The organism is Tunturiibacter psychrotolerans (assembly GCF_051013365.1).
Classification (GTDB): domain Bacteria; phylum Acidobacteriota; class Terriglobia; order Terriglobales; family Acidobacteriaceae; genus Edaphobacter; species Edaphobacter psychrotolerans_A.
Genome location: NZ_CP132941.1, coordinates 1 through 57,671, shown reverse-complemented (window position 1 = coordinate 57,671; position 57,671 = coordinate 1). Strand labels below are relative to the sequence as shown.

Here is a 57,671-nt window from a genome sequence, read left to right as displayed (position 1 = left end):
TCGATATTGCGTCCTGCAGGGCTGTTGGACTTGACGTCAGGATGGATTACTGCATCCCAAAGATCGAGCCGGTTTTGCGAGAAGCCTTTGTAGAAGTTGGCCGAAAGCATCCGCAGCCACGGTGTGCTGTCCCCGCTGTTGGTGCGGCCTCTTACCGAAAACGGAGCTCCATCCCTAAATATCTCCGGATTAGGCAATTTGAGAGATTTCCTGTTTGCGCGCAAACGGGCTGGGCTCGTCACCCGTCGGGCGGAGGAAATCGGGCAAAGGATATACGCATCCATCTGTATCGTTTCATTGCACGGCCAACGTCATTGGCTGCGTGTGGCTTAATTCTGTTGAGGTTGCCGCGGTCACCTGGACCGTATAGTTGCCGGGGGCAGGTCCAGCACTGGCACCGTTCCCAATCGTCTGTCGGACACCTGCCCCGCATCCTGCAACTAAAATCGTGAATGCTGCCACGGCAACAGCGAGCCTAAATCTCCTCATTCGCTGGTCGAAGAATAAAAGCACGCCCGAAAGCGGAAGAAATAACATGGCGGCTGACGTAGAGGAGGAGCTCATCGAAATCGTCATGCTCCCGGTAGCTCCCGCGGAGGGCGTGAGAGTGGCGGGCGAGAAGGTGCATGTGGCGCCGGAGGGCAAGCCGGAGCAACTTAGTTTCAGTTGCTGGTTAAATCCGTTTTGCGAGGCGATGCTGAAGCCAATCTGTCCAGAGGCTCCCGGCGTTAGTGTCATCGTAGTTTGACTGAGCTGCAGCAAAAAATCCTGGGGGGCAGCTGACGGAGGTGCGGGGGCACTCACAGTAATTGTCAGAGGAGACGAGATGGAAGCGGCATTGCTACTATCGCCACTGTAGGTGGCGATGATCGTTTGAATTCCCGCACTGAGCGTAGTAGTGATGCTGGCGACTCCATGAATGAGAGTCACAGCGCCGAGCGTATCAGTCGCATCATTGAACGTGACGGTTCCAGAAGAGAACGAGGCCAAGGTGCTTACAGTCGCCGTAAGTGTGAGGGACTGACTTGATGTAAGTTGGCTGGATGATGCGTTAAGGACAGTCGTTGTGCTGGTGAGTCCCGGTGGCGGAGGTATAACGGGAGGGGTAACTGGATGCTGAACGACAACTATGGTAGCGACCTGGGAGGTCGAATCTGCGTTGTTTGCGTTGCCACTATAGGAAGCCTGGACGCTATGAGTGCCTGCGGCAAGATTGGAATCAACGAAGGTGGCGGATCCGTTTGTGATTAACACAGATGCAAGGTTTGTTCCGCCGTCGTTAAAAATCACCGTTCCCGTCGGCGAACCTGAGCCGGATATGATGGCAGTAAGAACGACGTTCTGGCCTACGGTAATTTGTGAAGGTGTCGCAGAGAGCGCGGTTGAGGTGCCGAAAGGTGTGGGCTGAGTCACCGTGACTATGAGAGGACTCGAAGTGGAGGAGGCATCACCGGGATCTCCTGTGTAGACCGCCGTGATGGTGTGAGAACCAATGCCGAGAGCAGAAGTACTAAAGGAGGCTTTGCCTCCAGACAGAATTGAGCTCCCAAACGTACTGGTGCCATCTTTGAACAAAACAGCTCCCGTCGGCGAACCCGATCCTGAAACGATGGCGCTGAGAGCGACGTTCTGGCCTACGGTGATTCTTGAAGTCGATGCGGAAAGTGTGATTGAGGTGCCTATAGGGGCGGGCTGTGTCACAGTGACAACGATAGTACTGGAAGTGGAGGAGGGATCACCGGAATCGCCTGCGTAGACCGCGGTTATCGTGTGAGAGCCAGCGCCGAGAGCAGCAGTGCTGAAAGCCGCTTTGCCAGCGGAGAGCGTTGCGCTCCCGATAGTGCTGCCTCCATCTTTGAAGGAAACGATTCCAGTCGGCGAACCTGCCCCTGAAACCGCAGCCGTAAGAGTTACTGTTTGTCCCGTAGTGAGGGTTGTAGAGGATGCAGTAAGAGCGGTCGTTGTCGCTGCTGGAGGCGCTGCAACGGGAGTAAAAGTAAAGAGCGTGGCGGAGTAACCGGGGAAGCTATAGCTAATCGCCCCATTGTCGATAGCCGCCTTCGTTCCCGAGATAATCTGTTGCAGATTGGCGCTAGAGTAGCTGTAGACAGAGGCGTTAGTCGGCAGGGTAGTGCCGGAGAGTGCCAGAGTCGTGCTGATCGCGGCACTCGTCTTATTCAAAATAAGAATGGTCACGACACTATCCGAGGTTCGTTGCGCGGCATAGACCGAAAGCTGGCTCTGATCAGAGCTGGTCGCAGCGACCCAGGTGTCGCCATACTGCCCGCCGCTACCATCGTAGTTGCGATACATCCTGAAGGCGCAGGCAATCGGATCGGTCGGAGCTGGCGGGCTCCACATGTTCGCAAAATCAAGTTGTTCGCGGCCAAAGATTCCCAGAACATCCATCTCCGCCACAGCATCAACGACTGATTTACTTCCACTGTCAATCGAGTACTCCGACAAGGAGATCTTTGTGCCAGGGTAGTACTGGCTAACCCACCCCCTAAAACGCGGCAACAATTGCATAGGTCCATTAAACACATACTGTTCTACCCACGTGCCGCCGTTGAAGGTTGGATCCCACAAAGTCCGCGTAGAAGCAAGTTGTGCCGTAGGGGACGACACGTCGAAGTAATAATGCTCATCAAAATAGTCGAGGATGCGAGTGCCGTTCGTCGCCTGATACGCGGCCATTTGCTGAAGATAGTATTGGCCCGCCAGTAGGCCACCCTGTTTGGTGGTATCGCCGACCCAGCCGCCTAAAGTAAAGTCGGAAGGCCCGAGAACCATCGCTGATGGGTCGACTTGCTTGACTGCAGCTGCATACTGTTCGCCTAACTGCGTAATGGTGGGATAATCGGCGCCGTTGGGCAGCACATCTCGATGAGTGTTGCCCCATCCCGCCGGTTCGTTATCCAGTTGATAGAAGGTAACTCCACCCTGAGATGCTGGTCCGAACGTTCCCACCAGGTGTTGTAGCCAGCCTTTTGAAGACCCGTTGAGTTGTCGATGTGATTCGCGTAGATGTTGTTGTCAACCAACTGCGTTCCGTTCGATGTAATGCTGTTGCCACAGTTATCGCCATTGCGATGAACGTAGGGGTTGGTCGATTGCTGCGCGCCATATACGGAAACAGGGAAACTGCAGCTCCAGGCTGCTGATTTATTGACGAACGGAATTATGGGAATCGTAATCAGCGCATTCGCCGGCTGATAAGTGCGAATCATCTGATCGGCGGAGGCGCCTGGCATGGGGTTAGCGGTTCCACTGCCACCCATGAAGTACCAGTCGAAGCCTGCGTTGCTCGAGTCAACCTCCCAGTTATAACGCGTTGTTCCGTCCCCGCCCCAACGGATATTTGGTACCGAAATTTCTTTTGCGTACTTCGCATCGAGACCGTAGTTTGCAATGCCGTAGACTTGCGCGCTAATCGGATGTCTTCCGCTGGAGATGTTCACGGATAGTGCGGGAGCAGAGCCAGCTTGTCCCAGGGCTGCTGTGGAATAAATAAACCACGCAGCAAAAAGCTGGATGCATCGGATGCCGACGTCGGATCGCATGGGGAGGCGTCTCACAATCGAGCGAAGATGATGTGCTTTGCCAGCCTAGATGGCGCAAGACCATCTCTGCATACAACCGAAGTTGTAGGTGATTGGGTTTGGTGAGCTCAAACTACTGTTGATGTTATCGCCGTGAAAGGGCGAATTAGGGGTGTTTGGGATAGTTTGTATGGGTTATGCAAAGTTTGCAAAAAACCAGTAAAGACGCATGGTTAAAGGCGATTGCAACCCCTAAATGGTTGGGGTAGGTTGTACCAGTTTGCAGGGGCAATCGTTACCCATAAGTGACCCGACTCTCAGACAGTGTGCACAGGAGTATGTAGCAGCCTAGACCCAGAATTGGGCTTGGGCTGGGCCTCTGGGTGGCTCTCAGAAGGGCGAGAATGGTCAACTGGCCTAGTCTGAGAGCCACTGAGAGCCAGAAGGAGCACCTAGGGCCAGCCAGAGGCCAAGAAATTAGCCAAAGAGAGAGATAAACCCTCTGGCGTTTGCCTCTGAAATACTGAGAAGCGATTCGGCCCAAATCGAAGTTGCCGAAAACCCGACTTTCGGGGAACGTAGTCTCGGGAGCCAGCGCAAACTTCGGAGGCTCTTCCAAATGAGGCGGTCCACTTCAAGGACTTTATAAACGGCCTATGCTCGTCTTGCTAAGACGTGCTCTCGGGAAGGATTCGCCCATTGGGGCGACGGGAAATTCTTCCTTCCGTTTCACGATACGACCTTCCGCATAGATTTCTTGCTCGAAAATCAACTTTGTCTCGTCTTCGGTCAACTGCAAACGCTCGACAATATCCATTTCCCGGCCAGCATGAATCATCAGTCGATGGGTAACGTGTGTGATGCCCTCGAACCAGGAATAGCTATACCCTCCCTGGTTTCGCAGACCCGGTCCGCAGCCGAAGCCGCCTCCTCCGTTGAACCCGCGTATCGTCTCAGGTTTACATCCAGCCTGCAACTGCGGGAGGCGTTCCGAAAGTTCCCTCTGGAACTCTTCCGACCGCCGAATTATCCGTTCGATCTGTGGGTCAGGCACAGGAGGATGCAGGATGCTTTCGAGATTAATGTAAACCAGGTCGAGCTTCTCGGGCGGCATCTGGTCAATGAAAGCCTTGAGTTCGTCGCGAGTGGGCATAATGCGATCAGAATACTGCTCCCCCTTAGTCTCCTAAAACGGCGTTATCAGAAACGTCGACCTTGAAGTTGCCGAAAAGCGGACTTTTCGGGCAATTCGGTTAGGCCTTTCTGGATAGCCGGTTATGCATCCACACGAAAATAGAGCTGATCGGTAAACACACAGGCCGACTTCCCGGTACTAATTCTTAAGCCCTATGAGATCCGGATGGTCAACCGAAACGAGAGGTTGAGCTAGTGCGCAATCGAACGCGACATCATCCAAATATTGTTCGTCCCGTCCACGAGCACGACCGCGATTCGCCCACCCGCAGCCGACCAGCCCCCCTGCTCATACAACGCGCGCCCATGAAAATGCTGCACGGCGAACGCCTCGCCTACCGGCCGGTGAGAGCTCGCGTCGATCCGCTGCCCCCACAGACAGGTATGTCCGTCCCTGGCCGAGGTGTAATAGAGCGTTTTGCCATCCGGCGACCAGTTTGCCCAGTCTTCAGGCCCCTCTTCCGCAATCTTGATCCACGCACTCTCAGGAATCGGTTTCGTTCCATCGAGAGGTGCAATCGCGATGATCGATCGGTTCGGCTGAGTCCGCGCCGTAAAACTGACCCAACGATTGTCAGGGGAAAAGTGGCCGTAAAGCACATTGTAGAAAGCATGCTTTAATACGGGAGTTTGTTCACGCGAGGCGATATCGAGAGTATCGATCTGATAAGGACTACCGCCAAATATCAGAAGCTTCTTCTCATCACGCGACCAATCGGTAGCTCGTAAGCATCCTTCGCACATCTTCTGCGGGACACCGCCGGGAGCCGATATGTACACCGATCTATGTCCGTGATCGAAGGCTGAAAAGGCGATCTTGCTACCGGATGCGCTGATGATCGGAAACCGCTGCCCGAGTGATGAGTTGGCAAGGTGGGACTCTCTGCCCGTCTCCAGATCCCTCACCCAGATGTTCAGTGGTCCCGACTGAGTGGAAGCAACCGCAACATATCGCCCATCGCCCGAAAGGGAGGCGTGTTCTCGCTTCGCAGGACCCTCTGTGATCCGTTCCAAAGTGCCTCTTGGTATACCCCGGTCCAGATCGAACGGTAGCGACCATACGTCCGTTACGACTTCCATGTTCGTGAACGCTAAGATATCTCCCGATGCGCATGACGGGTCGACATCGTTCCCGGCGCCCGCCGTCAATCTCTTGAACACTCCACTGACTCTTCCGGTTCGGGGTGACAAGGATGTCTCCCACAGGTTCCCCGTATCCCCGTTCTGGATGGAAAAAATCACGCTGTTCGTCCCCGCCAACCAACAGCTTGGTACAGGAACGCTTAGGTAAGTGTCTGAAAAAGTGCTGATGAGGTCATACTGCACTCCGGTACGGACCAATGCATCGTATACGCCGGTTCTTATCGGGTTGCCTCCATCGGTTGGGACAAGCCACCAATCGAGGGCGGATTTGTCGTACACCTTATCAGAGGTGTATCCGATGAGAAGAAGATATTTCCCGTCTGGAGACCAGATGGGATAGCGAGCATTGGTGAACTTCGAGCCGATTCGTTGCGGCTCTCCCCCGGCCGCCGAAACCACCCAGACCGCACCGCTCCCCGGAACGCCGGCAGCTACGTTTGGGCCGCCTATCCAATAAGCCACCTGCGAACCGTCGGGCGAAAATCTGGGGTTCAATCCGTGCCGCGCCAGCAACCTCATCTCACCGCCAAACGCCGGAATCTCGTAGATCCCGCCGCCGTCCCGATTCGACCGAAACACAATATTGCTGCCATCGCGCGAAAAATCCGGCGTTGTGTTCCCTTTCCCATCAAAGGTCAGCCGGATAGGCGGGCCGCCACTAATCTGTTTGACATAGAGATCCCGTTCGCCAGGCATGCTGCTATCGGAGGAGTAGGCGAGTAGCTTGCCTTCGCGCGAAATTGCCGGAGCGTCTGAAAACCCGGCATCCGCGGTAAGCCGACTAAGCTTCCACGCAGGCGGTGTAACCAGAGCGCCACGGAACCGCCACCCGATTGCAAACACAAATAAGCACGCAGCAAAAAGGAGCAACCACCATGGTTTGAGAGCTGCTTTCGAAGGCGGGTCACTGCGAGCCGTCGCCCCCTCGACTAGTGAAACCTGCGCCGTATCGCCACTCTGGAGACTCCCAATGGGCTGATATCCCCTGCCCGGGACCAGGAACCGATATCCTCGTTTGGGAACCGTCTTGATGTATCGCGGATCATCAGCGTCATCGCTCAACACCTCCCTCAATTTACGGACGGCTACGCGAAGACTTCCGTCGAAGTCCACAAAGGTGTCGTCAGGCCAAAGGCGGCTACGAAGCTCCTCTCGTGTGACCACCTCTCCAGAATTCTCAAGCAGCGCAATGAGGATTCGGTAAGGCTGCTCCTGCAGCTTGATGCGTCTTCCATTCTTCAGCAGCTCGCCTGAGGCAGCGTTTACCTCAAACGGGCCGAATCGATAGATGGTTCCTGGATGTGTATGCACACCTTGTCACCCCAAGTCGAAGAGGATCGATGAGGAGTCGAGTCTATCACCGCGCTACAACAGTTCACAGGGCCTTCTACTTGCTTGAGAGACATGAAGTTAGCGGTTAACAAAATCTTCATGGGAAGTTCCGTTGACCCAGTTGGCCATGTGAGCTTTGATGGCCCTGCTAAACCGGCTGATTGCCGTTTGGTTTGCCAAGCATTTCACAAAGCGCACTTACAAATGCGAACAGGAGGCACAAATGAAATACATAGCAACGATGGCGCTGATGCTCAATCTCGGTGTCGCAAGCGTTTATGCACAGCACCTAACCGTAAAGATGGCCGTTTCGGGAACTGAAGCGCCCAGCACGGTCAATCTACAGCAGCCCAACACATCTACCAGCGAAGATACTTACACCGGAAACGGTACTCTAGGCTCATTCACCTATCGCGATGTCAGGGCTCTCACAAATTCTCCGCAACCATCCAGTACCTGCTCGGGCCCAAATTTGATTGCTCTTTCAGGTTCTGTTGGCGCGGCTGTATTTCGCTTTCAGGATGGAAGTCTATTGAAGGTCAATCTCACGCAAGAGACCGATTGCATTGATCTCACAATCGGGCAGGCACACTGTATTTTGTTCTTTCAAGTCACTGGTGGAACCGGACGTTTCCAGAATGCGACCGGTCTCCTTACCTTGACTGAGACGGTGGTGCCAGTCCTATCCGACGCCTTTAGCAACCCTGTCTTCTTTGCGGGTACAGGAGAGGTTACTGGAACGATCTCTGGAGTCGATAGAGTGCCGGAGCACCAATACGAGCAACCATAGGAAGACTATTTCTTTGCGCTCGGCGCTCGCTCTGGAAGTAGGGTCCATGGCGAACGCCGAGGGCAACAGGCCCACTAAACGGCCGCCAAGTCGCAATCACTCGCGTGTGTTTGGCAATGCGGAAGCTAGCCATGTCCGAATAGTAGGCTTATCGGATAAGTGGCGTCCCGTAGTTCCCTGAAAACGGGGTTATGAGAAACTTCGACCCTGAACTTGCCGCAAACCCGACTTTGCGAGAAATACGGAATAACTTCCGGTTTGCCCGTTAATCACCAACAAAGCCACAATCGGGTTCGCTGAGCGCATTGGCGATTTATCATCAACTGGTTTATCACTGGGGCACAACGCGGACTGTCAACTTCTCTCGCAGCTTCCCATTACACCGTTTTCGCCAACGAGGCTTTCACTACCATCCTCAAATGACTGGAACCCACGTATCTTGAAAATCTCAGCTTCTCCCGTCCACACGCGTCATCGCGGCTTCGATCTCTTGCGCGTTATTGCGATTTACATGGTCATGCAGATCCACACCGGCGAGTTCGAGTACATATCACAAGGCGGAACCGTACTGCACACGGCGGGGTCCTGGGCCGTGGGATGGACAAACTCGCTCCTGCGTGCCGCTGTTCATCATGATTACCGGATTCTTCCTTTTTCCCATCGAAGATGAGCGTAAATTCTTCCGGAAGCGCTTCACCCGCGTATTGATTCCCTTCGTGATCTGGTGTGCAGTCTACGCCTTCTATTACTACGCGCAAGGAGTGATCACTCTTCAGACCGCCTTGCTCAACATCGCCAAAATCCCCGTCAACTACGGAACCGAAGTCGGCCATCTGTGGTTCGTCTACATGCTGATGGCGATCTACCTTATCGCACCCGTGTTCTCGCCGTGGATCGTATCGGCAAGCCGCAAGAGCATGGAACTCTTCCTCGCGCTGTGGGGCGTGACATTGACGCTGCCCTTCATTCACCTCTTCTTCGCAGAGGTATGGGGCGAGTGTTATTGGAATGCAACGCCAACCCTCTACTACTTCTCAGGCTTCATTGGCTATGCCGTACTGGCCGCTTACATCAAGCGATTCTGGATGGCACTTTCGTGGCGTATCGACTGGCTTGCGATCGGCATGATTGTAGTGGGTTACTCCGCTACCGCTGGAGGGTTTCTCTACAGACTTCGTTACGAGCACGAAGTAAAGAGCCTCGAGCTGACGTGGAACTTCACCACGCTGAACGTTGCGATCATGACAGCAGGACTCTTCCTGCTCTTCCGAAACATTCATGCGAATCGCGGCAACAGCCTCCTATGGCGATTGATAGACGATCTTTCTCGCATGAGCTATGGCATGTACCTGGCGCACATCATCGTACTCAACGCCATTCATACCCGCATGGCGCCCATAATCGGCAATGCGTTTGTGCGCATTCCAGCGATCGCATTCACTACTTTCCTTATTACCTATCTCGGGCTCAAGCTGCTCTCGCTGTTGCCGGGGAGCAAATACCTCATCGGCTAAAGCCCCCAAACATCAGCTCGGCCTTTGGAGAGTTGGAGAAGCACCGCAAGGGATTCTGCTCCCAAGCCGGTCTTGACCATTTACAGCCTCAAAAGCGCTCCTCCACCAGAACAGTTGATCAATCTCAGGTCCCATGGCACTAAGGGGCCATGGGACTTTCTACGGACCGTCTGTACTTCGAGATTCTCGATTTACGCCAACAGTCAGTATGGAGTGACCGGCGCCGATGCGCCGACCGTGGGTTAGGCTGTGAGCGTCCTTACGGACGCACAGTTCAGAGCCACAAGCGGAAGGGAGCCGGTCATGAAGGAGAAGGTACGATTTCTAGGTTTGGATGTCCATGCTGAGACAGACGATCGCCGTGCCGGTCGCGGAACCGGAAGGTGAAGTGCGGAGCCTGGGAACCATTCCGAACCGCGCTGAGTCTATCCGTAAGTTGATCAAGAAGCTTGGTCCAGCAGCCAAGCTGAGAGCATGCTACGAAGCCGGACCGACGGGCTACGTCGTGTACTGGCAACTGGCGGAGCTGGGCGTCGAGTGCGAAGTTGTGGCACCCACGCTGGTGCCGGTCAAGGCTGGCGACCGAGTCAAGACGGATCGGCGGGATGCAGAGAAGCTGGCGCGCTGCTATCGATCCGGGGATCTTACGGCGGTATGGGTTCCCGATGAGGGTTCCGAGGCCTTGCGCGATCTGGTGCGTGCCCGCGAAGCAGCCAAGCAGGATCAGACGCGAGCGCGGCATCGGTTGAGCAAGTTCCTTCTGCGTTCTGGTCAGCGTCCACCGACCGGAGTCAGGCCGTGGACACGACCCTATCTAATCTGGGTCGCGCAGCTACGTTTCACGCAGATAGCTCAGGAGTTCACGCGCCAGGATTATCTCCACGAGGTCGAGCACATGCGGGAGCGAGTCGCGCGGCTTGAGCAAGCCATCATGGAAGCGGTGAGGCTGGCAACGCCGGCGCTGCAACAAGTCATTAACGATTTACAGGCACTGCGCGGTATTGCAGATATCTCGGCTGTGACCATTGCGAGCGAGTTGGGTCAGGTGTCTCGCTTTGAGAGTGCTCGCCAACTGATGGGTTACTGCGGGGTTGTCCCGAGCGAGGATTCCAGTGGGAAGCGAACCAGACGCGGAGGCATCACGAAGACCGGCAACGCGCACCTGCGACGCATCGTTGTCGAAGCCGCATGGAGTTATCGTCGTCCACCAGGTATCTGGTACGGACTGCGTAGACGACAGGAGACCATTTCAGAAGAGGCCAAGGAGATTGCGTGGAAGGCGCAACACCGGCTGCACAAGCGGTATATAAGACTAGGCGCAGCCGGCAAGGACCAGCGGAAGATTGTCACAGCAGTAGCTCGAGAGCTGCTGGGGTTTATCTGGGCTATAGGAACCAGAGCAGAGACTGGTGTCAGGCCGCAAGTTGCAGCCTGACACCAGCCAAAACAAAACTTCTTAAAAAGGAAAGCCAAGAACACCAAACCGATGAACGCTGACATCCATCTCGAACACAGAGCCGGCAGCAGCCAGGGCAAGCACGAAGGAGAACCCTCGCTCGGCCTATGCGACAGGTTCAACCTGACTCGCGATAACAGTCAGAGGCAGCTCCCGACGGATCATGATTATGCGGTTCCGACCCGCGAATATCAGACTGATCAATCGTCGCTCAAAACTGCTCCGACTGCTGCTCGCTCTGTCTTCCGGAAAGGAAAGCAACGACAACGACAAAACAACCCCACTGTTGAGCAGAGTTGACACGGTCACTCCATATCAGGCCGATGCGCTCTTCGAGGAGTCATTGGTTCGTGTTCCGGGTGGATTGTCGCATACTCGCACCTACCGAACGGCCAACGACGGGAAAGGGAAGGTTGCGCCCGTTATTCGGGGGAAACGTGGAAGCCCTCATCCGCCACCGGCGGCTGGAACCAGCGAGTTATGGCAAAGAACTCTTCTTCTGATGTTGAAGCAAAATAGAGCCCTTCTGGCTTTGTTTCATTCCGCTTTTTTAGCCGTGCCAAACACTCATCTAGGAACGTCCAAGTAGTGCAATACATGTTTCACTTCCGTCTCTTCAATGAGAGAGCGGACCCACTTCCGTTCCGCCTGGGTATTTCCAGCGAAATCGAGAACCACGGAAGTTCCGGCCCTCAGTATTTGAACCACGAGTGGCCCGATCACAGAACGGCACCGACGCGACCACTTAAGATAGTCTTCAAAGCTGGAGATCCCATCACTTTATTTTGCGAGCCAGATATCTTCGCAAATAAATACGACACCTTCCTGATCTGCGATCCTGCGTGCTAACGTTGTTTTGCCAGAAGCCAGCCGGCCTGAAATGAAGTGTAGGATTGCCTCGCGCTCGCTCATCCTCGATCTCTCTAGGTAGAATAATCCTCCCACAATTCAACGACGCCTTGATGAACACTCAACAAGTCTCGAGTCGTCGGCAGCTCTTCCAGAACCCCGGCGACTCAGGATTTGGTTCCATTCCGATTTGGGGTTGGCATTCGCGGCGTCAAAGGTTGCAGAAAACGCAATCCTATTCACTCTGCCCTGAGGGCTTGCATAGGTTCGACCGAGGCGGCTCGACGGCCGGGGACAAGGCAGGCGATGACTGCGGCGCAAAGTAGAAGGAGCGCGACGGAAGCGAAGACAGAGAGGTCGAGCTTTCCGATTCCATAGAGGGTGCTCTGCATGCCGCGCCCGACGAAGTAAGCTCCGATGAGGCCAATGATGAGGCCGATGCCGGCGAGAGCCAGGCCTTCTCGAACGATGAGGGCGACGACACGGCTTCGGTTTGCGCCCAGCGCCATGCGAAGGGCAATCTCGTGCGAGCGCTGCGCCACCGAGAAAGACATGACGCCGTAGACACCGAGTGCGGCGAGAAGAAGCGCGACGGCGGCGAAGCTGACGAAGAGGGCGAGAGTGAAGCGGTCGTTGGAGAGAACCAGCTCACGGACCTCTTCCATGGAGCGGGGTTGGGCGAGAGCTATCTCGGGGTCAACGGAGTGGACGGCTGCGGCGATGCTTTTGACCATGGTTGCGGGGTCGTTGACGGTTCGGACTCCAATGCCTGCGGTGGACCAGGGGATCTGCCAGAAAGGAATCTCCATCTCGGGGCGCGGGTCGTCGAAGCCGCGGCTATGGACGTTGTGATAGACGCCGACGATCTGCCACTCGAGCGGTGGACCGAGCTTGGCGACGCCGGGGATGAGTTGCTCGACCGAGACGCGCTGCTGGAGCGGGTCGACGTCTTTGAAGTACTTCTTCACAAAGTCTTCGTTGACGACGGCTACTTTGACGCTGGATGCAGTGTCCTGGTCGGTGATGAACCGGCCACTGACCATGCGAACGCCGAAGGTTTTGAGGAAGTCGGGCGTAACCATGCCGAAGCCGGTGTTAGGTCGCATGGAGGGATCGTTGAAGGCGGGTTTTCCGACGATGGTAAACGGCATGCCAAAGCCTGCGCCGAAGAGAGGAAGACCGGTCATCGCCGAGGTTGAGGTTACGCCGGGGACGGCGTTGACGCTGGAGAGAATCTGCTTGTAATAGGCAATGACCTTCTCGGGGTCTTTGGGGCGCGACTCCGGGACGGGAAGGTAGAAGGTAAGGACATGGTCGGTGCGGACGCCGAGATCGACGCGAAGGAGATTGAGAAAGCTGTGTATTGCGAGGCCTGCGCCGGACAGTAGAGCGAGGGCGAGGGCGACCTCGCCGATGACAAGGATCTGTCGCAAGCGATGGCGGCCTGTTCCAACGCCGGTGCGATTGCCTTCCTTGAGCGCTTCGCCGGGATCGACGCGCGAGGCGTACCACGCGGGGGCGCTGCCGAAGAGAAGGCCGGCGAAAGTGGTGGCTGCAAGTGTGAAGAGCAGGATCGGGAGGTTGAGGTGGAGATCAGCCTCATCCGGCAGGGTTCCGCGAGGCATGATAGCCAATAGGCCCTGAAGCATCGCGTAGCCAACGCCGATGCCGAGGAGGCCGCCGGCGATTGCGAGCAATAAGCTTTCGGTGATGAGTTGTTCGAAGATGGTTCGGCGACTTGCTCCGAGTGCGCTGCGGACGGCGAGTTCTTTCTGACGAGCCAGGCCGCGGGCGAGGAGAAGATTGGCGACGTTGACGCATGCGATGAGCAAGATGAAGGCTACGGCGCCGAGAAGAAGCCAGAGTGTCTGTTTGCGTTCGCTGGGCAGGAAGTCATTTTTGAGCGGCTCGACGAAGACGCCCCAGCCCTTGTTGCTTTTGGGATTGGCCTCTGCGAGGTGGGCAGCGACTGAATCCATATCGGCCTGAGCCTGCTGAACGGTGACTCCGGGTTTGAGGCGAGCGATGGATAGGAGCCAATGGAAGTCGTGGTTGAGTTGCTCAGGTTTGAAGACGAGTGGCACGGTGAGCTGAGCTTCGCTGCGATCGTCGAGACCGGGGGATAACACGCCGACCACGGTATAGGGCTCGCCGTTGATGCGCATGGACTGGCCGACGAGTTTGGGATCGGAGCCGAGGTGCGCCCAGAGTTTGTGGGTGAGAATCACAACGTGATCCGTTCCCTCGACGCCCTCCTCGGGCAGGAAGTCGCGGCCAAGGAAGAATGGGCGGCCCGACATTTTGTAGAAGCCGACGGTGACCTGCCTGCCGTCGATGTTCTCGGGTTGGTCCTTGCTGGCGATGTTGAAGGAGCCAAAGGTGAAGGCGTTGAGGTCCTGGAAGCTTGAGTTTTCACGCTTCCAATCGGTGAAGTCGCCGGCGGAGATGACGTTGTGAAAGGTCTGAATCTTCGACCAGACGACAACGAGCCGGTCGGGCTCGGGGTATGGCAACGGGGCGAGCAGGGTCGCGTAGTCCACGGTAAAGATGGCGGTGTTCGCGCCGATGCCGAGGGCCAGGGTGAGTAGAACTGTGATGGTAAGGCCGGGGTCCTTCCATAACGTGCGGGCTGAGTAGCGGAGATTTCGGAGGATACTCGACATCAAACGACCTCACGGTTCCATCTGGGTTTCAAGTATGACCTTGAAATTTATTTGTGGTGAGCAGGATATTTGATCTCGAGGGTTGCTGGGTGATTAATATCTAGGCCTTCGGCGGCTCTTTATTTAGGATGCAACTTCACGGGTTGTCGGCAAAACAGGAAGTTAGGATAGCTTGCGGTTTGCCCGTCAACCAGGATTTAGGTTTCACTGGCCGCAGATGGGGCGTTAGGTGAGTGAATCGGCGATTCGTCATCAATCGAGAATCGCTCCTGATGGAATGAATCATCATCCATCCCAAGTGCGGAAGGGAGGTCGGTCCTCATCGGCTTGGCGAATGGTCGATGATTCTGAAGGCAAGGCAATTGGCAGCGACGATTGTTACCTGATGCCAGTTCGGGAGGGCTCGGTCAGCGGGCCAATCCATCGTCTCTAATCCTTCGATCCAGTCCTGCGTTGCCTTCCTGGCTTTGTTCAGGCCATATCGTCTGAATACTGTCCCGTAAAAGGCTGCTAACTCTCTCTCCGCTGCCACAATAAACTCGGCAACTCGTTCGACAGGCACCTGCCGAGCGTGAACAATCGAGTTGGTTTTCTTATCCCACATGTAACCTTTTCTCCTGATTGAAGTGACATCTGTTAGATTTACGGCCTTACAAAACCATTCGAAGCACTTTAGAAGTGCAATTTTGTTCGGAGATACTGGCGTGCTGGTGAGCTCTATTGCTAGTGCATTGCTTCTCCTGCTGGGGCGCCCTGTCCAGGCTTGTTCTTGCTGAGAATGAAGGCGCACACCACCATGCCAATTGCCATCCAACAGAGCAGACGGTAGATGTCCTGATAAGCCTGCGCCGCAGCCTGCTGATTGAGTTGCTGATAAATAGCAGCTTGTGCCATGTGGCCGGGTCCAGGCCCTTTGCCGCTACCGCCAAAGTAAGAAGTAAGCGCATTAACTTGGCTGACGAAGGCGGGATTGCCGGGCTGCATGGACTCCTGCAGACGCGCCTGGTGGAAGAGAGAACGGTTGGTGACGATCGCTCCAGTGATGGCAATAAAGATACTGCCGCCAACGTTCCGAACGAAATTGATGATCCCGGAGACCTGATTGCTCGCCTCCTTTGGAAGTCCGACATAAGCTGCGGTGGTGATGGCGATGAAGGCAAAAGGAATCGCGAACATTTGAAGAATTCGCAACCACGAGGCAAAGCCGAAGGTCATAGTGAGCGTGAAGTGCGTGGAGGTGTAATAGAACGCGCCGGCGAAGCAGACGAAACCGAATGCAGCCATGTTTCTAGCAGGAAATTTTCCGGTAGCTATTCCTGCAAGGGGCATAACGACGAGCAGGGCAACTCCGCCGCCTGCGAGCGCCTCCCCAGCACGGGTTGCGGTGTAGCCCATCAGCTGCTGCAAGAACTGGGGCTCAAGTACGGTTGCGGCATTCAGGACGCCGCCGACAAGAATCATGAGGAAACAACAGATAGCGAAATTTTTGTATTTGAATAGCCGCAAATTCATGATGGGATTCTTAGCCCGCCACTGCCACCAGATCAGGCCGGTCATACCTGCAACGAATAGAAGGCAGGAGATGCGGATAAAGTTGGAGGCAAACCAGTCGTTCTCTTCACCCTTATCGAGCATGATCTGCATGCCGCCCATGGCGACCGTGAGCAGGACGAGGCCGATGTAGTCCAGTTTCCTGAGATTGGCACGATCTGCTTTGATCCAGGGGGGATCCTGGACTAGGCGGCTGACCAGAAAGAACGCGAGGATGCCGACGGGCAGATTGATATAGAAGATCCATCGCCAGGAGTAGTTGTCGGTGATCCAACCACCGATCGTCGGCCCAAGGGATGGCGCAAGAACTGCGACAAGACCATAGAGCGCGAAGGCTTGGCCACGCTTCTTTTCCTCGAAGGAATCCGCCATGATGGCCTGCGCCATAGGCTGGAGGCCGCCACCTCCGACGCCCTGAAGTACGCGCGAGATCAGCAAGATCGGGAGCGTTGGGGCGATACCGCAAAGAAAACTTGCCGCAGTGAAGATGGTGATACAAAGCAGAAAGAAATTCTTGCGGCCGATGACGCTGGACGCCCATGCGCCCACTGGCAGAATGATCGCGTTCGAGACCAGATAGCTGGTGAGGACCCAGGTCCCTTGATCAGTGCTGGCACCGAGGTCGCCGGCAATGTGGGGAAGGGCGACATTGGCAATGGAAGTATCGAGAACCTCCATGAAGGCAGCGAGCGCAACAGTCGCTGCAATCAGCCAGGGATTAACACCAGGCTTCCATCGCCCGCTGCTCCCGACTTCATCTGACATCCGCTTTCCTTTCCGGTCGATTGAGCGGGGTCAGATTCAAGAACGTGAGCCCAAGCAACCGCGGTCCGATCCGATACTTTGTGAGCCGTTTGCACTCAATGCTCTTTCTCTAAAATTGAGCGCGGCGGATTTATTTAATATACATAATGTATCTGAAATCATATTGTATGTATAGTGCAAAGTTTATGGAGGAGGCTATGATGGCTGACACACGCATAACATTGACGACCAAAGTCATATCCCCGATTCAAAGCAATGATCGCGGCCCCTGCAGTCTTCGCATAGATGTAGGAGACCTCAACCGCGATCACACATCGAGTACCGGACGGAGCACGTGGAAGAAGGAAGGGACTGAGCGACAAGGCACTCCACCCGCTAGGATTGTTGTTGAGCAGTGGATCTGCTTCGTTTTGGGCTTCATCTGCATGGCTTTCGGGATTTGGGGCCTTTGTATAGAGTCTGGACAGTCTGCGCTTTCTTCTTACATGGCATGGCTGGGATCGCTATATGTGCCGACGTTGCGTGTAACAGCAATTGTGTGCGTCGGATTCGGCGTAACGCTGATACGCCGGGGATGGGCGCACCTCTGACCACTTTCAGTTTTTGGCAGGTCGCGGACAATCGCGATTCTCTCGTTTCCGCTCGCAGGGCAAGGGAGGACGCAATATGAAAACCAAAGATGAAAGCCGACCCGGAAGACATCCCAATGGCATACCTCAGCTCTCGCAATCATGGCGATTGCGGTCACAGCAGTGGTTTTGGTCGTTCGATTGTTTTAGGTGCTCGAAGCCTAGCATAAGGGCTTGTAATGTACGGCCGGTTCAAGCGAGGTTTGGCTGTCCAGGTAAGACCTCCAGAAGAATAAGCTATCTTGGTATCTGGATGCAGAGTGTTCATTGGCGTTCCGGATCGCATGGCGCAACTTCGATTCAGACGTTCGCGGTAGTAGAATGCGTCTCTTTGGAACAGTCGATGAATCGTCATTGCGCCCGAGAGGAGTAGGGATCCGATGCCTGTGGGCAGCACAAAACCGAGGAAACGGCTTACGCGCGAGGAGAGCAGAGCGCAGACTCGTGCCATATTGATCGCCGAAGGGCGCAAGCACTTTCTGCTTTACGGGCTTGGCGGCGCGGTGGCGGAGAAGATCGCCGAGGACGCCGGTTATTCCCGGGGCGCTTTATATTCCAACTTCGATGGCAAGGAAGAGCTGTTCCTCGCTGTAATCCAACAGGAGCAGGCGCTTCATCTGAATTTCCTTCGTTCTCTGCTCAACGAAGAGCCTTCTGGCAAGAAGCGGTTGAAAAAAATGAGGGACGCCATCGCCGACCTGATGACGGACCATGATTGGATCGTGCTTCGCGCTGAATTCGAGGTCGGAGCTCTTCGGAGCGAACGTATCCGGCAAAGCTTTGTTGAAGTGCATCGGCAGCAGCTTCGCGACGGAAGCGAGCTTATCAGGGACCTCCTCCGGTCTCCGGGAGTCACTTCGAGCCTGAAGCCGGAGGATTTCATCACGGTTATCATCAATCTTGCTCATGGTCTGGCAGTCACCCAGAGAATCCTTGGCGCAGAACTCTCTCAAAAGAGCACCCGCACCCTGATCCAATCGCTGTTTGATCATTTGATCTCGTCCGCATGAATAGGCAGCTGGCATAACAATGCGATCAACGCGACGATCGATTTGCAAAGATGCCTTTGGTAGAGGGTGCGGTTCGATTTACCACTATTCCACCGATCACCACTGACTACTCCCAAATGAAGGCCGAAGCCGAAGTAGAGTTTCAGTTGGGGATACCACGGAAATGCATCCAGCGGAGTCATGTCGCCGTTCGTTCTAAGGTTCCTGGTGTGTTGTCGGCGATCCGGAAGTTACCGGCCATTTTCTCGATTGATGCAAAAATCACCGAGGCGCGTTTCCAGGGTTGAAGGTGCCGACTCTGTGGAAACGCGCATTGGCCTGATATGGAGTGACCCTGTCAACTCTGCGCAACAGTGGGGTTGTTTTTGTCGTTGCTTTTGTTGTTTCCCGAAGACAGAGCGAGCAGCAGCCTGGGCAGATTTGAGCGACGATTGATCAGTCTGATATTCGCGGGTCGGGACCGCATAATCATGATCCGTCGGGAGCTGCCTCTGACTGTTATCGCGAGTCCGGTCGAGCCTGTCGCATAGGCCAAGCGAGGATTCTCCTTCGTGCTTGCTCCGGCTGCTGCTGGCTCTGTGCTCGAGATTGGTGGCGTATTTCATCCGTGAGTTTCTTGCTTTTTCCTTATTGGGGAAGTTGTTGCTTTTGCTTTGTTCTTTCTAGGCTGCGGCTTGCTGATTGGCGAGCGTTTCTGCCCTAGTGCCGATGGCCCAGATGAAGCCCAGCAGCTCACGAGCGACTGCTGTAACGATCTTTCTCTGGTCCTTGCCGGCTGCACCCAGTTTCATATAGCGCTTGTGCAGGCGGTGTTGCGCTTTCCACGCAATCTCTTTGACCTCTTCCGAAATGCTCTCCTGTCTTCTGCGTAATCCATACCAGACTCCTGGTGGACGACGATAGCTCCAGGCCGCCTCGACAACGATTCGCCGCAAGTGCGCGTTGCCGGTTTTCGTGATGCCTCCCCGCCTGATCCGCTTGCCACTGGAGTCCTCGCTGGGCACAGCACCGCAATAACCCATCAGTTGCCGGGCGCTTTCGAAGCGAGATAGCTGGCCCAGCTCGGCCGCGATGGTCACCGCCGAAATATCTGCGATGCCGCGCAGTGCCTGCAGATCGTTGATGACTTGTTGTAACGCGGGGGAAGCCAGCTTGACCGCTTCTGTGATGGCTTGCTCCAGACGCGCCACCCGTTCGCGCATGTGTTCGACCTCGTGCAGATAATCCTGCCGTGTAGCCTCCTGGGCGATCTGTGGGAAGCGTACCTGCGCGACCCAGATGAGATAGGGGCGTGTCCAGGGTCTCACCCCGGATGGTGGACGCTGACCGGAGCGCAGAAGGAACTTGCTCAAGCGATGACGCGCCCGCGTCTGATCCTGCTTGGCTGCTTCGCGGGCACGCACCAGATCGCGCAAGGCCTCGGAACCCTCATCGGGAACCCATACCGCCGTAAGATCCCCGGATCGATAGCAGCGCGCCAGCTTCTCTGCATCCCGCCGATCCGTCTTGACTCGGTCGCCAGCCTTGACCGGCACCAGCGTGGGTGCCACAACTTCGCACTCGACGCCCAGCTCCGCCAGTTGCCAGTACACGACGTAGCCCGTCGGTCCGGCTTCGTAACATGCTCTCAGCTTGGCTGCTGGATCAAGCTTCTTGATCAACTTACGGATAGACTCAGCGCGGTTCGGAATGGTTCCCAGGCTCCGCACTTCACCTTCCGGTTCCGCGCCCGCCACGGCGATCGTCTCAGCATGGACATCCAAACCTAGAAATCGTACCTTCTCCTTCATGACCGGCTCCCTTCCGCTTGTGGCTCTGAACTGTGCGTCCGTAAGGACGCTCACAGCCTAACCCACGGTCGGCGCATCGGCGCCGGTCACTCCATACTGACTGTTAGCAATAGTTGAGCCGAGGGCACCTGTCCGGAAAGCGACTATTCGTTCGGGTGGAACGTGCAGCGCCTGAGATTTTGCGCATGTTTAATCCAACTCGTCAGCTCGGATTGAACAGGCAAAAAACTGTTGCCCATCGCGCCACACGGCGAGGCTCGCGTTCCATGGACAGAATCCGTGCCAGGGCCTACTGCGCTAGATTCATTCGCCGCAAAAGCTCGTGATAGCGCGGATCGCTGCGGATTCCGTCGTGTTTCGGATCTGCGTTCAAGGCCATCATGAAGATGCAGCGCTCGTCGAATGCACGGTCGAACCAATAGAACGTCTCATCTACCCTGCCAAGTGCCCGATAGTCTTCTGCAATGTCATACGAAGTGCACTGATGGCCGGCCTGTGAGAGTGAATACTGGAGGTGTGCCTCGCGATAGCCCTTCCAGCCGCCCTTCTCGTACGCCGAGCGCAAAAGATCAACCTGCGGCGGAGTAGCATACCGCTCCATCCCCTTGAGTTCGGCAGCGACTGACTGATCGTACTTGCCCTCAACTTCATAGATGTTGGCTACCCAACCTTGAACCGCAGCCGCCTCATCCGGCGCAATTTCACTGGCGCTAACTAGCGCTGCCAACGCTTCGTCGTAGTGCCTCGCGAAATAGAGCGTGCTCCCTAGGTACCGATTCGCGAAAAATGACAGCGGATCCAACTCTACCGCCTTTCGCATGTGGGCAATGGCCTCCTCACTGCGAGCTCGCACAGTCAAATAAATTGCATAACGGATCTCGGCAAGAGCGCTGTTTGCGCTGAGCTCGATCCCGCGGCGAAGATTCCGTTCCGCCGCGTCCCAGTCCCACAGGAAGACTGTGTCGATCGTCCCTAGCGCCGTGTAGCCTTCTCCATCGTTCGGATCCAATTCGATGGCTCGTTTCGCGGCGGCGATTGCATCCGGCATCACCTCGTTCACTGGTGCTCCGCCTGCCTCGTGCATCGTGATAAACGCTTCCGCAAGTCCTGCATGCGCTGCGGCATATTCCGGATTCAGCGAAATGGCCGTGCGAAAATAAGTTGCCGCTGTCTCACCGTCCCGCCTTTCGACGAAAAACCGACCGCGCAAATAAGCATCATGAGCTTCGGGATTGATATGCTTCGCGCTCGCTAGCTGGCTCTGGACCGACGGAGTCAGGGCAGTCTTCGTCTGATATGCGATCTCGCGTGCGACATCATCCTGCAGTGACAGAACGTCGCTCAGGTGCCCCTCGAAGCTCTGCGCCCACAGGTGTTTATCATCCCGTGCGTCGATAAGTTGCGTCGTGATCCGAACGCGGTCGTCCGCGCGAACCACCGAGCCTTCAATGATCGCGTCGACACCAAGCTCTTGAGCGATCTGCCGCAACGATTTTCCGCTTCCCTTGTCGCGCATCACTGATGTACGCGAGACAACCCGCAAATTCGGGATCCGCGCCAGCTCCGTGATTAGTTCGTCGGTCATTCCATCGGCAAAATACTCCTGCTGCGGGTCACCCGACAGGTTTTGCAGCGGAAGGACGGCGATGGACCGGATCGGTTTGATCGCTCTGACTCGCTTTTGGAGAAACCAGGCGACAACAGCAACTACTAGCGCCAGCAAGCACACCAGAATCCCCGCCCGCATTCTGAGGTGACCATTTCTAGCTTCCGCGGTCGGGGCACCCGCGGCCTTTGCCTCAACTTCCGTTTCGGCTGCGCCTTTCGCCGCTGGGGGATCCGCTAGGCCCGGTTGGAGCTGTCGGTGTCGCCCTCTCTCTGTATCGCGCACCTTAAAGACGGCTGCATAGCTTCCCTTGGGGACCTCGATGTGGAGCGAATCGCCTTGGCCCTCCCCGGCATAGTATTCCCGAAGACGACTGCGCAAACGACCCGCCTCTACCCTGACCGTTGAATCAACCGTCGGGTCATACTCGGTCCCTCGCCCAAAGACATCGACTGCAATGGCATACTCTTTGGGCGGTGAATTCGCCAACGACTTCTCGACAACATACTGAAGAAAGGCCTGGCTGCGGGCTGCAGCCCCAAAGACCTTTGACTTAAGAATGCGTTCGACCTGTTCCGTAATCAGGCTTGGATCGATTTGCGTTATCTCTGGACGCATGAAAGGTAGCCGCAAGTCGTTCAAACAACGTGATGTAACGCGTGACTCACGTCACGTAACTTCCTGGGGCCCACCTCAGAACCTCAAGATCGTTGCGGATCGCCGAGATACGGCTCCCGCGAAGAGAGGATTCTGATATGCAAAAGCGTTCTGCAATCGTTGTAGCTGTAGCCTGCGCCACAGGCCTCGCCAGTATAGTACCGGCGACGTCCCACGCGCAGGTTTCCTCCAATGTCCAACTCTATGCGTCGGGATTTAACGGGCCGCGCGGCCTCAAGTTCGGACCTGACGGAGTACTCTACGTCGCCGAAGCCGGAACCGGCGGTTCAACCTCCACCAACGGTCAGTGCACACAGGTCATCCCACCGGTCGGACCCTACACCGGCGGTCTCACTGCCACAATTTCTAAAGTCTCCAGTGTGGGGAAACGAGTGATCGTAGCCTCCGGATTTCCTTCCGCAGTCAGCAATATGCCCCCCGACTTCCTCGGCGTCGCCGACCTCGCTTTTCTTAACGGCAAGTTGTATGCCGCACTCGAAGGCGGGGGATGCTCGCACGGGAATCCAACCATTCCCAACGCCATCGTTGAGGTCGATACCGCAACCGGCACATGGAAGATTGTCGCTGACCTTAGTGCATTCGTGAAAGCTCACCCTGCAACATACCCCAACGAAGCGGACTTTGAGCCAGATGGTGTCCCTTACAGCCTCATTGCTTATCGGGATCGCCTCTATACGGTCGAGTCGAACCATGGCCAGCTCTTCTCCATCACTGCTCAGGGCGAAGTTCGAGAGGAGATCGATATATCGGAAGCCGAGGGTCATATCGTTCCTACCTCAATCGCCGAGAGAAACGGTGACTTCTTCGTCGGCAATCTCGGCCTCTTCCCGGTCACCCCCAACTCTTCGAAGATATTGACCCTCTCACGCAATGGCTGCCCGGACCCGGCACCCGGCCTCGATCCCAGCCCCGAGTTGCAAAAGCTGAGAGTAGCGGGTTCGCGCGCGGGCTTCACCACGATTGTCGCGGTTAGCTTCGGCCCCGACGGTCTGATCTATGCGCTCGAACTCTCCCCCGCAGCTGGCTTTCCTACTCTCGGCGTTGGCAAAGTCGTTCGCCTGAAAGGAAACGGCGAGATCGAAGATGTGGCTACAGGCCTCTCCGTTCCGACAGGAATGACCTTCGGCCCGGATGGTCACCTCTACGTATCAAACTTCGGAGCAGCGTCTCCGGGAGCCGGTCAAATCGTCCGCATTACGATTCCCTAACACTAGTTCTACTCGGGCCGAGACTTTAGCCTGAGAATACTGATCTCGTTCAAGGGGCGCCTGAAGACCGAGTTGCGCGCAGAGATGCAGCACGACTCCGGATGTATCTCCCGGTGTGGCCAAAGCCTCGCCTGATACATGGTTCATCCGGCGCCCCTTATTTAATATCCTGCCTGGTTCTGGTCTAGCGAATGGTGGATTTCGTGCATCACGCCTTCGTAGAGGAGCGACTGAGGGCTGCCCAACCGTTGTCACCGCGGTCGGCCTGTCTTCTTTTTTGCAGGCTTCTTGACAGCTTTTTTTGCGATTTTCTTCGCCGGCGCTGCGGCTTTCTTAGCGACCTTTTTCGCAGCTGCCTTCTTCGCAGTCTTCGTTGTCACGATCTTTTTCGCGGTCTTTTTCGGAGATGTCTTTTTGGCTACCTTTTTCGGGGCAGTTTTCTTAGCTGGCTTCTTCATAGGTTTTGGCTTTAGAACCTCGGTCACAGTGGTCACGGCAGCGCTAATTGCTGTTTTGATGGCCCCCGCCACGTCCGACGCCATCGCTATTCCCACCCCAACCGTCTCTCCCGCTTTATCCACCACCGTTTTTTCGGCCATTCTCAAGCCCCTCAATCTTTGTGTTTCTATGCAGTCACGAATTCTAGCGGGATATCGAGACAAGCGTATAAGCAACTTCACTCACGTCACCAAATAGCCACTCCTGCCTAAATCGGCACACTCGTCGTGTTTCTTGTTCCGCTCCGATGGATGTGAGTAGATAAAACACGAGTAGGAAAACAGCCCTCGGACGAATGACACAACGCGACTCGTCTATCTTTCCGATGCAGGCACAGCCTTAGCATCAGGAACTGAAGTAGAGGCTGGCCCTTCATTTCTCATGGCTTCTGTTAACACGCGCCCTACAGCAGCACTGGGGCGGTTGATCCTGAGTATCGAGGCGAACGTCGAAGCTATGTCAACGGGTGCGACAACGCCGTGATAAGTTCCCGGTATAAATGCAGCTCCAAAGAAGTCCAGAGGCACATGTCGATCGTAACTGTTAGCGGAAAAGTGAGTCGTTCCAGAACCGTGCCATGGAAACTGATATGGGCCAAAGTTGATGTGCAGAGCCCAGCCTACATAGGGGGAGTAGCTATGAGCCACTAGCCGTCCATACTGCGTATCTGGCAGGGCACCCTCCCGCATCTGCTTACTTGTGTAGATATGAGTTACGATCGCGGGCTCCTTCTGACGCGATTCAGCGGTCCCATCACCGACATGGGTGAAGCCCGCAAAGATCTGCTCGACCATCACTTTCGCATTATTTTCTGCCTCTTCTTCCGAGACACCTGCAGCTTCGAACATTTGCTTGTTCAACAGCAGATAAGGGTTGTCCATCTGTAGAACGTAGAATCCGTTTGCCTTGGCCGGATACTTAGCTTCTAGCATCGCCTCAAGCGGTTTCGTAAATTGCTCTGGAGGGAAATCAAGTGCAGGCATCGCCATCGCGTCGGCTGCAGTCTGACTGATCGCAACTCCATGGTCACCGGTCATCGCTACCATCACGTTCTTTAGTCCAACAGTCTGATCGAGAAATGTGAAGAATGCATTCAACGAAACATCTGACTGCACAATCAGGTCTCTCTGGGATGGATCGTCGGGCCCATGTGCGTGTCCGTTGATATCGGTCGAAGATATGGATATCGTGATCATATCGGTCACATTATCCGGGTTTTGTCCAAGCTTCTCGCCAACGATCAGTGTTTTCGCAAAATCGAGCTGGTAACTTACGCTTGCCGCTGATCGGCCAACCAACTCATAAAAGCTGCCTTGTGCCAATCCACTCTCTTTACGTACTTCTTCGGCCCGTCCACTTGCGTTAAATTCGCGGGCCCACTTTGGAAGCTCTTTCATCCAGTACGTTGAGGTTTGCCACATTCCGGTGTCGTGGTCTATCCAGAACGCGCCTCTGGTGGCATGGCCGCTAGTCAAAATAGCGGCGCGATCCTTCATTGAAACGCCGTAAACCCGCGCTCGCCCATTCGTTGCGACGACTAGCTCATCTCCCAGAGTAGTTGCCATCTCTCTATGAGCTGATGCGCCAGTCAAATCTTTCGTACCCGGCGGTGCGCCGACAAGTCTGTATCGATCATCGGCGACGGAACTAACCTGTCGAATGCTTCCGTCCGGCCCTGGCTCGTACCATTCGTTCAACGGGATTCCGTGACCATCGGTGTAGGCACCGGTACCAATCGTCGAATGTCCAGCCGCTGTAACCAGGTTTGCGTAATCGTAATAGCAGTCAACAAAGTGCGAGCCTTGTTTCAGGAAGAGATTCCAGCCATTTTTTGTCTTGAAATCAGCCCGGTATCTGTCTAGATAATCGCCACGAAATTGATCGAACACCAGTACTACCACCAGCTTCGGCTTTGCATCGTACGCATCGGCAAAGACCGTAGAACTGTAGCCCAGGACTAGCGCAATCAACGCAAGCAGACGAACGGGAATTGGCATGACTAAGTTTACTAGTACAGATCGAGAGAGGTCATACAACTGGGACTAGAATTCACATTACATGTACGGTGAGATGCAGAACGGGTATAGCCACCGTTGGGCAAGAGCTGAACGTTCAGGAGAACAGCGCCGATGCCGATATTTTCAAACGACGGGCAGGGAATTAGGCAGCTTATAGAGCTCGGCTTCGCCTTTCTTTTATCGGCGGCTATCGGCCTAGAGCGAGAGGTTCGTCACAAGAGTGCAGGTCTGCGTACCTATACGATTGTGGGCACCAGCGCTGCTTTATTCTTATTGGTTTCGAAATATGGTTTCTCGGATGTTCTTGCGTCAGGCCGTGTGGTACTTGACCCCTCGCGTGTCGCTGCCCAGATCGTCACTGGAATAGGCTTCATTGGAGCCGGTATCATCTTTGTTAGGGGCGACGCAGTCCGTGGGCTGACGACAGCGGCGACCATCTGGTTGGTAACTGGGGTGGGCATGGCATGTGGCGCCGGTCTTCCGATACTTGCCGCCGCTGTAACGTTGGCGTACTTCGTAGTGGCGCTGATCTTTCCAATGTTCCTGCGCTTACTTCCAGAGCGAGTTGGTGGCGAGGAGCACCCCGACGATGCAGAACATGAATAAGCATCAGCCTGTTCTATGAATCGCTTGCTGACGCAAATGACGGGCAAGGAGCACCGCTCATGAGTTCACCATTCGATTTTTTCAGGAAAGAACTCTGCGAATAGCTCGGCGTAGTAGGGCATAAGCTGCTTTAGGTCCGGCTTGGTGTTCCCCTTCGAATAGAGATCGTACGGATTGAACTTTAAGACCCACGGCAACATCGCGCGGTCCTGCTCATTGCAGAGATAGTCATAAGCGCCGTGCCGATGCCACGCGTAGAACGAGTGGTATCGCAACATGTACAGGCTCTCCATCGGCAGGTAGTTCTTCATGACCTCGTAGATGTAGCTATCGTGTCCGAAGGACATCGTCACTCTATCCAATCCGCAGTTTTCTTCGTAGATACCGAATTTTGTCTGGTAGAGCGGGTTCTGATAATCGGGGTTGGAGCGAAAATACGTTGGGAAGACAACCGTGCCGGAATAAGCACAGGCTGTCGGGAATGTGTCTCCTACCACGCCCCACTGCGGTTCGCCGTAGAGGCAAAGGCATTTGCCGAGATCATGCACAAATCCAGTTGCTACCATCCAGCGCGGATGGCCGTCTCTTCGAATAGCCTCGGATGTCTGAAGAAGATGCTCAAGTTGGGTAAGGTCTGTATCAGGGTCGCTGTCGTCGACGAGAGTGTTCAGGAATTCGGCTGCTTCCCAAATACTCTTTTCGCCGCGCTTGAGTCCAAAGTATTCAGTTTGCTTACCGAGGACGTAAGCGTGCGTCTGGTAGGTGTGGTTCAGACGGTAAAATTCCGCAACTCCGGGATTGGCTTCGGCGTCGTACTGGCGGAACTCTTCCTGGGATTTTCCTTCCTTGTATCGACCTTCAAGGAACTCTTCCCACTCGTCCATGTCGGGCGAAAGTGGATTTTGGTCAACCTCTGAAACTTGCGTTGTTGAGCTCATATTGCTCTCCCCGATGGCCTGTCGGCCGCAGCTACGTTACCGGTAACTATAGACAATTTGAAGATTGTTTGGCAAGATAATTTCGCGCCGGCAAGGACTTTCTTTCCGGCCCTAATATTACCCTCGGCGAGTCAGAGTTTCTGTTGGCAGCGTTTGTGAAGTAGAAAGGTTGCGCGATGACAAGGCGGTTGATCACGGGAACGGCAAACGAACGCGGACGGAGGGTCTTTGTTCAACCCGATGACGGATCGATGAAACTGGTGAGCTATGGGCGTATTCGGCTGGACAAAATCGAGCCGAAGATCCGTTTCTCGAATGATGGGCAAGAAACAGGGCTGATCTGCCTTAGCGGCACCTGTATCGTCGACGTGGGCGATGAGTCCTTCTCAATGAAGCGCGACGATGCTTTGTATGTCCCTAAGGGCACCGAGATGACCGTCCGGGCAGAGCAGGGAGTCGACTTGCTGGAATGTTCTGCACCTGTCGATGGCCAGTATTCACTGCAGTTTGTTTCAAGTGAGAGTGTAGGAGCCGATGAGAAACTGCGATTCGTTGCCGGGACTGAGAGTGCTCGACGCGAAATCAATATTCTGCTGGGTAGTAATATTCAGGCTGGCAGACTGATCGTTGGAATTACACGGTCTCTGCCTGGCAACTGGACAAGTTGGCCGCCGCACGAACACGCCGCAATGCTCGAAGAGATTTACGTCTATATTGATATGCCGGCTCCGGCATTCGGACTGCAGCTCGTATACGTGGATGAAATCAGTCCAGCGGAGATCGAAGTGGTTCGCGAAGGCGATGCGGTCCTGCTGCCCGCGGGCTACCATCCCAATGTTTCAATTCCCGGCTGCACCCTGAACTTCGTTTGGATTATGGCGGCACACCGCGAAGTCGTCGATCGCAAGTGGGGAGTGGTTCAAGTAGATCCTCGTTACGCTTGATCAATTACGTGGGACTATCTCAATCAGAGTCACGCTGAGTGGATGACTCCCGATTGAGATGGCGGAACGCTCGCAACTCAGACGTTCGTACTATTTATGAAGGACTCAGAGCACTGGGTAGTGGTGCAGTTTGACCAGAGATTCCTTTTTAGGCGGAGCCAATCTCACTGAGAATGATTGACATTTGAGATGCGCAACGCGTACCGTCCTCAGGACGACGTTATCGGTAACTAGAGAAATGACCGCGTAGGAGACTGAACTTGCGAGCATTGCAGACAACGAAGGGAATCCTGACGGACGTGCATTTTTGGATTCCGGTGGGTGTGTTGGCGTTCGGAATAGGCTTGCTTATCTGGCTGCATTGAGCTTCATCGGGGATCGATAACACCATGGCGGCACAGATTGAAAAAGCATCGAGCCAACATGCAGGAATTGGCTCGTTGCACACCCTAGGAGTGCTTTGCGGCGTGACCGCAGGGGTTTGGCTCGGGGCTGCGGAAGCACCGACAAAACTAGTCAACGCTGGCTTTTCTCCATTTGCTATTTCCTTGTGCATGGTGGCTGGCGTGTTCACGGCGCGATGGAGTTTCCCCACCTTGCTGAAAGGGACAACCTACGTCTTCGCGGACCTGATGAGCCGCAAGCATCTGCTGGTGTGGGCGATTCTGGCGGGAGCACTATGGGCGGTTGCGAATACACTGACAGTTTTTGCGATACGTGATGTCGGCTTGGCAATCGCCTTTCCTATGTGGAATACGAATGCGCTTGTGGGGCTGTTTTGGGGTCGCGTTTTGTTTCGTGAACTGGATGGCGCTGACCGCAAGACGATCACAAAGGTAGTCGTCGGGTCGCTTTGCATTGTCGCAGCGGCAATCATGCTCGGATTCAGCACAGTGCACGGCAGCACAAGCCCGAACGGCCACAATCCGCTCGGAGGAGTGCTGGCCGCAATTGGGGCGAGCCTGATGTGGGGAACGATGTATGTTCCTTACCGCAAGGCTTACTTGAGCGGTATGAATCCGCTTTCGTTTGTGACGGTGTTCACCGTGGGTGAGTTGTTGACCATGTTCATCCTCACCTGGACGCTGGACGGCGGCCGTCACTCGTCAGTCTTTCAACTGGTACACGGCGGGCAGTTTCTGTTCTGGCTCTTCCTGGGTGGTTTTGTCTGGGTGATTGGTGATATGTTTCAACAATTCGCAGCGAAATACCTGGGGATCGGCCGTGGCATCCCGCTATCTAATACCAATCAGCTTTGGGGACTCGCATGGGGAGCGCTGGTGTTTGACGAACTGGCAACTGCGGATGCCAAACACAAACTGTTGGTCGTCGCAGGTTCAGCAGTGATGATTCTCGGAGCGGTCTTCATCAGTACAGCCAAGGCGTCCGATGCGGAGCACTCTTCCAGAAATGAAGCACTGGAACGGGAATGCGACCGCTACGGACTGGACTACAACGAGGTTTTGATGGCGCAGAGTGGAGAAGAGTTTGGCCATCGTTCCGAAGGCCGCCGTTGGTGGGACTATGCCATCATTCTGGCTGCTGTCGGAGTATTCATTCGGCTGGGAGCCAAGGCCACGGTGCCGCCGCTTGCGATGAATTTCAAGTGGGTTGCTGTCCTTGTGGTATTGCTTTTGGTGAGCTTGATCGGGTGCGGCTATCGCCTACATAAGCAGACGGGTTTCTCCTAGACCGAGCCGTCCTGTCTCAGGACCATCAGGATGCCTGATTGGCCACCGTGGAATGACGCACGATCAACCTTGGTTCCAACAGAATCGCCTTCGGAGGCAGGTCAGGATTCGTGGTCAACTCAAGTGCGAGTTCCCCAGCTTGAACTCCTAGCAATTCCGGCTGTTGGTCAACGCTTGTCAGCGGTGTGCGCAGGTATTTGGCGTAGCGCAGGTTGCCGGACCCGACGAATGCAATATCTTCCGGCACCCTCAAACCAGCTTCCCGCGTGGCTTGCATTGCACCAATCGCTGTGAGGTCGTTGTAGCAGAAGATTGCGTCTGGACGTTTCTGCAGCGTCAGAAGATCCTGCATGGCCTGATAGCCCGCCTCATCGCCCAACTCTTCGAACCGGTCGCAGGTTACAATGAGCTCTTCGCGCGACTCCATCCGCTGCTCTTGAAGAGTGTCGCGATATCCCCTGAGGCGCTCAAGCGACGGGCTCATCTCGCGGCCGCCTATGTGAGCGATGCGTTTCTTGCCGATTGAGATCAGGTGTTCCGTCGCGATGCGACCGATCTTGTAGTCATCAGAACCGACAAAGTGGGCTGAGAGATAAGGGAAATTTCGATCGACGAGGAGATATGGCGTCTTCTCGTCCCCAAGTTCATAAAAGTTCTTGAGACGTGCTTGACTTGAAGCAATCAGCAGTGCATCTACGCCCCGACTGAGAAGGGTGCGAATTTCCTGCTGCTCAAGCTCCGGATTTTCTTCTGAAGAAGCAAGGAGAAGTGCCATATGCGACGCGCGGAGAACACCGGCGAGCGACTTTGCGAACTCCGCAAAAAAAGGATGAACTAGATCGGGAACCACGAGGCCCATCGTGTAGGTTCGTCCGCTCGCCAAACCCCGAGCCAGCATATTTGGCTTGTAGTCGAGCTCCTGCATTCGTTTAAGAACGCGAGCGCGTGTCTTCGCGCTTATGTCTTTATTGCCGCGCAGCACTTTTGAGACTGTAACCGTCGAGATCCCTAGATCGCGTGCAATATCTTTGAGACGTATTGCCAAGTGCGGCCCTCCGGCAACAGGATGTTATGGCGTGGCGAGTCTTACAGGAAATATTGATGCTGCTATAGCCTACAGGGGCGCAATGCTGGCCACAAGAACCTTCAGCTGCGACTTGTTTGCTCCGTGGTCTTCAGCTTGAAGACCACGCTGATCTGGTCCCGAGAACTGCAAGATAGGCGGGTAATTCTCTGGTGAGAGGGCCCGGCTACTCTTCGCGTGCGGCTCAAGCAAGCTGTTCTTGCAGGTCGGCGGCGCATTAATGGTGTTGCAACGTGCCGGCAAACCGTCTTCGAAACCAACGCTGTATCCAGTCCACTTCGAAGGTTCGGACAGCGGATAATCTGTGCTGATCATCTGTGCCCCAGAGTGCAAGAGCGCATCTCGACGAGTGGTATCGTTTGCGCGAGCCGCGATTGTGCTCTCGTCGGCTCGAGCCCGGACGATGTAACCTTGGCGCACGAGTTGATCGATCTGTTGCGGGCTGCCTTCATTCTGTTCTACAAAAGCTGCGTCGGGCTTGCCAGGGTCGGAATTCGTAAAGAGCACGCGGCCTTGCAGTAGCGGGTGTCCGGCAGTGTAGACGGGGCCGGCATTTTTTTGATCCATCAAAAAAATTACCTTGCCTCGCGACTCGGCGAGAGTAGGCCAGTGACCCGCACGCACAGCAGCTTCGAGCGTCTGGTAGTTGCTACGCACCTTGTCCGGCAAGATCATTTTCGTCATCGGCAAAAACAGAACGGATCTCCTTATCGAGTCCATCGAATGTTTCACGTGAGTGAACTTCCAGGTATTCTCCGGCTTCCGAAACGAGAACGCGAGCAGACGGTGGCGCCCAGCAGGTCACGTGGTGATTTGGGAGGCTTGCACTTCGCCAGGTAGGCAGGGCTCGCGACAAGCTGGTGCCGGTAGGTCAGTATCCTGCGGGCGACGAGTGCCGAATCCTCGAGTTCTCCTAGCCTGAACGACAGGTCGACGCCCTCGGCGATCTGATCGACGATCCTTTCGGTGATGAAGATCTGGACGCGAACGTTGGGATAGGATGCCTGGAATGCGCCGACCAGTGGCGCAAGCAACGAGTCGGAGATGCTGGGTGGCGCGGAGAGCCGGAGTACGCCAGAGACGTTCGACAGATGGTTCGAGACAATGCCGTCGACGGCTTCGCTGAGTTCGGCGCTGTGCTGAGCATGCTCCAGAACTTCGGAACCAACATCGGTGAGCCGCAGGCTGCGTGTTGAGCGTTCAAGTAGGCGCACACCTAGCTGATCCTCCAGTTCCACGATGCGGCGACTGACGGTCGAGACAGGCATTTTGAGACGGCGCGCAGCCTCTGAAAAGCTGTTCACCTCGACGAACTTTGCGAAAATCATCAGTGAATTGAGGTCCATCTTCATTGTTCCAATTATGGAAATCTGATTCCCAGTTTACCCCCCTTATCGCGCATACGGGATAAGACTAGAGTCAGTTTTGAAGCAGTAGCACTCTCGGAGGTCCGAAATCATGAATGCAAACGAACTGGCCGTCGTCGCCGTACTGAGGGAATATCAAGACGCGTTAAACCAATCCAATATGGATGCGGTGATGAAGCTCCACGCTCCTGACGGCGTGTTCATGCCGCAGAATTTCCCATCGAGCGTTGGAGCCGATACAGTCCGGAAGGCATATCTCAGAGTGTTCGAGGCAATCACGCTCAAGGTAAATTTCAATGTAGCTGAAGTCTTCCAGATAGCCGCTGACTGGGCGATCGTACGTACCAATTCGACAGGAACATCCAAGGTCAACGGCACAAGGGACGGCAGCCCGGAGGCGAACCAGGAACTCTTCGTATTCCAGAAGATCGACAGCAGCTAGAAAATTTCACGATACTGCTTCTCTACCACCAATCCACCAAAACACTAACTGTCGCCAGCGTACGACTTTCTCTGATTGCGTTTCAGTATCTCAACAGAGATCGATATTCGAGACAGGGGCAATAAGAAGCCAAACAGCCGCATAACCGGCGTGTGCCTTAGTGCGGTCTTTAATAACCAGGAGAGCTAACCAATGAAAAAGTTCATGTACGGTCTGGCACTTGCTGCCGCCATTTTCGCTCACGCCACAGCTCAGTCCTCACATGACGATTCATTAGAGAACTTGCAAAAGTATGTCCCTCTTTTGCCTTCGGTGAAGACACAGAATGGCTGAGATCAGGTGGTGATGCTCGATAGGAATGCCATGCCCCCCACGTCATTGTGAGACCTGCCTGCCACAATTAGATGGCGGAGTAGTTGTAAGCGAGATGTCGCGGCTGGACTACAGGCTTTGTCACAGAGCCTGTCTGTGCACAGGCTCCGATCGAGGTGATAATGCCAAGCTCGAAGAGCGCCCCCCCGCTCTTCCTTTAGAGCGTTAGATCCCAGGTTTCGCTGATGACGTCGACACCGAAACTGTGGCGGGGTTCCTCCTCGACGAGTTTGTAGCCTGCTTGGTTATAGATGTGTCTTGCAGCGGCGAGTACGTCATGTGTCCAAAGTGTAATTTTCTTATAGCCTGCCGCTCGCGCGAAGTACGTGCACTCGTCTACCAAGGCCTTGCCGAGGCCGAGACCTCTGGCGCTCGCCTCCACGAGCAGCAGGCGCAGCTTGGCTGTGTCCTTTTCTTCAGTATGCTGTACCAGGAAGACGCTGCCTGCGATCTCTCCGTCGCGCTCGGCTATCCAGCAGCGTTCGCGTTTGGGATCGAAGTTGTCAATGAAGTCGGCCACGATGCGTGCCACTACTGCCTCAAAGTCCGGGGTCCATCCCAACTCCTGGGTGTAGATGATGCCGTGGCGGTGCACCACCCAGCCCATGTCTCCGGGACGATGTTGGCGGAGGATGTATGGGGCGCGTGACGGCTTAGCCTGCAATGCATTCTCAATGGAGCGCATACCGTGGAGAAATTCAATACGTTGCTTAGCGGAGAGCCTCCCAAGAAGTTGTTCGGCTTCGTCATTCGATCGCCGGTCGAGTTCGGAGAAGACTGCCTTGCCTTGTCTTGTGAGCTTGAGAATGGACTGACGGCCATCTTCAACGGATGCTTTGCGACTTAGCAGCCCCCCACTCTCAAACTTGCGCAGGATGCGGCTTAGATACCCAGCATCGAGTTCCAGATCCCCAGCGATTTCCCTGGCTGTGCTCTCGGGACTGTTGGCGAGTTCATAGAGAACGCGGGCTTCGCTTAGCGAGTATTCGCTGTTGAGGAGTCCCTCGCGGAGCGTTCCAATGATGCGGGTGTAAAAGCGATTGAAGGCGCGAACGGCTGCGATCTGAGATTCGACGATTGTGTAAGGATCGGCGGTGTTAGGCGATTGGAGCATATTGTCTCCTTATAATATACATGTCAGTGTCAACTAAAACAATTGACATTATCAACTAGTGTTGAGAGCCTCGGGAATTTAGTCTCTTGCCGCTTCCCAGATGGCTTGAGCGAGCCGAACTGGATTGGAAAAGATGGTCTCGTGACTTCCGGGGAGCTCCACAAGTCTGAATAGACCTAAACGCTCAGACAGTCGCGGATGCCATGGATAGCTGTGGGGCAACGAGATGTCCTGCTGGCAGTTGATGTAGGACCTGCCTATCGACATCTCTGAGAGGGGGCGTTGGAGTGAAATTTTGTCGGCCATGGTTCGGTATGGTTGCGGATTGAGGCGCTCATAGGTAGAGCGTGCGAGTGCGATATCGGCATCGTTGATGAATGTCTCTCGCCATATCTCGAATGGAAGCATCAATGCCTCATTGTTCGCCGCGGCGATCGCAGCGAAGGCCCCAGCATGGTGGGGCGGTAACATATCGGTCAGGCTCTCCCCGTTAAGCGGGACAAATGCATTGAGGTATACGATGCGCCGCAGGCGTGTTTCGAGGCGATCCGCGACTCCGGATATCACCATGCCTGCATAACTATGACCAACGAGGCGTATGTCAGTTAGATCATTTTCTTCAATGAACTCTACGACAGACGAGATGGCATCTTCCAACCCTATCTTGCTTCTGTCGTCTTCGTTTCGGTTTCCTCGCAACGTTGGGCAGTAGACGGTATGCCCGGCCTCGCGAAAAATGCTTGCTATCGTTTCGAAATCCGCTCCGGTGTGCCAAGCGGCGTGGACTAGAACCAGGGTTACGGGCATCCTTTAATCTCCATCATTATTAACTAAGCTGATCAATGAATTTGGCCTAGGGTGGCGTCTCATCCAACAAAGTCAAACTTTTTACTCCGATTGGTGGCGATGGTTCCGTTTTGGAATGCCTCTTCAATGCGGTCAGCGGCAACTTCCAATCCGCAGGTTCGTTTTATGACCTTTTGGAAGTAACGGGCTCTTGCTCGGTAACTCGGATTCCCAAGCACTTCCCGGATCGCCTTTAGCATCTGTTTTCCGGTGAGCGCCGCAACCTCCAGAGATTTCCCTACTCTGTGATATTCGATTCTGGCAGCCACGCCGGGCTGGTCATAACCGATTGGAAGAGCGACCATCGGCACTCCTTGGGCCAACGCTTCAAGGGTCGTATTCAGTCCTGCATGGGTTATGCAAAGTGCGGCACGCTTCAACAGTTGGAGCTGGGGGGCTGTGCGAACGATGATTGCGTCCGGTGGAATTGGCCGCAGATCATCGGGATTGATGGAATGTCCCACTGAAAGAACGAGCTGAACCTCCGGGAGTTCTTCCGTCGCCTCAAGTATTGCCTTGTAGGCGTGGTCCAAGCCGTTGACCAAGGTTCCCAATGAGGCGTAGATCAGTGGCTTGCCATTCAACTCTTGCCAGGGAAAAGCTACAGGCTCGCGACCTTCGCCATCGTGAAGCGGACCAGCATAGTGAAATTGGGCAGGCCACGGAATGCCGGGGAAATCGAATTCCTTTGGAGTCTGGGTAATGACAGCCAGCTTGGACAGAGTCGATCCGGGCTCCTGCCAAGTGCTTCCGAGACCGGTGCTGTCGGCGTAGTGCGTCGCCTCGGCCAGTACCGGCAACAGTGTCTGTATGGCCTCGTGCACTCCCTCGATGTTCCTGGTCAACGCCTCCGAGGTGGTCTCGTGTGGCCAGTTGAAGATAAATGGCGGCGTCGTTCCCGATAAGTCAAGGTGTAGAGCACAGCAGACCTGGACGTAAGGAATGCCCATATTGATGGGAACCAATTCAAAGAAAAAGTGAATGGTATCGATCACCAGCGCCTCAACGCCTGTTTCTTCCAATGTTTGTGGAAGATGCTTTAAGGCTGCCCGAGTGAAAGGCGCGAATAACTTCTCGGATGTATAGGTCACTACCTCAATACCGTGCATCTTTGCCACCGCCGCATAGGCTTGGGTCAGCGATCCCATGGGAAATTCTTCCTCGCAATACGGGACAAAGGTCAAGCCTGCAGCCCGAACGATAGATTCGGTATCCGGAACACCGATGCATATCACTTCGTGTCCACGCGATTGTACTTTGCGTGCAAGAGCCGTCATCGAATAGAGATGCCCTGAGGCGGGATAAGCTATAAAACCAATCTTCATGAGTATCTCTCCTGGTTAAGTGCCTGCTAATGATGAGCAGAGCAATTTAGAAGTCTGAATGCTCGGGAGCTCAGAATGTTCTCGTGGTGGCAATCGTGTTTCTTCCCTGCTTGAAGGTAGCCAAAAAAAACAGAATAATATTTTGCAAAACTGCGATCTTTACAGAATCTCGCCACAGGATCTCGCCCTTGAGTCGAAGAAGATGCGAACGCATCTAAACATGATGGACATGGCAGAGCGGAATACTTCGCAGCTTGCAGGGCTGCTGCCACCTGGCGCACAGATGCTTGGGACTAGCAAGTCGCTGCCGTGGGAAGGCTTCTTTATCGAGAAGCACCTCATGACGCCGGGAGAACGGGTGCTCACCGTCAGCAGCTGGCATCTTATCTCCGCGCTTGGGAAACGTCCCGCCGTCTTTGAAGGCAAAACCGCCCACGGCAGTATGCTGCGGTTTACCAAACCGCCAGGCGCGCTTAATCTAGTTCCGCCCGGCACGGTTCCGGCAGTGCGGCTGTGCTCCTCTTCCGAGCTCATCAGCTGCGCGGTCGAAGACGCTGTCGTCGCGACCATTGCGATGGAAGAGCGCTACAGGCAAACGTCAGAACTGCTCTTCCAATGCGTGGTTCGTGACCGCGCTGCCGAAAGCATCGTCAACCTGCTATCGGAGGAAATGGAAGCCGGCGGCCCTGCGGGGCAGATGTATGCCGAGTCCCTCGTACGGGCATTGGTCAGCCGTTATCTTGCCCTTGCATCCGGAAAACGCTCCCCGCAGTCGCCCGCGTCCCGAGTGCTTCATCCCCGACTCCTAAGGCGTCTTCACGATTGGATGGAAAGCAACCTGCATCGCGACATCTCGCTGACGGCCATGGCACACGAAGCAAAATACAGCTCGACACATCTCTTGCGCTCCTTCCGTGCGTCGACAGGTTTGACTCCGCATCAATACCTGCTCGAACTGCGGGTGGCGAAGGCGGAAGGTCTGCTGCGCGGCAGGCGCTCCAGTTTGATCGATGTCGCGGTCGAGTGCGGGTTTGCAAACCAGTCTCACTTCACCCAGATTTTCAAGAGTCGCCGCGGGCTTACGCCTGGTCAGTATCGTCGCGAATTTGCCGCATAGTTTTGAGGAAATCCGACAACGAGATCTGGCGCAGAGTAAGCGGCGTTGAGTATGCGAACCAGACCAATGGGATCGGGTGCACCGTCTGATTCCTCCGCTATTCCTAGGGCCAAGGCGCTGGAGTGGTTGGATTAGACGGAGCGATTTTCCGCCAACGCAGCGTTTAGGAGCGCACAAGTGGAGCAGTTCCTCCTATGGCCGTTTCCGCTCGCTTCAGCGGATCGATACAGTGGCAATTCCCCGCAATTAAAGTTCTTTTCGGCAAGCAGCGCGCTTTTGGCAGCTTTATGCTTCCCTTAGTCACTACTCTTTTTGGCGCGCCCATCGAGGTATCGATTCTGGAGATAACACATTGTCAGGAGAGTCTCTAAAACCCTACACGAACAGACAAGCGTGGCTTCTGAGTTGAAATCCCAGTACAGTTTGTTGGTTGTGGATCTGGTTCTTCCAGCTCCATTGTCACTGTCAACTCACTAGGAAGCAGGAATGACTGGCCGCATAGGAGCATGTCTTGCGGGTTATCTGACGGCGCAGGGTATAGCTATTCTGGGTGTGGTTCGCGACCCGAAGAAGGTAGAAAACTGGACGCGGCAGGGGGCAAAATCGCTGCCGCTCAGCCCTCGTGCGGAAAGTTTAACACTGTCGCTTGCATCGCATGGAAACAGGTAAAAATTCTTTGAAGCTAGGAACTTTTTGGACGACATTACGTTGGAAAATCCTGATCCTCTTTTCGCTCTCCAGCGTGGTGTCAGTAATCACGGTGACATGCTTTTCTATAGCAGTCGTGAATGTGCTGATACGACGAGAGAGCGCGTACCTGATTGAGGAACGAATTAAGGTTATCGTCGAAAGTCGCAAGGGGCTTGTGGATCCGGTTCTCGACAAGATGCAGGGATGCCAGTACGCCTCCGATTCCGTCGCCTCTACAGCCTTCACCGAACAGTTGAATGCCGCGTGGCCGGGGAGTCAAAGCATCGTTACCATCCTGTCCACGAATGCCCTCAACAACGCTCGTCCGGTGTGGTTTGACGCCCCGTCCTTCGCCGGTGTTGTTGAAGATCGGGACAGTCTCGAAATCCGCTTCATGCGTACTGCGAAACGCAAGGACTGTTTCGTAAGGATTCTTGTCAGAATTCCTCTCGGTGAATCGTTCTTAAGGCAATTGTCAAACGCCTCCGGTTTAGAGATCGTAAACAGCAAGCCCGTGCTGCTGCGTCCGTACCGGAGCGATGAGGGAATTGCTGGAGAAATCAAAGCCAACTTTATGCCTGGTTCGTCGCGGCCGGTTCCTGTCGTAGTTGTTGCGCGGAATTGGGAGACCGGAGCATCAGAAAGCTGGGTGATCTGCCAGATTCGGCCCAGCTATGCACGGACCATAGAGGACCTTAGCCGTATGGGTTTGCGTAGGGCATCCTGGGTTTCTCCTCTGATCACCATCGCCTTCGCCCTGGGTCTCGCGTATACGTGCGGCCTGTGGTTTTCTCTCCGCCTGAGCAAACGCATCGTCACTGTAATTGACGCATTGAGTCATGCTGCGCATCTCGTCGGAATGGGTGATTTTTCGATCAGGATTCCGCTTACCGAACACGACCAACTGGGGTCACTCGTAGCTTCGTTCAATGCAATGACCTCTCATCTTGACACTCAGTACGAGCAGGAGAATCAACGTATCGCTCTGGAGCGAGATATGTCATTGGCCCACGAGGTACAGCAATATCTTTATCCCCGCTCTGCGCCCGTCGTATCAGGCGCGACGGTGTGGGGCAGCACCACACCCGCCCGTATCGTGAGCGGTGACCTTTATGATTTCTTTTCCTGCAGCAGCAGCTCGGTTGGCCTGCTCTGCGCTGACGTTAGCGGCAAGGGAATGTCGGCTGCATTGATGATGGCGCATCTACAGGCAGTCGCACACGGCAGAATGCTTGCGCTAAATCAACCGTCCGCGCGGCCCTCCCCTTCCTCCTTCGCCGCACTGCTCAATCGCGATCTCTGTGGACGTTTTGGCGACAACCGATACGCCACCATGTTTTACGGAGAATATGACTCATGCAGTGGACTGTTACGGTATGTCAACGCCGGCCATTGTCGACCCATCTTCCTCTCAGAGGCCGGCGAAGTCACGGCGCTCCCGAATGGTGATTTGCCAATAGGTCTATTCGCGGACGCGCTCTATCAGGAGTTTCAACTCACGGTATCTAAGGGTTGTACCATCGTTGTGTACAGCGACGGATTGATAGACGCGCTGAATGCGAATGGGGAGGAATTCGGTGAAGAGAGGCTGGGAGACTGCTGCAGATCCCTGCCGAAGGGAGCGACGGCACAAGAGATCTGTGCACACCTATCCCAGTATCTTGCCGAATGGTCAGCGGGCGTGGAACAGTTCGACGACACAACCATTCTCGTTCTGACAGTGGACTGAAGCTTTAGACTTCAGTGGATTGATTCTTTCGAAACATGGCGATCGGAGAACTCAGTGCGCAAGCGCCTCGTTTTGGATCTGCGCGGAGAGTAGTCTGAGCCTGCCGTGCGAAACTCAGATCATCGATGCTATCTCTATTAGCGAAAGACCTGCGGAGGTTGAGGACCGTGCAGTTCCCGGTCATTGGGAGGGCGATCTGCTCGCAGGCAGCAAGAACAGTCATATCGCCACCCTGGTGGAACGTCATTCGCGTTTCGTCATGCTCATCAAAGTGCCGAGTAAAGATATAACCGCGGTCGTCGCCGCGCAGAGCAAGCATGTGCTTAAACTCCCGCCGATCCTGCGGCGCTCGTTGACCTGGGACCGGGGGCACGAGATGGCCAAACACAAGAGCTTCACGGTGGACACGAATGTAAAGGTCTACTTCTGTGACCCGCAGAGTCCATGGCAGCGCGGCACCAATGAAAATACAACGGCCTGCTAAGACAGTACTTCCCTAAGAAGACCGACTTGTCCGTCCACACTCAAGCCCATCTCAACAAGATCGCGCTGCGTCTCAACCAACGCCCGCGAGAGACCTTGGGCTTTCAAACGCCGGCGAGTAAACTGCAAGCCAGTGTTGCATCGACCAGTTGAGCCCGCCTCGTTTTTCCGGAACTGAACCTCACCTGTTGCCGCTTGCTTCCGCTAAGTCGACTTGTCGGCACTAATCTGGCGTCGGTGAGCGCATTGGCGATTTAGCATCAGTCAAACGGAAGCGCGACCTGGCGAAGGCTATCCGTGCCAGCTCATCGCTGGGTGAACCAGCCAGATGTGGACCCAATTCTGCAGTTCATGGCTTCGCTACGATCCCTTGCGCTTCTACAAGAGATGAAATAGGATTCCTGTAGAAGTAAACAGGGTGGAACATGATGAACGAACGCATCGATCTTCCGCAGGGCACATTGGACCTGCTCATTTTGAGGACCTTGGCGCTGGGACCGCAGCATGGATGGGCGATCTCGGAGCGGGTACAACAGGTGTCGAGTGATGTGCTGCAGATCCAGCAGGGATCGTTGTATCCGGCGCTGCACCGCCTGGAGCGACGCGGCTGGATCAAGTCCCACTGGGGCACCTCCGACAACAACCGCAAGGCTAAGTTCTACGGACTTACCCCTGCTGGCAAGAAACAACTGGCTGTTGAAACAGAGAGCTGGCGGAAGCTGACCGTCGCAGTCACCCAGATTTTAGAGAGTGCATGAGGTAGCGCTATGCTGAATGATCTATGTTTTAGCCTTCGTGCCCTGTTCCGCCGCAATGTAATGGAAGCGGAGTTGGAGCAGGAAGTCCGCTTCCACTTCGAACAAGCGGTGGAGAAAAATCTCCGTGCCGGGATGAGCCGTGAGGAAGCGATGCGCCGCGCACGGCTGACGTTTGGCGGCCACGAGCAGGTGAAAGAAGACTGTCGACAAGCGCGCGGGACAGGTGCTCTCGAAAGCTTCTGGCAAGATATCCAGTACGGATTTCGCGTTCACCGCAAAAGTCCTGGCTTTTTTATCATTGCGGCATTGACGTTGGCTCTTGGCATTGGAGCTAGTACCGCCGTCTTTAGTGTAGTGAACACAATCCTCTTGAGATCGTCGCCCTACCCCAATGCCAAGCGGGTTGTGGTGCCATGGCGCGTGGCACCGATCGGGTCAGCTTGGAATACCGGCAACTTTCCTTGGGGAGACAGGGAGTTTGTACAGCTGAGCAAGACCGGCACTGCATTTCAAAACCTGGGTACGTTCAGAAAAGATAACTTCAATTTAACCGGATCGGCCAACCCCGAGTATCTGGAAGGCGTTCGTGCCTCTTCCGGACTTTTTGCCACGCTGGGTACGGCCCCGATCCTGGGACGCACCTTCACCGCGGAGGAAGACCGGCCCGGCCAGGCGCTGGTCGTCGTCCTCAGCCATCGTCTGTGGAAGTCTCGCTTTGGTGGCGACCCCAGCGTTGTCGGCAGCACGATCCACCTCAGTGGCCTTCCATACACGGTGATCGGAGTCATGCCTGCCGACTTCACCTTCCCCAACATGGCAGGGATGCCGGCAAGCATCGATCTGCCCAGGGAGACTCAGCTTTGGGTGCCGCTGGCACTTCCCGCAGTACCCCCCAGGGGACCGAGCGATCTCAGCATTATTGGAGAGCTAAAGCAAAACGTGAGCCTGGCACAGGCGCAGCAGGATTTGCATGCCTACGATCGCCGCTGGTTAGAATTAAATCCCACACTGAAAGGCTGGTCCTCGGACGCCGTTCCTTTGGCGAAACAAGCCGTCACAGACACCCGGCGGCCCCTGTTGCTGTTGTTCGGTGCGGTGTGTGTGGTGTTGTTGATTGCTTGTGCAAACGTTGCTGGACTGACACTCAACCGTTCCCTCGGGCGGCAAAAAGAATTTACCCTGCGCGGAGCCCTGGGTGCGCGGCGTAGCCGGCTCGTCAGCCAACTGATGACGGAGAGTCTGCTGGTGGCGCTGACCGGAGGCATATTGGGAATTTTGCTCGCCGAAGGCAGCCTGTCTCTGGTGAGGCACCTGGGACCAGAGAGCATTCCCCATCTTCACGAGATAGGTCTTGACCTGAGTGTCTTCGCGTTTGCGCTCGGCATCACGCTCCTTACAGGGGTTCTCTTTGGTTTAGCGCCAGCCTTTGGAGCTACGCGAATCAATCTGGTTGAGGCGTTGAAAGAAGGAGGCCAACGATCAGGGGGAAGCGTATCGGCGCCAAAGATTCGCAATGCGTTGCTCATCTCACAGGTCGCCCTAGCGCTGGTGCTGGTGGTTGCAGCCGGTTTGCTGGCTCGTACCTTCTATCACATGATCAACGCGAATAGCGGCTTCGATGCTACGCACGTTGTCACCTTCGAAATACCGCTGCCGGCCACGAAATATAGCGACACGGATCGGATGGCGCAGCTATATCAACAAGTGCAGCAGCGGCTCCAAGCGACCCCAGGGGTACAGTCTGTCGGCTTCGCTTCGGTTGTTCCCATGGCGGGCCCATCGGATTCCACGGAAATCCGCATCCCGGAGCACCCAAGCACGGATCCTGCGCAGAATCCCGTAGCAAATTACTTATTCGTTTCACCTGGCTACTTCCATTCCATCGGTGCGCCGTTACAGCGCGGGCGCGACATCAGCGATGCAGACAACCTCACCTCTGCACCGGTGACCATCATCAACAGTGCCATGGCAAAGAAATACTGGCCTGGAGAAGATCCTATCGGCAAACAGGTGGGGGTTGGGTCGACCAGGTATCCGGTACGGACGATCGTCGGCGTGGTCGCGGACATCAAGCAAGTGTCCGTGCGCGAAGTGCCGGCCCCAGCTATGTTTGTGCCCTATACCCAGAACGAGATCAGGACATGGCCTTCGATGCCGACCTTGCAATATGCAGTTCACACGAAGGTCGATCCAGACTCCATAGCCGGCAATATACGGGAGGCGGTCCATTCCGTTGATCCGGATTTGCCTCTTGCAAACTTCGCGACGCTCACCACGCTGGTAGATACGTCGCTCAGTGCCGACCGTTTCGCAACGCTTCTCCTGAGCGCCTTCGGCGTGCTGGCGCTCATCCTGTCTGCGATTGGCATGTATGGTGTCGTGTCTCACTCGGTGATGCAGCGCACACCGGAGATCGGTATTCGCATTGCGTTGGGGGCTCGACGGCATCAGATCCTTGTCATGATGCTCGGACAGGGTTGCCGCCTTGCCGGCGCAGGAATCGCGATTGGACTGATTGCTGCGTTGACGACTACTCAGCTGATGACGCGCTTCCTGTATGGGGTCCAGCCGACAGATCTAACGACGATTAGCTCGGTGTCGCTCCTTCTGCTGGCCGTCGCTCTACTGGCCTGCTATATTCCCGCCAGAAAGGCAATGAAAGTAGATCCCATGATCGCGCTGCGCTACGAATAAGGACCATTAGCGACTGGCGCGCCTGTCAGGGCACGAAGAATATTGCCGCTTGAACTTCAAATTGGTGCTTGAGGCGCCCCCCAAAGTGGATGATCTGACCAGCGATCAGACCCGACAAGCTTGGTTATTGTCCGCGAATTGGCTGCCAGTCAACTGGTGCCAACAGGCCAAAGCGCGTTTCCACAGAGTCGGCACCTTCAACCCTGGAAACGCGCCTCGGTGATTTTGCATCAATCGAGAAAATGGCCGGTAACTTCCGGATCGCCGACGATCCAGGATGAAACCCAATTATCCTCTCTGCGGTACTGGAACTGCGTGGTCTGAGGCGAAATCAGTCCGGTGGTCCAACTGCACCTAATGCCTGGCCTGCACAAATGTTGCCAGATCATTCAAGTCCTTACCCGCTCCATCCGGAACCGCCCCGAGCTCTTCTGCCGCAACATGTGCGCGATTCACCCAGAAGGTAGGATAGCCGAACCACTTTGCGCCCACCGCATCCCAGCCCCCAAACGCAGCAAAAGCGATCTCTTCTTTCCTCAACGCAAAGGCGCCCATCGCCATTCCGTAGGCCCGAGGATCAGGCTTGAACACTCTCACCCGATCAGTACTCAAGTGATCTTCAAAAATCCCCTCAAGGCCGGAGTTCTTCACAGCCTGATCCAGCATCGCTGCAGTAAAGTTCGAGAGGAAGGCCATCCGCATTCCGCTGGCCTTCAAACCCTTCAGCGCCACCAGTGCATCCGGCCACGCCTTCAGCTCAAGGTAACTTTGCATCAGCCGGTCGCTGTCTGGCTTCGTCAGCTCCAGCTTCAAAGACCTGCAGGAAAAGACTAGCGCCTCCACTGTCACCTCGCAGAAGTCAACATATTGCCGCCCCACGGTCCGCAGCCATGTGTACTCAAATTGCCGCGTTCGCCATAGGGCACTCATCTCTTCCCCGCGTCCAGGAAAGACTCGCTCGGCCAGCGCCGCGACAGGCCGCACATCGAAAACTGCCAACCCATCGAATGCAATTGCCTTGATCTTGGCCCCGGGCACCGCTGCTATCACAGGTTCTGCGTAGAGCGCTGCCGTCGCCGCTCCTGCTCCAACTAAACTTACAAAATCTCGTCGGTTCAATGTCGTTCTGACTCCCGCAATCTTGGACGAACACCACCGCCGGAAGGCGAGCCTGCCGCCAACGGCGTCGATTCGCGAAGGACTCGGTGGCGGAGTTAAAGATCCGAAGGTTGCGCAGCAACTAGCCGATTGTTTCCGAGTCACGGATTAACCGGAAGTTGGGCCTCATTTGGTGACAACAGCCCAATGCACTCATTGGCAGGCTCAGACTACTCTACGCGCAGCTCTGAAACGAAGCTCTTCGGAATTATGTTCTCGTATCTCCATATTTCGAAAGAAGACTCTATAAAGCCCCGGTGTGATCAACTCGACTCCCAACTCTTCGAAGCGGAATACTTCGCTGATGAAGATTCTGTTCTTGTGCCAGCTAAAGTCCCCGCTATTGTTGACTCGTCGAAACTGGAGCCCCTTCGGGTACGTGAACTCCAGCAACTTGCGCGGCAGTCGTATCGCGCTGGGGATGTAAAGACTTGCGGGAACTTGGTTGTTTAGCCCCTCATGCGGGCGCTCGTTGTTGAATACGTAGCGGAAGTTATCAAAGCGGCTCTGCTGTGTTCGAAGGGATGCCGCAGGTGGTTTGGTCGTGTCCTCCTCCAAAGTGCGATGCATCCGCTCGTGGCGGCCGTTTTGTTGCGGCCGACCCGCTTGAATGCGCTCGTGCACGATCCCGAGCTTCATCCATCCGAGCGAGAGCCTCGACAGCCCCAAGAGCCCGGTGCCCGCAAACGGTGCGCCGTTGTCTGTTCTGATTCGCGCTGGCATCCCATACTCCCGCATCGCTGCTTCGCAGATCGCCCGGACCTGGCTTAGATCCATGCGCGAGACGATCTGGCAGCGAATCAAATAGCGGCTATGCGCGTCCGTGATGGTGAACGGATCCGGGAGTTGCTGTCGCCCGATCATCTGGCGACGATCCAATTGCATTTTTTCGAGGGATTTACTCTGGAAGAAGTTGCAGAGCGTCTTGAGCAGTCCATGGGGAAGGTTCGGCACCACTACTACCGCGGGCTTGAAAAGCTGCGGATGCCGGCTTTCGCGAGAAAATTGCGGTCAAAGTGAGCAGAATCGTGGAAAATGGTTGCAACCAAGAAGCAGAGGCAGCGCCGGTGAATCACTCCCATGAATACTTCATCGAGTTGTGCGCCCTCTCGACTTCAGGAATTCTGAGTGAGGACGAGTGGAAGCAACTCAAGGAGCATCTGTCTCATTGCGCCAGCTGTACGAAGCTCAAAGCAGAGTATGAGCACGTCCTCGTGTCCGCTATCCCAGCGTTGGCATCAGACCTGATAGGCGAAGACGACGAAGGTTTTCTATCGGCAAATTGGTCAATCGATAAAGCCGAGGCATCGCTGATGACCGCGCTCGATCGAGAGAACATCACAACGGACATAGGCGTGGCACCGGCATCACCCGTTCGAAAGGGATCTTCGCACTGGATCCATCCTATTGCAGCGCTTTTCCTCATAGCGTCGGCGTACGTCGGATATCGGATCGGTGTTCGTCAATCCCATACCGCGGCCTCCTCTGTTTCCACATCGCCGGTAGCAATTAACCTTGCGCAAGCCGATGGTCCATCCGCTAACAAGGCGTCTCCTTCCGGTAAGACGACTGAGGATCAGCTTTCAAGAACGGCTGAGTTGCAGCATCAGCTGGAAGCGAAACAGTTGGAACTGTCTAAGCTGCATGACCAGAAGAGTCAGTTGGTGACCGACTGGTCCGATCTGCTTTTCCAGTAGCTCTTCCTTCTCCAATACACCGCGCGTGAACCCCCGGAAAGCAGTCGGTACTCTCGGTTGCGTCGGGGAGTTCAAATGTCCATCGGAAAGCCGAACTGTCGATGTGCGTCCCCGTCTTACCCCGATGCATTTCAGTGATTGAGAAATAGGTCTTTTCATCCCAATGCGGCTCAGAATTGTCATAGTACGAGAGCGTGTCGAGTAACTCGTGCATGGTCATGCCATATCTCGCTTCGAACTTTCTTTCAATCACCCGCATCGTGGTACCTAGTTCTCGAGCCAGGACGTGAAGGCGAAGTTCAACATGTCCGTGATACGTGACAATCAAATTGTGAATCACCACAGTCAATTCGAGGCTCGCGGAGCTGTTTTGAGGGCGATGCGCTGCGTCGCGCAGAACTCGAATTGTCACCAGGGCCTCCCGTTCAACCGCAGAGAGCGTGTGGCTCCGCGGGACGGGTGGATTCATAGATCGCTTTCCATATGGCGATGGCGCGCAACTGAAGACATAAACCGGATCTCGACCAATTGGTGGAAATAAATGCAGGGAAGCATGCGTGCCTCAAATCGCGAACACTCTCAAGTTCTGGTGTCACGCTATGGGCGAGAAGAGAGTAAGTACAATCAGCTTTTGGAGCATTGCTATTCCAAACGGGAATGACGAAGATTAGCGCGACGCCAACGGGGAGTTGGCATGTCTGAGGGGGACGTAGGTAGGTCATACACTGGGAAGGGAAGTGATTGAGTCTTAATCTCTTGGCGACGAGGAAAAGTATTTGCCTGATTCGCCTTCGAAGTGGAAAGGAAAGCACGCCGCACTTACAAAATAGCTCTGCCTCATAAAGTCCGGATCATTGGGCGCTTCAATTGGCCATGACTCATGATCTTAGTAGCTGCGGCAAACTCTTTTTGGGATGTGGTCCTACTCCCCGACCGCCATTGAGTAGACGACACCCATCGCCGCCTGCGTTCACGATACCCTCCCGTTAGAAAGAGGAGGTTTCATGTGGAAACGACGGTACCGGTCAAGTAGGGATGCTGGCCCGCGAGCTCGGAGAAAGACGAGGTTTCCTTCGAAACGCTTCTCATCGATGATCGCTCCGGCTTCGAGCGAGGCAAGGATAGTGCCTTCAGATTGCGGGAGCCGAAAGCTGGTCTCGACGAGCGCGTCGACCACAAGCGCGGCATCGATGGCATTCAGGAGTTGTTCAAGGCCAGTGTGCAGAAGCGAGGAGACAAGAATCGCCTCGGGATCGTTCGAGAGGTGGACGAGTTCCTGGGCCGGGACGAGATCTGCCTTATTTAAAACGTGGACGACCGGCTTAGTTGAAACGGCTAGCTCGTTCAGGACTCTTTCAACCTGAGCTTTCTGCTCTTCCCGGATGGGGCTGGCGGCGTCCTGGACGTGGAGAAGAACCTCAGCCCTCTCGACTTCCTCAAGCGTGGCACGAAAGCTCGTAACGAGTGCATGGGGAAGGTTGCGGATGAATCCAACCGTATCGGAGAGAAGGATCTTGCGGCGGGAAGGGAGTCGCAGCTGACGGAGTTTAGGATCGAGGGTGGCGAACATTCGGGCCGACTCGAGTACGCCGGCCTCGGTAAGCGCATTGAAGAGAGTACTCTTGCCGGCGTTGGTGTAGCCCACGAGGGCGACCACAGGCACGGGGACGGCCTCACGTCGTTGCCGTTGCTGATGGCGGATGCGGCGGACGGCGTCGAGCTGGGTCTTGATGTGGTCGAGGCGCAGGTTGATTTTGCGGCGATCGGTTTCAAGCTGGGTTTCACCTGGGCCGCGGGTTCCGATACCGCCACCAAGTTGCGACATAGCCCGACCGCGGCCGGTAAGACGAGGTAGCTGGTACTCAAGCTGTGCGAGTTCTACCTGGAGCTGGCCTTCACTGGTTTTGGCATGGCGGGCGAAGATATCCAGTATGAGCTGCGAACGGTCGATGACATGGCAGGGAAGCCGGGCCTCGATATTGCGGAGCTGTGAGGGGGTGAGATCGTGATCGAAGAGGACAAGTGACGCATTGGTGCTTGCCACAGCGCTAACAATTTCATCGAGCTTGCCCCGGCCGACGAGGCTGGATGGATCGGGTTTTTGACGCCTCTGGACTAGGATCGCGGCGATGGTCGCACCGGCGGATCGCGCGAGTTCTTCAAACTCTGCACGGTTGGCATCGAAGTTTAGGGTCGAGGCCGTATAGTTCGGGAGATTTTCTTCTCCGACGACAACGGCGGCTGCGGAGCGGGCTAGTCGGGCGGCTGCGGTAAGCTGCTTGCGCTTGCGGAGTTCTCCGGTGAACTCGACCACGACAAGCACCGCAACTTCCTGTTGAGTCTGTGAGGTGCGAAGCTCGCGGGCAAGAAGCGCTTCGTCTTGAGCCTTACTTGCTTCGACGAGACTTTGACGGACTGTCTTTCCGCGATTCCGGCGTGATTGCGCTTGATCCGAAGCGGCTTCAAGCGACGACTTCTTACTGTTCAAATTTGTCTCAATTCAGGGCTGAGTTTCCGATCGATTATCCCTGATGATACTGAATGACCAGCATCATTGGGCTCACAGCTACCGCATCTTCCCTTCTCGAACGCTTATCATCATGAACTGCATAACGAGCGTCTCTGAGAGGGCATCAAATCTGAAAGTAACGGTTCCATTTTAGGTGCGACGAATTCCTCTGTTTAGTGGTGTGGATGCTGAACAGAGTCGCGAACGCTGCATCGAAATCCTCAATCACTGTTCAGGTATCTAGAAGGATCCACCACTCTACGTCGCAGTGGTTCTCGCGGCCATCATGGGACGATTGGATCGTTGGAATGATATTGCCGTTTTGCCGACTAGTTTGTGGCATAATGGCATAGGAGATCTTTTATGGCTGTTCAGGTGGCGGTGATCGCAGAGTGGCTCGGTGCAGAGCCCAAGAGTGACTTCGATCTTGCTCAAATCGTTCGTAGAGGATTGCCCCTGAATACCCAGGCGGTCTTGCTCTCTCATGGCCTCACAAAGGATGAGTTTCACTATATTGTGATTCCTCTTCGCACTTTCCGTCATCGTAAAGAACGCCTCAATAAAGGGCAGGATGAGATGCTCTCCGCCGATGAATCGGACAAGGCACTACGAGCGGCTAGGGTACTTGCGCTTGCCGAACGAGTTTTCGCCAACCGGGATAAGGCGCTCGCATGGATGCGAAAGCCGAAGAAACGGTTTGAGGGCGAAACTCCTATGAAGATGCTCCAGACCGAAGCGGGGGCACGGCTGGTTGAACAGATGCTGATCCAGGTGGATGAAGGCATGTTTGCCTGATGGTTCTGTGGAGAATCAGCAACTATGCCGACCTGTTGGGGATCGGCGCGATGGAAGCCTCAGCGCGATGGCACACCGCAGGGCGGCCGGTTGTCTACCTGGCGGAAAATCCATCGTCGGCGCTGCTCGAAGTTTTCGTCCATCTTGAGGCGGATGAAGAAGATCGTCCTGACACCTATCAACTGTTGAAAGTAGAAGCGGACGATGGCATCGCGTCCGAATCGGTTGATCCATCATCGCTGTCGCCCGGTTGGAGAAGCAATGAAACCGAGACTCGCAGGATAGGCGATGATTGGCTGGCACGGGGTGAAACCGCTTTACTGAAAGTTCCTTCCGCAATTACGCCAGAGACTTGGAACTGGGTCCTCAATCCCCGCCACGCTCAGGCAAAACAAGTTGTCATCGCTCGCGGCGAGAAGCATCCTTATGATTCGCGACTCTTCCGCTAACCTCGTTACTACAATCCACATTTTGCGCGCGACGCTTTGCCAGAAAGCTCTCCTGAAACCGACAGCTCAGCACACAATTTACGCCCTTTCCCCTTCGGAGGCGGTCTTCAGCCCACCCTCCGCTTCTCGACGAGGGCAAAATCGCCAATGCACTCACCGGAGACCGGGGCTAGTACCAATGTCGGCTTCGTCAGCTAACAGTAAAGTTCAAAGAGTGAAGATCAGCGAGGCAACAGCCCTCATCCGGACTCCGATGATTGAATGGACGCGACCCCAGTCTTGGTGCGATCTCGGTTGTGGCAGCGGAACGTTCACAATCGCGCTAGCGCAAGTCGTTAGCTTCCGGCAGCACAATCCATGCAGTCGATCTTGACCAGGAGGCGCTCAAAGCAATTCCGGATCAGTATCGCGGAGTCGCTATTCGTAAAGTGTTGGGAGATCTTCGGAGCTCTAGCCTCCGCCTTCCCTCCGTGAGCGGGATTTTATTGGCGAACTCCCTTCACTTCATTCAGAACCAACACCTGTTCCTGACAAGGCTCCTATCGATCACGGATCGTTTCCTGATTGTGGAATACGAGCGATCCAGGCCGAGCCCTTGGGTTCCATATCCTGTCAGCTTCGAGAGGCTCTTCGAACCCTTCGGCGAGACAGGCGTGACGCGTGTAGAGAAACTGGCAACGCGGCAATCGCGGTTCGGTGGAACAATGTACTCGGCCTTTGCCGAACGGTCAGAGTAAACGATGATGAGATCAATTGACCGATCCGACGCGTCCGATATGCGCGTTTCTCGTTACTTATCGCCTTCGATAGGTTCGAGGCCAAGAACCAAAAGAATCGCCGCAGTAAGGAACCCATTGCGCAGAGGTCCTTGCACACTCGTTCTTTGTAAAGAGAGACCCGTGGTCAAGGCCATAATGATGTCGGCAAGATCCTCTGGCTCGGATGGAGGATTCCGATCAAGCTTAGCGAACAGCTTGGCAATCAATCCAGCCATGGTGTCCACATGAGTGCGGTGCAGCTTGGCATAAGTCTTCGCGAACGTTTTATCTCGGCAGGCTTGCAACTGAAACTCAGCTGAAAGTAAACCGAAGTCAAAATCAGAGACACGACTACTTTCAGAGTTGCGGATCAGTGAGACAAGTTCGGACGTAGGGACGTCCTGCGCAAGAAGCTGCGCCAACGTATCAATCTCGCGCCGCTTATGGGTGTCGAGAAGCTCCAGGAAGATAGCTTCCTTGCTCTCAAAATTGGAGTAGAACGCTCCCTTGGAGTAGCCTGCGCTCTCCGCGATCAAATCGACGGATGCGCCCTCATAACCGCCTCTTGCAAACAGTTGTGCTGCTGAATCCAGAAGCTTTGTTCTGGTTTCGAGCCGGCTCTCCTGGCGGGTCAATCTCTGCTTGATCGCTTTAGGCACGATTTCAGAATAACGCACGAAAACTATTTGCAACCGAAATACCATACGGTATGTCTATACTACATAGAATACGATAGCCGGGTGCCCGCGCTGCGAATTCATGTACGAATCAAGCAACCAACGCGAGGAGTTTTATGGCAAAGACAATTTTGATCACGGGTACGTCCAGCGGTATTGGACGGGCAACCGCGCTTTACTTCGCCCAAAGAGGCTGGAATGTGGCGGCGACCATGCGCGACCCGAGCAAGGCCGATCCCGTGCTTCAACATCCGCGGATCAGTCTCTTCGCGCTGGATGTGACGGATGCAGATTCGATTGCACAAGCGATAGCCGACACGATGACCCGTTACCAGAAGATCGATGTGCTGCTCAACAACGCAGGCTACGGCTTGTTCGGGCCGATCGAAGCGCTGGCAGATCAGCAAATCCAGCAGCAATTCGCGACCAATCTATTCGGCTTGATTGGCGTTACGCAACAAATTCTTCCAGCCATGCGTCAAGCGGGTGAAGGCCTGATCATCAATGTCTCTTCGATTGTGGGCCGTTTTGCCCTTCCGTATGCCTCGACGTACGTCGCGACAAAGTTCGCAGTGGAAGGTCTTAGCGAATCGATGCGCTACGAGTTGGATCCGTTCCGTATCCGCGTCAAGATGGTCGAACCCGGCAGCATCGCTACCGAATTCGGCAAGGGCAGCAAGCAGATAGCCGTGAGTGACCCGTACCGGGCAAGCATGAATAAATTCCTGGCTGTATTCGCAAAAGGAAATTCCGCAGGGGCCAAGCCAGAAGAAGTGGCGAAGGTTATTTACCGTGCTGCGAATGATTCGAACAATCGGCTACGTTATCTCGCCAAGCCCGGGCCATTTTTCTGGATGAATCGATTCCTTCCGGATGCTGCATGGCGACGGTTGCTGGTAAAAGCAATGGTGAAATAGAAAGAAAGTTCGACGATGAAGATACTGTTATTAGGTGCCACGGGTCTAGTGGGGAAGAATGTATTGGCGCAAGCTCTTGCGCATTCTGCCATCACAGGCGTAGTCGCGCCCACGCGCCAACAATTGGCGCCGCATCCAAAACTCATCAATCCTGTCTCCGATCGCCTGGGGTCACTGCTTGGCGTAACCCAGGGAGTTGACGGCGTCGTCTGCGCGCTGGGAACGACGATCGGAAAGGCTGGTTCCAAAGAGGCATTTCGCGAAGTAGACTATGTGCTGCCCTTGGCATTCGCGCGATCTGCACATGAATATGAAGTGGAGACTTTTGTCCTCGTGTCGGCGAGCGTTGCCTCTGTCGGCTCTGCGGTGTTCTATCCAAGAATCAAAGGCGAGATAGAGCGAGACATCGAGCTCGTGGGATTCAGATCACTCACCATCGTTCGACCGAGCCTCATCGGCGGAGAGCGGGACGAACCGCGGTTCAGTGAAGGCGCTGCACTGCGATTGATGAGCGTCCTTGCCCCGATTCTCCCAAAGAAGTTTCACGTCAATCCCGCGCCCGCAATCGCGGCGGCAGTCTTGAGTGCTGTCACGACGGCCGAGCCAGGCCGCCATTTTCGTTATGCCGAGAGCCTCGTCTAACGCGTCGACGATGAAGACGCGATGTGGACGGCTTCTCTAATCTTTTGTTGAGGTTCTCACTTTTTATGACAAATGCAGGCGCCGCTATGACCCCAGACACTCTCTACAGACTTGCTCCACCGCTGATCGCGCTACAGTTTGCCGCATTCGGATGGCGGGTGAATCGAGAGATCAACCTCGGCGACAGCGGGAGGGCGACTTGGATACCAATACCGGACGTGCTCAATATCATGAGCCTGCTGGCGACAGTCATTTGTCTGATTGTGGTGCCGATCGCGACAGACTCATATTTCTGGCTCTCGCGAGTGGTCCTGGGAGCCGGTTATGTACTGATTGCCTTCCATCCGTTCACCATGGCAGCGCATTACCGCCTTTGGAGTAGAGACGGTAGAAACAAATACGTCACAGCTGGGAAAGACTATCCATATGCGACGGGCGAGGAGCTTGTCTCCTCGTCGCTTTCTATTATCCTCGCGGTCTTAGCTGCCACTTATATTGGGACGCACTAGACCAAATAGAACTCTGCAACGTTGCCGCGTCGATTGCCGCGCACATGATCGGTCCCCGATAAATGGGATGAGCAGGTCTTTCGAAACGGAGAGAGACTATTCCCATGAAGAAGCCAGGGCAGCACCTCATCGCTGAAGTTCCACGCAGGCAAGCCAAGGTTGAGATGACGATCGGCATTGATCTTGGCGATGTCTGGAGCCATTACTGCACCCTCAACCAGGACGGAGGAGTGGTCGACCGTGGCCGCTTCAGGACCACTCCGAAGGCGATCGAGAAGTGGTTCACCGACGTGGCTCCAGCGCGGGTCGCGATGGAGGCTGGGACACACTCGATCTGGATCAGCGCACAGCTGCAGGAACTAGGACACGAAGTCATCGTGGCGAACGTCCGCGAGTTGCGGGCGATCTCGCACAGCGACCGGAAGAGCGATCAGGTCGATGCTGAGAAGCTGGCGCGTTATGCTCGGCTTGATCCGAACATCCTCCGGCCTATCGCCCACCGCACCGTCCAGCAGCAAGAGGCTCTCACTCTGGTTCGTGCGCGAGCTCTGCTGGTGCGACTGCGTACGCTGCGGTGAACGCCGTTCGTGGTCTGACGAAGTCCTGCGGCTATCGTATGCCGGCCTCCGCCACAACCTGCTTTGCTCAGCGCAGCCTCGCCGTTATGCCGCCTGGACTGGCACAGGCGCTCGGCCCGGTGCTCCAGCAGATCGCGGACATGACGCTGAAGATCAAGCAGTACGATCGGCAGATCCAGCAACTCGGCCAGACCGAGTATCCGGAGACGCAAGCTCTGCTGAAGGTTCACGGCGTCGGCCACCTCACCGCCCTGACCTTCGTGCTGACGCTCGGCAGCAAGGAACGGTTTGGGCGAAGTCGCGATGTCGGTTGCTATCTTGGCCTACGACCTCGTCGAAGTCAGTCCGGAGACCATGATCCTCAACTTGGCATCACCCATGCCTGTAACGCATACCTCCGAAGTCTGCTGATCGAGTGCTCCAACCACATCCTCCGACCGCACGGACGAGATTCTGCGCTTCGACAGTGGGGTCTGCACTTAGCTGCTCGAGGTGGCAAGCAGGCCAAGAGCAAGGCCATCGTTGCCGTCGCGCAAGTTGGCCGTGTTGCTTCATCACCTCTGGAGCACCCAAGAGCCGTACATGCCGTTCTACGAACAAGCAGCCTGAGAGATCAACATGTTTACCCGTTGCGACGACACCGTGTTCCGATGACTGCGAGCCGACTTCGGCCTTCGAGGCCGACCGATAAATGGCAGCATCGACTCTCCTCTCGAACCCCAACCTGCACCGAGCTTGCATCAAGACAGCTCATCCAGAGTGCGAATAGAAACACGGTGGAGAGCAACGAAACCAAGAACAATAACAAAAGCAAAAGACCTATGAAGGAAAGAGCAAAGAACGAACCTTGACACCAGTGACCTGCTCATAGAAACTCGGCTTGTAGGAAGTGACCGAGAGAACATATGGTCTCAAGACCATTTTCGGAAGTGATCTCAGACGGTTCAATTTTCGCTGAACTTCTGTCTTCGGTTGCCGACATACACGGGAGAGCCTCTGCGGACGGTCCGCAGACCCAACCCCGAACGGACATCATGAGTTTGTCTGCGTTGCCCGCGCTTAACGTCGCTCAGAATTCACTCTTCAACGAACTTGCCCAGATCAATAACAGCGTGACAGCCAATGCGGCCAACTCCACTGTCCTGGCTTCATCACCTCAAGGTAGCGCTGCGGCATCGGACCCCAGCTCGAGTGGCGGCTAATCAACCGATCCGTTCGCAAACGATCTGGCAACGCTGCTCAAATCCTTGGGCTCGGGCGATGTGAACGCTGCCAAAGCCGCACTGACCAAAGTGGAGGCTGATCTCAAGGCCGACACATTTTCGGCATCGTCGCAGCCCTCAAATTCTTCAACGGAGAGTGCCTCAGGCTCTCAATCCTCCAATCCGCTATCGAAGTTGCTTCAGCAATTGGGTACCGCTCTCAACTCTGGAGACACCAGTAGTGCCCTGCAGGATTTGAGCAGCTTTCTTCTGAATACTGGTCAGGCATCTGGCTCTGCTGTCAACGTATCTGTGTGATGAAACGAGAGAGAAATTATCTGGTTCTCCGACGAAGAGGGTGCGACATTAAGTCGACCCTTGATCGGGGTCCCTAAAATCTGCATAATCAATTTCTGCGGTCCGAGCGTTCCGGGTTCATACACGGCTGGCGTCGTGCTTCGTACTCGATCTTGTCGCTTGTGGCTTCGTCCGAGGAGACGAAAACCAGAAGTTGGTGGAGCTTCCCGAATTGAACTTGGCAAAGAATGACTCGAACGAATTGATCTCCGCGAAAGGGCCCTACTAGTAGACTCACAAGCATGTTCTCTTTCCGTATCATTACGCGGGCAACCGCTTTGATAGTCTTTTTCCCGGTCGTTACACGCCTGGCGGCCAAAGGACAAGACGGCCCGCTTAGGTGTGGGGACAAAATCCAAGCCGTCGCGCTTTATTCACCAGAGTCTAACCTGGAAAGAAGCGAAATGGACACCCTCAATTCAGCGACGGCCTCGGTCGATATCGCGATGTATAGTTTCACGGACCGTCCGTTGGCTGAAGAATTGGTTCGGCTCTCACGACATGGTGTGCGGGTGCGAGTCTATCGTGACTGGAGAGAGTATGAGCAGGAAAGACAACGCGGATCTTCGACGACGGAGATTCTAATTGCCGGTGGCGTTGAAGTTAGAGTCAAATCCTCGCAAGACCTAATGCACTTCAAAAGCTACGTCATCGACGGATGTGCACTATGAATCAGATCCGAGACTGGCAAAACTGTTTGAGTCCCGATTTTCAGCAATGTGGGAGCGATCGACAAACTTCCTCCCATCGCGTTCGCAAAATTGACTTCAGTATCCAAGGCTCTGCTAGCTTCGCACTTTACTATTTCTTCTGAACGGCCTGATTGCAGGGGATTTAGGTCATACAGGGAGGGGCAGATTGTCAGCTTTTCGACTGTCGCCTGGTTAAGCTGCCCGGTGGATCTATGTGCAGAGGGATGCGAAGCTAGTTCAGGTCAAATCGAAATCTGGATTCCCATCATTCCCTCACGGAATGCATATCTTACGC

General features: G+C 55.1%; 50 protein-coding genes and 2 pseudogenes (1 of these 52 running past the window's edge). 27 read left to right on the top strand and 25 right to left on the bottom strand.

Annotated elements, in window-relative coordinates; translation table 11 throughout:
• The 6 genes and pseudogenes from RBB76_RS00260 to RBB76_RS00235 all read right to left on the bottom strand — a co-directional run.
• On the bottom strand, positions 1-197 hold the 5' portion of the coding sequence (locus tag RBB76_RS00260; RefSeq protein ID WP_429634801.1) for an ester cyclase. 337 nt of this gene lie to the left of the window's left edge; the window shows 197 of its 534 coding nt (coding positions 1-197); the start codon lies at positions 195-197; its stop codon lies beyond the left edge, outside the window.
• Between the two features lie 97 nt (positions 198-294).
• The gene (locus tag RBB76_RS00255) at positions 295-2,313 is read right to left on the bottom strand and encodes a beta strand repeat-containing protein (protein WP_429634812.1); all 2,019 of its coding nucleotides are present in this window, start codon (positions 2,311-2,313) and stop codon (positions 295-297) included.
• Between the two features lie 375 nt (positions 2,314-2,688).
• Positions 2,689-2,937, bottom strand: a pseudogene (locus RBB76_RS00250) (glycoside hydrolase family 44 protein); the annotation flags it as partial.
• Complete coding sequence (locus RBB76_RS00245) at positions 2,838-3,563, bottom strand: glycoside hydrolase family 44 protein (RefSeq protein WP_429634800.1); 726 nt, start codon at positions 3,561-3,563, stop codon at positions 2,838-2,840. The gene RBB76_RS00245 and the pseudogene RBB76_RS00250, both read right to left, overlap by 100 nt.
• A gap of 622 nt (positions 3,564-4,185) precedes the next feature.
• Positions 4,186-4,695 (bottom strand): hypothetical protein, encoded by a 510-nt coding sequence (locus RBB76_RS00240; protein ID WP_429634799.1) that lies wholly within the window; start codon positions 4,693-4,695, stop codon positions 4,186-4,188.
• 233 nt (positions 4,696-4,928) lie between these two features.
• A complete protein-coding gene (locus RBB76_RS00235) occupies positions 4,929-7,190 on the bottom strand; it encodes a winged helix-turn-helix domain-containing protein (protein ID WP_429634798.1) in 2,262 nt (753 codons plus the stop codon).
• A 244-nt stretch (positions 7,191-7,434) separates the two neighbouring features.
• Here RBB76_RS00235 and RBB76_RS00230 point away from each other — a divergent pair, with 244 nt between their 5' ends.
• The 3 genes from RBB76_RS00230 to RBB76_RS00220 all read left to right on the top strand — a co-directional run bounded on the left by RBB76_RS00230 (position 7,435) and on the right by RBB76_RS00220 (position 10,950).
• Entirely contained in the window at positions 7,435-8,001 is a 567-nt protein-coding gene (locus tag RBB76_RS00230; protein WP_429634797.1) for a hypothetical protein, read from the top strand.
• 617 nt (positions 8,002-8,618) lie between these two features.
• On the top strand, positions 8,619-9,515 hold the full coding sequence (locus RBB76_RS00225; RefSeq protein WP_429634796.1) for an acyltransferase: 897 nt from the start codon (positions 8,619-8,621) through the stop codon (positions 9,513-9,515).
• 334 nt (positions 9,516-9,849) lie between these two features.
• Complete coding sequence (locus RBB76_RS00220) at positions 9,850-10,950, top strand: IS110 family transposase (RefSeq protein ID WP_433963494.1); 1,101 nt, start codon at positions 9,850-9,852, stop codon at positions 10,948-10,950.
• Positions 10,951-11,538: 588 nt separating this feature from the next.
• On the opposite strand, the gene RBB76_RS00215 is transcribed toward RBB76_RS00220, so the two are convergent.
• The 4 genes from RBB76_RS00215 to RBB76_RS00200 all read right to left on the bottom strand — a co-directional run bounded on the left by RBB76_RS00215 (position 11,539) and on the right by RBB76_RS00200 (position 16,799).
• On the bottom strand, positions 11,539-11,742 hold the full coding sequence (locus tag RBB76_RS00215) for an AAA family ATPase (protein WP_429634923.1): 204 nt from the start codon (positions 11,740-11,742) through the stop codon (positions 11,539-11,541).
• 317 nt (positions 11,743-12,059) lie between these two features.
• Positions 12,060-14,483, bottom strand: coding sequence for an ABC transporter permease (locus tag RBB76_RS00210; RefSeq protein ID WP_429634918.1), 2,424 nt, complete (start codon positions 14,481-14,483; stop codon positions 12,060-12,062).
• 319 nt (positions 14,484-14,802) lie between these two features.
• Positions 14,803-15,087, bottom strand: coding sequence for a hypothetical protein (locus tag RBB76_RS00205; RefSeq protein WP_429634920.1), 285 nt, complete (start codon positions 15,085-15,087; stop codon positions 14,803-14,805).
• Positions 15,088-15,206: 119 nt separating this feature from the next.
• A complete protein-coding gene (locus tag RBB76_RS00200; RefSeq protein WP_429634921.1) occupies positions 15,207-16,799 on the bottom strand; it encodes a DHA2 family efflux MFS transporter permease subunit in 1,593 nt (530 codons plus the stop codon).
• 1,009 nt (positions 16,800-17,808) lie between these two features.
• Between RBB76_RS00200 and RBB76_RS00195 the strand changes: the two genes are divergently transcribed.
• Positions 17,809-18,438: a TetR/AcrR family transcriptional regulator gene (locus tag RBB76_RS00195; protein ID WP_429634922.1), complete on the top strand. Its 630-nt coding sequence runs from the start codon at positions 17,809-17,811 to the stop codon at positions 18,436-18,438.
• A 662-nt stretch (positions 18,439-19,100) separates the two neighbouring features.
• Here RBB76_RS00195 and RBB76_RS00190 read toward each other — a convergent pair.
• Both RBB76_RS00190 and RBB76_RS00185 read right to left on the bottom strand, forming a co-directional pair.
• Positions 19,101-20,228 (bottom strand): IS110 family transposase, encoded by a 1,128-nt coding sequence (locus RBB76_RS00190; RefSeq protein ID WP_433963493.1) that lies wholly within the window; start codon positions 20,226-20,228, stop codon positions 19,101-19,103.
• A gap of 289 nt (positions 20,229-20,517) precedes the next feature.
• Positions 20,518-22,452: a hypothetical protein gene (locus RBB76_RS00185; protein ID WP_429634832.1), complete on the bottom strand. Its 1,935-nt coding sequence runs from the start codon at positions 22,450-22,452 to the stop codon at positions 20,518-20,520.
• A 137-nt stretch (positions 22,453-22,589) separates the two neighbouring features.
• Between RBB76_RS00185 and RBB76_RS00180 the strand changes: the two genes are divergently transcribed.
• Positions 22,590-23,720 carry a ScyD/ScyE family protein gene (locus RBB76_RS00180; RefSeq protein WP_429634831.1) on the top strand — a complete coding sequence of 377 codons (1,131 nt, stop codon included), beginning with the start codon at positions 22,590-22,592 and terminating at the stop codon, positions 23,718-23,720.
• Between the two features lie 251 nt (positions 23,721-23,971).
• Here the strand turns inward: RBB76_RS00180 and RBB76_RS00175 are convergent, their stop codons facing one another.
• Both RBB76_RS00175 and RBB76_RS00170 read right to left on the bottom strand, forming a co-directional pair.
• Positions 23,972-24,319, bottom strand: a complete 348-nt coding sequence (locus tag RBB76_RS00175) for a hypothetical protein (RefSeq protein WP_429634830.1) — start codon at positions 24,317-24,319, stop codon at positions 23,972-23,974.
• Positions 24,320-24,532: 213 nt separating this feature from the next.
• Positions 24,533-26,188, bottom strand: coding sequence for an alkaline phosphatase family protein (locus RBB76_RS00170; RefSeq protein WP_429634829.1), 1,656 nt, complete (start codon positions 26,186-26,188; stop codon positions 24,533-24,535).
• 159 nt (positions 26,189-26,347) lie between these two features.
• Between RBB76_RS00170 and RBB76_RS00165 the strand changes: the two genes are divergently transcribed.
• Positions 26,348-26,842, top strand: a complete 495-nt coding sequence (locus RBB76_RS00165; protein ID WP_429634828.1) for an MgtC/SapB family protein — start codon at positions 26,348-26,350, stop codon at positions 26,840-26,842.
• Positions 26,843-26,907: 65 nt separating this feature from the next.
• Here the strand turns inward: RBB76_RS00165 and RBB76_RS00160 are convergent, their stop codons facing one another.
• Entirely contained in the window at positions 26,908-27,780 is an 873-nt protein-coding gene (locus RBB76_RS00160; protein WP_429634827.1) for an inositol oxygenase family protein, read from the bottom strand.
• Between the two features lie 176 nt (positions 27,781-27,956).
• On the opposite strand from RBB76_RS00160, the gene RBB76_RS00155 reads away from it, so the two are divergent.
• Both RBB76_RS00155 and RBB76_RS00150 read left to right on the top strand, forming a co-directional pair.
• Complete coding sequence (locus tag RBB76_RS00155) at positions 27,957-28,724, top strand: 5-deoxy-glucuronate isomerase (protein ID WP_429634826.1); 768 nt, start codon at positions 27,957-27,959, stop codon at positions 28,722-28,724.
• Between the two features lie 389 nt (positions 28,725-29,113).
• Positions 29,114-30,415 (top strand): GRP family sugar transporter, encoded by a 1,302-nt coding sequence (locus RBB76_RS00150; protein WP_429634825.1) that lies wholly within the window; start codon positions 29,114-29,116, stop codon positions 30,413-30,415.
• A 25-nt stretch (positions 30,416-30,440) separates the two neighbouring features.
• Here the strand turns inward: RBB76_RS00150 and RBB76_RS00145 are convergent, their stop codons facing one another.
• From RBB76_RS00145 to RBB76_RS00135, 3 genes are all read right to left on the bottom strand, one after another.
• The gene (locus RBB76_RS00145; RefSeq protein WP_429634824.1) at positions 30,441-31,460 is read right to left on the bottom strand and encodes a LacI family DNA-binding transcriptional regulator; all 1,020 of its coding nucleotides are present in this window, start codon (positions 31,458-31,460) and stop codon (positions 30,441-30,443) included.
• Between the two features lie 69 nt (positions 31,461-31,529).
• Positions 31,530-32,189 (bottom strand): Ca2+-dependent phosphoinositide-specific phospholipase C, encoded by a 660-nt coding sequence (locus tag RBB76_RS00140; protein WP_429634823.1) that lies wholly within the window; start codon positions 32,187-32,189, stop codon positions 31,530-31,532.
• Between the two features lie 38 nt (positions 32,190-32,227).
• Entirely contained in the window at positions 32,228-32,851 is a 624-nt protein-coding gene (locus RBB76_RS00135) for a LysR family transcriptional regulator (RefSeq protein ID WP_429634822.1), read from the bottom strand.
• Positions 32,852-32,957: 106 nt separating this feature from the next.
• On the opposite strand from RBB76_RS00135, the gene RBB76_RS00130 reads away from it, so the two are divergent.
• Together RBB76_RS00130 and RBB76_RS00125 are read left to right on the top strand one after the other, a co-directional pair.
• Positions 32,958-33,308 carry a YybH family protein gene (locus tag RBB76_RS00130; RefSeq protein WP_429634821.1) on the top strand — a complete coding sequence of 117 codons (351 nt, stop codon included), beginning with the start codon at positions 32,958-32,960 and terminating at the stop codon, positions 33,306-33,308.
• A 192-nt stretch (positions 33,309-33,500) separates the two neighbouring features.
• Positions 33,501-33,641, top strand: coding sequence for a hypothetical protein (locus RBB76_RS00125; RefSeq protein WP_429634820.1), 141 nt, complete (start codon positions 33,501-33,503; stop codon positions 33,639-33,641).
• Between the two features lie 196 nt (positions 33,642-33,837).
• On the opposite strand, the gene RBB76_RS00120 is transcribed toward RBB76_RS00125, so the two are convergent.
• The 3 genes from RBB76_RS00120 to RBB76_RS00110 form a co-directional block, all read right to left on the bottom strand.
• Complete coding sequence (locus RBB76_RS00120) at positions 33,838-34,794, bottom strand: bifunctional helix-turn-helix transcriptional regulator/GNAT family N-acetyltransferase (protein WP_429634819.1); 957 nt, start codon at positions 34,792-34,794, stop codon at positions 33,838-33,840.
• 78 nt (positions 34,795-34,872) lie between these two features.
• Positions 34,873-35,601: an alpha/beta fold hydrolase gene (locus RBB76_RS00115; RefSeq protein WP_429634818.1), complete on the bottom strand. Its 729-nt coding sequence runs from the start codon at positions 35,599-35,601 to the stop codon at positions 34,873-34,875.
• A 59-nt stretch (positions 35,602-35,660) separates the two neighbouring features.
• Positions 35,661-36,965: a glycosyltransferase gene (locus RBB76_RS00110; protein ID WP_429634817.1), complete on the bottom strand. Its 1,305-nt coding sequence runs from the start codon at positions 36,963-36,965 to the stop codon at positions 35,661-35,663.
• A 202-nt stretch (positions 36,966-37,167) separates the two neighbouring features.
• Between RBB76_RS00110 and RBB76_RS00105 the strand changes: the two genes are divergently transcribed.
• The 6 genes and pseudogenes from RBB76_RS00105 (at position 37,168) to RBB76_RS00080 (ending at position 44,436) form a co-directional block, all read left to right on the top strand.
• On the top strand, positions 37,168-38,082 hold the full coding sequence (locus RBB76_RS00105) for a helix-turn-helix domain-containing protein (RefSeq protein WP_429634816.1): 915 nt from the start codon (positions 37,168-37,170) through the stop codon (positions 38,080-38,082).
• 486 nt (positions 38,083-38,568) lie between these two features.
• On the top strand, positions 38,569-38,751 hold the full coding sequence (locus RBB76_RS00100; protein WP_429634815.1) for a hypothetical protein: 183 nt from the start codon (positions 38,569-38,571) through the stop codon (positions 38,749-38,751).
• A gap of 7 nt (positions 38,752-38,758) precedes the next feature.
• The gene (locus RBB76_RS00095) at positions 38,759-40,501 is read left to right on the top strand and encodes a PP2C family protein-serine/threonine phosphatase (RefSeq protein WP_429634814.1); all 1,743 of its coding nucleotides are present in this window, start codon (positions 38,759-38,761) and stop codon (positions 40,499-40,501) included.
• 115 nt (positions 40,502-40,616) lie between these two features.
• Positions 40,617-41,137 (top strand): annotated as a pseudogene (locus RBB76_RS00090) (IS30 family transposase); the annotation flags it as partial.
• Positions 41,138-41,409: 272 nt separating this feature from the next.
• A complete protein-coding gene (locus tag RBB76_RS00085) occupies positions 41,410-41,742 on the top strand; it encodes a PadR family transcriptional regulator (protein ID WP_429634737.1) in 333 nt (110 codons plus the stop codon).
• A gap of 9 nt (positions 41,743-41,751) precedes the next feature.
• The gene (locus tag RBB76_RS00080) at positions 41,752-44,436 is read left to right on the top strand and encodes an ADOP family duplicated permease (protein ID WP_433963492.1); all 2,685 of its coding nucleotides are present in this window, start codon (positions 41,752-41,754) and stop codon (positions 44,434-44,436) included.
• 354 nt (positions 44,437-44,790) lie between these two features.
• Here the strand turns inward: RBB76_RS00080 and RBB76_RS00075 are convergent, their stop codons facing one another.
• Together RBB76_RS00075 and RBB76_RS00070 are read right to left on the bottom strand one after the other, a co-directional pair.
• Positions 44,791-45,555, bottom strand: a complete 765-nt coding sequence (locus RBB76_RS00075) for a haloacid dehalogenase type II (RefSeq protein ID WP_433963491.1) — start codon at positions 45,553-45,555, stop codon at positions 44,791-44,793.
• 204 nt (positions 45,556-45,759) lie between these two features.
• Positions 45,760-46,548: an integrase core domain-containing protein gene (locus RBB76_RS00070; RefSeq protein WP_429634914.1), complete on the bottom strand. Its 789-nt coding sequence runs from the start codon at positions 46,546-46,548 to the stop codon at positions 45,760-45,762.
• On the opposite strand from RBB76_RS00070, the gene RBB76_RS00065 reads away from it, so the two are divergent.
• Both RBB76_RS00065 and RBB76_RS00060 read left to right on the top strand, forming a co-directional pair.
• Entirely contained in the window at positions 46,498-46,614 is a 117-nt protein-coding gene (locus RBB76_RS00065; RefSeq protein ID WP_429634916.1) for a hypothetical protein, read from the top strand. The genes RBB76_RS00070 and RBB76_RS00065 overlap by 51 nt on opposite strands.
• 47 nt (positions 46,615-46,661) lie before the next feature.
• Positions 46,662-47,291, top strand: a complete 630-nt coding sequence (locus RBB76_RS00060; protein ID WP_429634913.1) for a hypothetical protein — start codon at positions 46,662-46,664, stop codon at positions 47,289-47,291.
• A gap of 970 nt (positions 47,292-48,261) precedes the next feature.
• On the opposite strand, the gene hflX is transcribed toward RBB76_RS00060, so the two are convergent.
• On the bottom strand, positions 48,262-49,779 hold the full coding sequence (gene hflX, locus RBB76_RS00055) for a GTPase HflX (RefSeq protein ID WP_429634912.1): 1,518 nt from the start codon (positions 49,777-49,779) through the stop codon (positions 48,262-48,264).
• Between the two features lie 384 nt (positions 49,780-50,163).
• Here hflX and RBB76_RS00050 point away from each other — a divergent pair, with 384 nt between their 5' ends.
• Entirely contained in the window at positions 50,164-50,595 is a 432-nt protein-coding gene (locus RBB76_RS00050; RefSeq protein WP_429634911.1) for an antitoxin Xre/MbcA/ParS toxin-binding domain-containing protein, read from the top strand.
• Positions 50,595-51,044, top strand: coding sequence for an RES family NAD+ phosphorylase (locus tag RBB76_RS00045; RefSeq protein WP_429634910.1), 450 nt, complete (start codon positions 50,595-50,597; stop codon positions 51,042-51,044). Before RBB76_RS00050 ends, RBB76_RS00045 begins: the two co-directional genes overlap by 1 nt.
• A 790-nt stretch (positions 51,045-51,834) precedes the next feature.
• Here RBB76_RS00045 and RBB76_RS00040 read toward each other — a convergent pair.
• Positions 51,835-52,479, bottom strand: coding sequence for a TetR/AcrR family transcriptional regulator (locus RBB76_RS00040; protein WP_429634909.1), 645 nt, complete (start codon positions 52,477-52,479; stop codon positions 51,835-51,837).
• Positions 52,480-52,595: 116 nt separating this feature from the next.
• Here RBB76_RS00040 and RBB76_RS00035 point away from each other — a divergent pair, with 116 nt between their 5' ends.
• The 7 genes from RBB76_RS00035 to RBB76_RS00005 all read left to right on the top strand — a co-directional run bounded on the left by RBB76_RS00035 (position 52,596) and on the right by RBB76_RS00005 (position 57,355).
• Positions 52,596-53,396, top strand: coding sequence for an SDR family oxidoreductase (locus RBB76_RS00035; protein WP_429634908.1), 801 nt, complete (start codon positions 52,596-52,598; stop codon positions 53,394-53,396).
• 15 nt (positions 53,397-53,411) lie between these two features.
• A complete protein-coding gene (locus RBB76_RS00030) occupies positions 53,412-54,038 on the top strand; it encodes an NAD-dependent dehydratase (protein WP_429634907.1) in 627 nt (208 codons plus the stop codon).
• An 86-nt stretch (positions 54,039-54,124) separates the two neighbouring features.
• A complete protein-coding gene (locus tag RBB76_RS00025) occupies positions 54,125-54,547 on the top strand; it encodes a hypothetical protein (protein WP_429634906.1) in 423 nt (140 codons plus the stop codon).
• A gap of 104 nt (positions 54,548-54,651) precedes the next feature.
• On the top strand, positions 54,652-55,125 hold the full coding sequence (locus RBB76_RS00020) for an IS110 family transposase (protein WP_433963490.1): 474 nt from the start codon (positions 54,652-54,654) through the stop codon (positions 55,123-55,125).
• Positions 55,122-55,976 carry a transposase gene (locus RBB76_RS00015; RefSeq protein WP_433963489.1) on the top strand — a complete coding sequence of 285 codons (855 nt, stop codon included), beginning with the start codon at positions 55,122-55,124 and terminating at the stop codon, positions 55,974-55,976. The genes RBB76_RS00020 and RBB76_RS00015 overlap by 4 nt, the downstream gene beginning before the upstream one ends.
• 183 nt (positions 55,977-56,159) lie before the next feature.
• Complete coding sequence (locus RBB76_RS00010; RefSeq protein ID WP_429634233.1) at positions 56,160-56,327, top strand: hypothetical protein; 168 nt, start codon at positions 56,160-56,162, stop codon at positions 56,325-56,327.
• 761 nt (positions 56,328-57,088) lie between these two features.
• Positions 57,089-57,355 (top strand): phospholipase D-like domain-containing protein, encoded by a 267-nt coding sequence (locus tag RBB76_RS00005; RefSeq protein WP_429634231.1) that lies wholly within the window; start codon positions 57,089-57,091, stop codon positions 57,353-57,355.
• Positions 57,356-57,671: the final 316 nt, after the last annotated feature.

Excerpts from the sequence above, each read along its gene's own strand:
- RBB76_RS00245 (WP_429634800.1), bottom strand. The coding sequence starts at position 3,563 with ATGCGATCCGACGTCGGCATCCGATGCATCCAGCTTTTTGCTGCGTGG.
- RBB76_RS00045 (WP_429634910.1), top strand. The coding sequence starts at position 50,595 with ATGGTTCTGTGGAGAATCAGCAACTATGCCGACCTGTTGGGGATCGGC.
- RBB76_RS00240 (WP_429634799.1), bottom strand. The coding sequence starts at position 4,695 with ATGCCCACTCGCGACGAACTCAAGGCTTTCATTGACCAGATGCCGCCC.
- RBB76_RS00130 (WP_429634821.1), top strand. The coding sequence starts at position 32,958 with ATGAATGCAAACGAACTGGCCGTCGTCGCCGTACTGAGGGAATATCAA.
- RBB76_RS00255 (WP_429634812.1), bottom strand. The coding sequence starts at position 2,313 with ATGTATCGCAACTACGATGGTAGCGGCGGGCAGTATGGCGACACCTGG.
- RBB76_RS00105 (WP_429634816.1), top strand. The coding sequence starts at position 37,168 with ATGCGAACGCATCTAAACATGATGGACATGGCAGAGCGGAATACTTCG.
- RBB76_RS00020 (WP_433963490.1), top strand. The coding sequence starts at position 54,652 with ATGAAGAAGCCAGGGCAGCACCTCATCGCTGAAGTTCCACGCAGGCAA.
- RBB76_RS00080 (WP_433963492.1), top strand. The coding sequence starts at position 41,752 with ATGCTGAATGATCTATGTTTTAGCCTTCGTGCCCTGTTCCGCCGCAAT.
- RBB76_RS00175 (WP_429634830.1), bottom strand. The coding sequence starts at position 24,319 with ATGGCCGAAAAAACGGTGGTGGATAAAGCGGGAGAGACGGTTGGGGTG.
- RBB76_RS00180 (WP_429634831.1), top strand. The coding sequence starts at position 22,590 with ATGCAAAAGCGTTCTGCAATCGTTGTAGCTGTAGCCTGCGCCACAGGC.
- RBB76_RS00010 (WP_429634233.1), top strand. The coding sequence starts at position 56,160 with ATGAGTTTGTCTGCGTTGCCCGCGCTTAACGTCGCTCAGAATTCACTC.
- RBB76_RS00150 (WP_429634825.1), top strand. The coding sequence starts at position 29,114 with ATGGCGGCACAGATTGAAAAAGCATCGAGCCAACATGCAGGAATTGGC.
- RBB76_RS00035 (WP_429634908.1), top strand. The coding sequence starts at position 52,596 with ATGGCAAAGACAATTTTGATCACGGGTACGTCCAGCGGTATTGGACGG.
- RBB76_RS00185 (WP_429634832.1), bottom strand. The coding sequence starts at position 22,452 with ATGCGTCCAGAGATAACGCAAATCGATCCAAGCCTGATTACGGAACAG.
- RBB76_RS00115 (WP_429634818.1), bottom strand. The coding sequence starts at position 35,601 with ATGCCCGTAACCCTGGTTCTAGTCCACGCCGCTTGGCACACCGGAGCG.
- RBB76_RS00160 (WP_429634827.1), bottom strand. The coding sequence starts at position 27,780 with ATGAGCTCAACAACGCAAGTTTCAGAGGTTGACCAAAATCCACTTTCG.
- RBB76_RS00050 (WP_429634911.1), top strand. The coding sequence starts at position 50,164 with ATGGCTGTTCAGGTGGCGGTGATCGCAGAGTGGCTCGGTGCAGAGCCC.
- RBB76_RS00165 (WP_429634828.1), top strand. The coding sequence starts at position 26,348 with ATGCCGATATTTTCAAACGACGGGCAGGGAATTAGGCAGCTTATAGAG.
- RBB76_RS00220 (WP_433963494.1), top strand. The coding sequence starts at position 9,850 with ATGTCCATGCTGAGACAGACGATCGCCGTGCCGGTCGCGGAACCGGAA.
- RBB76_RS00005 (WP_429634231.1), top strand. The coding sequence starts at position 57,089 with ATGGACACCCTCAATTCAGCGACGGCCTCGGTCGATATCGCGATGTAT.
- RBB76_RS00125 (WP_429634820.1), top strand. The coding sequence starts at position 33,501 with ATGAAAAAGTTCATGTACGGTCTGGCACTTGCTGCCGCCATTTTCGCT.
- RBB76_RS00100 (WP_429634815.1), top strand. The coding sequence starts at position 38,569 with ATGACTGGCCGCATAGGAGCATGTCTTGCGGGTTATCTGACGGCGCAG.
- RBB76_RS00120 (WP_429634819.1), bottom strand. The coding sequence starts at position 34,794 with ATGCTCCAATCGCCTAACACCGCCGATCCTTACACAATCGTCGAATCT.
- RBB76_RS00205 (WP_429634920.1), bottom strand. The coding sequence starts at position 15,087 with ATGTGGGATAAGAAAACCAACTCGATTGTTCACGCTCGGCAGGTGCCT.
- RBB76_RS00190 (WP_433963493.1), bottom strand. The coding sequence starts at position 20,228 with ATGAAGGAGAAGGTACGATTTCTAGGTTTGGATGTCCATGCTGAGACG.
- RBB76_RS00200 (WP_429634921.1), bottom strand. The coding sequence starts at position 16,799 with ATGTCAGATGAAGTCGGGAGCAGCGGGCGATGGAAGCCTGGTGTTAAT.
- RBB76_RS00085 (WP_429634737.1), top strand. The coding sequence starts at position 41,410 with ATGATGAACGAACGCATCGATCTTCCGCAGGGCACATTGGACCTGCTC.
- RBB76_RS00025 (WP_429634906.1), top strand. The coding sequence starts at position 54,125 with ATGACCCCAGACACTCTCTACAGACTTGCTCCACCGCTGATCGCGCTA.
- RBB76_RS00210 (WP_429634918.1), bottom strand. The coding sequence starts at position 14,483 with ATGTCGAGTATCCTCCGAAATCTCCGCTACTCAGCCCGCACGTTATGG.
- RBB76_RS00110 (WP_429634817.1), bottom strand. The coding sequence starts at position 36,965 with ATGAAGATTGGTTTTATAGCTTATCCCGCCTCAGGGCATCTCTATTCG.
- RBB76_RS00030 (WP_429634907.1), top strand. The coding sequence starts at position 53,412 with ATGAAGATACTGTTATTAGGTGCCACGGGTCTAGTGGGGAAGAATGTA.
- RBB76_RS00135 (WP_429634822.1), bottom strand. The coding sequence starts at position 32,851 with ATGAAGATGGACCTCAATTCACTGATGATTTTCGCAAAGTTCGTCGAG.
- RBB76_RS00195 (WP_429634922.1), top strand. The coding sequence starts at position 17,809 with ATGCCTGTGGGCAGCACAAAACCGAGGAAACGGCTTACGCGCGAGGAG.
- RBB76_RS00155 (WP_429634826.1), top strand. The coding sequence starts at position 27,957 with ATGACAAGGCGGTTGATCACGGGAACGGCAAACGAACGCGGACGGAGG.
- RBB76_RS00230 (WP_429634797.1), top strand. The coding sequence starts at position 7,435 with ATGAAATACATAGCAACGATGGCGCTGATGCTCAATCTCGGTGTCGCA.